We start from the raw sequence: 57,671 nt of genomic DNA on the forward strand, positions 1-57,671 counted from the left end.
CCACCACCGCCGCCCCGCTCGCCCACCCACCCCACCCCATCGAGCAGTTTTCGAGAAGCATCGCGAACCGTGCACTCGTAGCGTCAGTCGTATGACGAACATCAACACACTCACCCTGCAGGTCGCCGACGTCGAGGCGGCGAAGTCCTTCTACGACGAGGCGTTCGGGATCGGCGACCGTCTGCGCTTCGAACAGGCCACGCCGCCGACGTCGGGCTTCCGCGGATTCGTGATCTCCCTCGTGGTCGCCGACCCCGCGGTCGTCGATTCCTTCATCGAACCGGCGATCACGGCGGGCGCGCGCGTCGTCAAGCCCGCCAAGAAGTCGTTCTGGGGATACGGCGGTGTGCTTCAGGCACCGGACGGCACCCTGTGGAAGATCGCGGCGTCGTCGAAGAAGTCCACCGGTGCGCCCTTGCGCGTGGTCGACTCCCTGGTACTGCTGCTCGGCACCTCCGACATCACCGCCAGCAAAGCCTTCTACGTCGACCACGGGCTCACGGTGGCGAAGAGCTACGGCCGCAAGTACGTCGAGTTCGAGGCCGCCGACGGCGCCGTCACCCTCGCCCTGTACGGCAGGAAGGGCGCGGCGAAGGACGCGGGTGTGCCGCCGGAGGGCAGCGGTTCGCACCGGCTCGTCGTCGGTTCCGATGCCGACGCATTCGTCGATCCCGACGGTTTCGCCTGGTCACCGGCGAGTCTGACATCGGGTCAGCCGCTGTCGGCGCAACCTCGCCGTGCCGACGCCGGAGGGGCCACGGCCTGATCGCCCAGGGCGAACACCGTTCCGGAACAAACAAAGGGCACCCTCGGTTGAGTCGAGCAGACTGAACTTTGGAGGTGTGATGTCTGAGAACATTTCCGTTCCCGTGCTGTTCGTTCCCGATCTCGTGGTGCTGCCCGGGATGGTGGTGCCCGTGCCGCTCGACGATGCCGCGCAGGCCGCCGTCGACGCGGCCCGCGCGAGCGACAGCGCAGAACCCGGTGCGGGCAAGATCCTGATCGCCCCGCGCCTCGACGACCACTACCCGACACACGGCGTGATCGCCTCGGTGGTGCAGGTCGGTCGCATGCAGGGCCGAGACGGCCACGTCGCGGTGATCCGCGGCGAGCAGCGCGCACACATCGGTGCCGGAACCACCGGTCCGGGTGCGGCGCTGTGGGTGGAGGTGGAGCTGGTTGAGGAGACCGAACCCACCGAGACCACCCGCGAACTGGCCGCCGAGTACCGCAAGGTGGTGCTCGCGATGCTGCAGCGCCGGGAGGCGTGGCAGGTGATCGACGCCGTCAACCGCCTCACCGATCCGTCCGCGCTCGCCGATACCTCGGGCTACGCGTCGTGGATCAGCGATGAGCGCAAGCGTCGGTTGCTGGAGACCGAGAACGTCGACGAGCGGCTGCGGCTGTTGATCGACTGGACCGGGGAGCACCTGGCGGAGACAGAGGTCAGCGACAAGATCGCGGCCGACGTGCGCGAGGGCATGGAGAAGACGCAGAAGGAGTTCCTCCTGCGCCAGCAGCTCAACGCCATTCGCAAGGAACTCGGGGAGGACGAGCCGGACGGTGCCGAGGACTACCGGACTCGCGTCGAGGGCGCCGATCTGCCCGAGAAGGTCCGTGAGGCCGCTCTTCGGGAGGTCGGGAAGCTCGAGCGAGGAAGTGATCAGAGCCCCGAATCCGGCTGGATCCGGACCTGGCTCGACACGGTGCTCGACCTTCCGTGGTCGGTCCGGACCGACGATTCGACCGACCTGATCGAGGCAAGGGAGATCCTCGACGCCGACCATCACGGTCTGGAGGACGTGAAGGACCGGATCGTCGAGTACCTGGCGGTCCGCGCCCGGCGTGCCGAACGCGGATTGTCGGTGGTGGGCGGTCGCGGTTCCGGTGCGGTGATGGTGTTGGCCGGACCTCCCGGGGTCGGTAAGACGTCGCTCGGCGAGTCGGTGGCCCGCGCGCTCGGTCGCAAGTTCGTCCGCGTGGCGCTCGGCGGTGTCCGCGATGAGGCCGAGATCCGCGGTCACCGCCGCACCTACGTGGGCGCGCTGCCCGGACGGATCGTCCGTGCCATCGGCGAAGCCGGTTCGATGAATCCCGTCGTCCTGCTCGACGAGATCGACAAGGTGGGCTCTGACTACCGTGGCGACCCCGCGGCGGCGCTTCTGGAAGTCCTGGACCCGGCGCAGAACCACACGTTCCGCGACCACTATCTGGATCTGGACCTGGACCTTTCGGACGTGGTCTTTCTCGCTACCGCGAACGTGGTGGAGAACATTCCGTCGGCGCTGCTGGATCGTATGGAGCTGGTCACGATCGACGGCTATACCGAGGACGACAAGGTCGCCATCGCGCGTGACTACCTGGTTCCGCGACAGCTGGAGCGGGCTGCGCTCACGGCGGACGAGGTGAGTGTCACCGAGGGCGCCTTGCGTGAGATCGCCGCGAACTACACCCGTGAGCCGGGTGTTCGGCAGTTCGAGCGGATGCTGGCGAAGGTGGCGCGGAAGGTCGCGGTGCAGGCCGGCGCCGGGAGCGAAGCGAGCGGGCCGGATTCGCACGGCGCCGGGAGCGTAGCGAGCGGGCCGGATTCGCACGGCGCCGGGAGCGTAGCGAGCGGGCCGATCGTCGTCGACGAGACTGCGCTGGTGGAGTACCTCGGGCGACCGCGGTTCACTCCGGAAACCGCCGAGCGCACCGAGGTTCCGGGCGTCGCCACCGGTCTGGCCGTGACGGGAATGGGTGGCGACGTGCTGTTCATCGAGGCGCTGAAAGCGGCGGGCACGTCGGAGAAGGGCGAGCACGCGGCCGGACCGCAGCTGAAGCTGACGGGCCAGCTGGGTGATGTGATGAAGGAGTCGGCGCAGATCGCGCTCTCGTACGTGCAGGCGCACGCCGCCGATTTCGGCATCGATCCGGCTGATCTCAACGGCACGGTGCACATCCACTTCCCGGCCGGTGCGGTTCCTAAGGACGGACCGTCCGCGGGTGTCACGATGGTGACCGCGTTGGTGTCGATGCTGACCGGCCGGCGGGTGCGCAGCGATGTCGGCATGACCGGCGAGGTGACCCTGAACGGGCGCGTGCTGCCGATCGGCGGCGTGAAGCAGAAGCTGCTCGCCGCGCAACGGAACGGGTTGAAGACGGTCTTCATCCCGCAGCGCAACGAGGCCGATCTGGACGAGGTTCCGGCCGAGGTGCTCGAGGCGCTCGAGGTGAAGCCGATGACGGATGTCGCGGTGATCGTCTCGGAGGCCCTTGAGCCTGTGGAACAGGCGCGCGCCGCGGCGTGATGAGAATTTTTGGCTCCCGGACGGGTCTCACAGGCCTGTCCGGGAGCCAGAGTTTTCAGAGGAGTTCGGCGCGGCGGGCGGCGAGGGCATTGGCTAGCTCGCGCATGCAGTCGCCGGGCGCCAGATTGAGCTGCTTCCACGAGTAGGCCAGCGGGATCCAGCCGAGGCAGGCGATCGAGTTCGCCTTCGCGAGATCGCGGTTCCACCGGTCCTCGTGCCGATGGAAGGCGTAGCCGTGGATCTCCACGCCGACGCGCTCGGCGGGCCAGGCGAAGTCCCACGGCCGACCGCAGATCGGGAACTGCTGCTTCCATCCGGTGATCTGTTCGCTGCGGAGCATCCGCACGAAGAGTCGTTCGGCCTCGGACTCCGAGCCGTCGGCGGAGACACCCAGCAGCTTGCGCACTCGGGCGAGTCCGTGGACGCCGCGGTTCCGGTCCAGCGCGGCGACCAGTTCGGGCACGGTCACCACGCGCTTCTGAATCATCCGATCGAGGAAGACCAGACCCTCCTCGTGTTCTGACGCCGCGCCGAGAACCGAGAGCGCGGTGCCGGTCACCTGGATTCCGCGGACCTCGGTGATGTCTTCGTGCGGGTAGGTGCGCCGCTTGAGGTCGGCAGCCACCCCGCAGGTCGCATTCGGCTTCGCCGAGCGCGGCACCGCGGCGGTGATCGGTCCGGGAACGTCCCGGACCAGGCCGTGCCACCAGGCGGCAGCGGTGCGATCGATGGTGGCCGCCCTCGCGTGCGCGACCACGCGTATCCGCGCGGCGGCCTCCAGCGGGTGGGCGAGGGAGAGGAAGACTTCGCGGGCCTGCCGTATCCACAGGCCTCGCTCCACCTGCGAACGGATCTGGCCCACGGTGAGTCCGCAGGCCAGTGCTTGTCCGGTGGTGATCACGCCGTCGTGAGCGGCGAGATGGTGTGCGACCGCGATCTCCGGATGCTCCGACCACCGGCTGTTCGCCCGACGATCGGCTGTCGACTGTGCTTTCCCCACCTTCAATTAGACGCACGTGCCGGGCTATCGGTTCCGGTCTGCAAAATTTTGGCTCCCGGAACGGTCTGTGAGACCGTTCCGGGAGCCAAAATTCTCGGCGGGTCAGTGCGCGGGTTCCTCGGAGGTGAATCGCTGCGCGTAAGCCACGCCGAGCGAGAGCAGAACCAGTCCGGCGACGATGAAGGCGATCACCCGGAACATTCCGTCGAGGGCGGCGAGATCGAACAGGAAGAGTTTCGCGACCGCCGCGGCGATCACCGACAATCCCGTGGCGAGGGTAAGGGTGCGGCTCGCTCCCTGCAGCCTCCGCGCCCACATCAGGGCCGCGGCGGCGGAGCCGAACCAGACGAGGGTCGCCGCGAGGTGACCGGCGCGGAATCCGGTGGTCGAGCCTCCGGTGGCGACTCCGGCGACGCCGACGCACAGTTCGGTGGTGAGCCACAGGCCGATGAGGCCGCCGATCAGCCAGATCTGTTGTGCGCGGCTCGGCGCTGCGGTGCCCCATTCGCGGGCCAGCACCATGGTGGCGGCCAGGCCGAGGAGTGAGCCGACGAGGAGGGTCGCGTGGACCGAGTCACTCAGCCCGCCGGGATACAGGAGCTGTTGCGCCCCGCCCGTCTCCAGCAGCGACGACAGTCCGAGGCCCGCGAACACGGTGGCCGCGATCCGCACTGCGCCCCGCAGATCGTCGGCCCAACGGGCCGCGAGACCCATGATCACCGCACCTGCCAGGAAGCCGAGCGAGATCGTGGAGGCGTCGAGTGCGACTCCGAGCGCCATCGAGATCAGCACCGCTCCTGCGGCCAGCCACACCACCCGGCAGACGAAGGGCACCGACGCCGGTCCGCGGGTAGCCACCGCGGCGACGACGAAGAGCACGGCGCCCAATCCGATCACCGCCGTCGACGATCCGGCCCCGGCGGTCCACTGACCTGCGATCATCGGCAGCGGGATCGCCGCGGCCACCGAAGTGAGTCCGAGCACCACGGCGCGACTGCTTGCGGGCGCCAGCATGATCGCCGAGCAGAGCGCCAGGGCGAGCCCGGTGAGCGCGGTGACCGCAAGGAACCACGCAGGGCCGTCGCCGATCACCACGAACACGGTCATCGGAAGCGTGGTGGCGACAGTGTTGACGACGAACAGCGGGGTCCAGTCCCGACCGGCCTGCAGCCACAGGGTGGCCGCCGCGTACGTCAGCATGAAGCAGACCAGGAGTTCGTCGACGCCGCCCGCGACCACCGGCGCGAAGACCAGCAGCGGCACCGACACCATGAGTGCGAGCGCCTGACTGTCCCACCGGTGCGCCGACCACAGTCCGCCGCCGCCGATCAGTGCGCCGGCGACCAGCGCTGCCGACTCCGGCAGCCAGCCGTAGATCGCGGTGGCGGCGAGGACGTCGAGTAGGGCCGCGGCGACGCCGGTCGCGACCAGGGCGACGGCGCCGGGACGCTTCTCGGGTCGGCGTCCGACCCGCGATCCGACGCCGACCAGTGCGGCGGCGAAGACCGCGCCGCCGGCGACGCGAAGCTCGGGCCGGAGCAGACCGGCCTGTGCGGCCAGAACCAGCAGCAGCACGATCCCGATCAGCGTGATCGCGACGCCGACCGCCGCCAGAACCCGGCCGACCAGCCCGCGTTCGGCGGCGTCGGAGAGTCGTTTGCCGAGGCTGGGCGCCGGCGTGGCCGGCGGTGCCGGGAACGGGCGCGGAGCGTACGACGGCGGGCCGTATGGAGGAGGCGGGTAGGGCTGCGGGGCGTACGACGGGACCCCGTACGACTGGGGACCGAAGGGCTGTCGCGTGAACGGCGTGCCCACCGTCGGCGGCACCGTCGCGTACTGCAAATGCGGCTGCGGCTCAGGCTGCGGCTGGGGCTCAGGCTCAGGCTGGGGCGCGGGCTGCGGTCCCGTCGCCGCGACCGGGGGCGCATCCGCGTCCTGCGGCGTCTCCGACTCTCGGGCGAGCGACGCGGTGAACGCCTCGAAGTCGGCCGACACCGCCGACATCCGGCCCGCGATGCTCTTCAGCTCGTCGCCGAGGCGGGCCGCCGCGACTGCTGGATCGTTGTTGTTCGTCATGCCTTCCAGCGTCGCGGTGCGGCGCCTCGCGGACATGCGCAGAATTACGCAGAAGGTGTGGGGAGTTGGCCGTGGGGTCGGCGGTTACTCCTGGTCGAGGCCGTGCTCGATCGCGTATCGCGCCAACTCCACCCGGTTGCCGAGCTGCAGCTTCCGCAGCGCGGCGCCGACGTGGTTCTCGACGGTGCGCGGACTGATCGACAGCCGCGTCGCGATCTGCCGCGACGACAGCCCCTTCGCGACATGCCGCAGCACCTCCGTCTCGCGCTGCGTCAGCGTCGGTGCGTCGGGTTCGGGCGAGCGGGCGATCCGCCGGTACTCGCCGAGTACCAGTCCGGCGAGGCCGGGAGTGAACACGGCCTGCCCGTCGCCCGTCGCGCGGACGGCCGCGACCAACTCCGACCGCTGCGCGCTCTTCACCAGATACCCGGTGGCCCCGGCCTTGATGGCCTCGAGCACGTCGTCGCGCTCGTCGGACGCCGAGAGGACCAGCACGTGCGCGCCGGGGTGCGCCGCGAGGACGGCCGCGGTCGCTTCGGCACCCGAGCCGTCGGGCATCTGCATGTCCATCAGGACGACGTCGGGCCGCACCGCCGCGGCACGCGCGGCCGCGCTCGCGCAGCCGTCGGCGGTGGCGACGACGTCGAAGCCCTCCTCCGACAGGTCGCGCGCCACGCCCTCTCGCCACATCGGGTGGTCGTCGACCACCATCACGCGCAGTGCGGCATCGCTCATCGGGACTGCGCCTCTCTTTCGCCGGCCGGGACCGTCAGCTCCCATTCTGTCCCGGCACCGGGCGCCGACTCCAGCCGAGCGGTGCCGCCGAGTGCCTCGATCCGCCCGATGATCGACCGCGAGATCCCCATCCGCCCTTCCTTCACCGCCGCCGACAGCCGGCCGGGCTCGATCCCCACACCGTCGTCGCGGACGCTGACGACGATCTCGGTGTCGAGGTCTTCCAGCAGGACGAAGGCGTGCGCGTCGCCGCCCGCGTGGCGTTCGACGTTGTCGAGGATGTTGCCGACCGCGGCGAGCACCTCGCCGGCGACCGCGGCGTCGATCAGGACCCGCTCGCCGGGTGTGCTGACCCGAACACGGTCGGTCGCCAGGGCGCGCAGGCCCGGTCCGAGGTCGAGGAGGGCGCCCCCGTCTGCCACCGGCGCCGGCGTCGCCGCGATGAGCTGCCGCAGCACGCGTTCCTGTTCGGCCGCCAGACTCGCGAGTTCGTCAGTGGGACCGCCGATCTCGCGCCCGCGACGAGCGATCAGGGCGAGGACCTGCAGCACGCCGTCGTGCACCTCGCGGGCGAGCCGTTCGCGTTCGGCCGATGCCGCGGCGAGTTCGACGGCCGCGGTGAGCCGGGAATGCATCAGTCGGGCGCGGGAGGCGGCCATGCCGAGGGCGATCGACGCGGCGGCGAGCAGGATGGCCGTCGCGTTGCGTCCGAAGTTCAGCAGGAATTCGCCCTTGACGTAGTAGTTCGTCAGTCCGATCACCGCTGCGGCCGCGAAACCCCAGCGCGCCCCGCCGAGCAACGCCGCGGACAGTGCGGCGTTCGTCATCCAGAGAGTGGTGGGCCAGGTCTGGTTGTCGGCGATCCACTGGCCGGAGGCGACGAACTCGGTCGAGAGCATCATCGCGGCCGACACGATCACCTCGCTCGCGACGAACCACCGGCGGCGACCGAATCCGGCGAGGTAGCCGGTGGTCCACCAGATGTTGGCCGCGGTCAGGACGGCGAACAGGATCCAGGTGACGGCGGGATGTTCCAGGTCGCCGTTGATCGCGACCTGGAAACCGAGTGCGTAGACGAAGGCGACGAGACGGAAGATCTGCGCCGCCCGCCACATGGGGCCGACTGGGTCGGCGTCGTCCAGACCCCGCCAGAGGGCGGTGGGATCGGCGGCGGGCAGGGCGCGGCGGTCCACGGTTCAGAACTGCCGGTCGCGGAACGGGGACGTCGTCATGGCTCCATCTAACAAGGGGCGCGTCACAGCGGCGACGGCTCTCGACGTTTCGTCGGTCGGAGTCGACCTCCTGATCGATGTCCTACGCTCGGCACGTGATCTTCTGGCCGCGACGACGGCGCCGCCCGCCGGCGCAGCAGCCTTCGCGGGTGCCGTTGCCCGGACTGTGGTCGCGCGGCGTGGAGTTCGGCGACGACGCCCTGACCTTCGTCGACTACGTTCACCCGGCGGCCTCGGTGTGTGCCGAGCCGGTGCTGTCGGTGGGCGGGATTCGCGACGTCGACCCGGCTGGATTCCCGCCGGAGATCCGCACGACGGCGGGCGAGACGCTGTTCGTGTCCAAGCTGCGTGAGGGCGACCTCCGGCAGTTCGCCGAGCGTCACCGGATTCCGCAGATCGCCCGCCCCGACATCTGGATGCGGCTGCTCGAGCCCTTTCTCGACACTACGATCGGCCACGGTCGGCAGGCCGATACCGACGGCTGGCTGCGGGAGCGCGGGTTCTCGGAGGCGGAGATCGCTCGGGCCCGCGCCCGCGTGGGACCGATGATGACCGCCTACAACGAGCTCCTGTGGGAGTGGGAGGATCTGAACCTCTCCGACCTCGTTCTGGCCTCCGCATCCAGTCCCGACGCGGGTCTGTATTGGTGGGCGATGGGGATCGCCGACCGCGCGGCCGTCGAGTAGGGCGGGTTCAGCTCGCCACGTACACCTTCATCGCGACGATCTGCCTGCGTTCGAAGGTGGCCATCGCCACCGCGTGTTCTTCGCCGCGCGTGAGGCTCACTGTCACGTATCGTCCGGCAGCCAGGCACTTGCCGGTCTGCCAGCCGTCCAGTTCGTCGCGCAGGTCTGCGACCGGCCCGACGCGCCCGGCACCGTACTCGACCCGTACGTCGGACCCGGACCGCTCTGCGCACGCCGCGTCTAGGAACGCGAGCGTCCGCCGCTTCTCCGCAGCACCCGCGCGAACGAACCCTCGGGCGAAGCCTGCGGCCCCGCCGAGTCTCTGATTCTGCAGCAGCGCCCCGGCCAGCCGCGTCGAGATCGGGAGTGCGTCGAGGCCCTCGGCGAGGAGTTGTCGCACCATGGTCGGCAGTTCCCAGTGAGCGAACAGGCCCGCGATCAGATCGGCCGACGCCATCTCGTACCGCAGGTGCACAGGCACCGTCAGCGTCACGGCGTCGCTCATGCGGATCTCCAGCGTGAGGTCGCGGATCACTGTGTCGCCACAGACGATGTCGTGCGCCGGATGGAAGACGATCGTGTTGGGGGCGATGAAGGTGTCGTAGAAGCGGGAGAGCTGCTCGTCTCCGCGGTGCGGGCTCGACCCCACGGGGTCGTTGACTATCGCGTCCGGCGCGAACAGCGACAGCCACCGCTGTCTGTCGTGCGCGGCCACGGCTGCCGGCGACCCTTCGACGGTGGCCAGCATCTGCTCTCGCAGTCCCATCCCACTCCGTTCCTGAGTCGACCATCGCAATAGAACGCGTTCTAGTCTAACCGTCGGTCCGTCGTCCGGAAATGGGGAAGGCGCGTCCGGGTCGGGGTGCACCGGACGCGCCTTCGCATGGGTGGGTCAGGAGACTGCGCAGGTCTCGGTGTCGACCTTCTTCACCGTGGTCCCGTTGGTGATCGAGACGGTATTGGTGGCGGAGTTGACGCTCGCGACGTCGCCGTCCTCAAGCGGGGTCCGGCACTTCTCGACACCATCGGCATTGAGGATCAACTGACGATCGGTGCCCGCCACTTCGAGAGCGATCGTGAGCTTCGGCTTGGCCTCGGTACTCGGCTCGGTGGCTTCGGCACTGGTGTCGGGTGCCGACGACGGAGTGGTCGACTCGACAGACTCGGACTCTGACGGCTTCGTCGACTCTGATGGCTTCGTCGCCGACGTGGTGGGGTCGGCTTCTGATTCTGGCGCATTGCTGGTCGACGGGTCCGATGTCGTCGACGGTGCAAGTTTCTCCATCGCGCTTCGCATCCTCGACAGGGCGCCCGGTGCGTCGTTGACGATGTTTTGGGGTGCGGCGGGAGTCCAGTCGGACTGTTCCTGCCAACTCGAGATGTTGGATCGACCTCGGTCACCGCCTCCGTTGGAGGTGCAGTACGTGACGCCAGACCAGTTGGTGATGTCCCATTGGGCGTAACCACTCGACAGCTCGCCGTTCTGGCCGTATCGCGTACGGACGCGAACGGAATAGACCTTCTTCAGAACTGAGTACGGGAGGGAAATGCCATTGTAGTTCGCGTCCGGGGTCGCGCCTGACCAAGCCGGACTGCTTCCGCCCTCCCACCGTTCCACTTCGTACCAGTACCCGGGGCCGGCGCTGGTCCATTGGAGATCCGCTTTGGAGCCTAGTCCGCCACTGCACGACATGCCCTTCACCACGGGTACCGGTGTGAAGTTCTGACTAGCGATCTGGGACACATTGGCTGTCGCCGCATCAGTTCCGGCGGCCATGGTGTCGGTGGTCTGTACCAGTCCGACCGCGGCGACGGCCGCGCCGCCGATGGCGAGGAGCGCACGAGTGGACGGCAGCTTCTGGCGAATTGATTGACGGAGATTAGCCACAGTTGGCCTCCTGGAGCTTGGCCTCGCTGCTGTCGGCGGGCTCATCGAGTGTTTCGGTCTGGTGTGTGTCATTCGACGCGTCGTTGCTGGATCGGCGTAGGGGGCCGAAAGCGAGCATCAGCAAGGCCCCGGCGAGGACGCCGCCGAGGAAGATCGCCGTCTTGCTCGAAAGCCACGCGGCTACGTACCCGGCGAACGGCACGCTTGTGATCACTCGATCTGCGTGATCGACCAGGTACGGCGTGGGATCCGCAACTCGGTTCGCATCGCCCTTCATGATCAGCGCGACCTTGTCGCCACCGGCGGGGTCGACTGCAACTACGCGATGGGTGATTCGAGTTCCGGCCTCGTTGTCGACACTGACGACATCGCCGACACTGATCTGCGCTGCGGGAACGGTACGGGCCACTGCGAGAGAGCCGGTCGGGATCTGCGGCGACATCGACCCCGATCGGAACACCAGTGGCTTGATCCCGAACGTCATCGACACCACTGCGATCACGATGCAGACCAGACCCGCGACGGCGCCGAGATTGAGGGCGAGCTCGCGGCGGCGGCGTCGCTGCGTAGTCCTTGCTTGCTGCTGACTCATTGCGAGATCACGCTTGGGTCGCTGCGAAGTTGAATTTGACTGACAGAGCTGACATCCGCGCACTATTCGGGGCGTTGGAGTCGAGAGTGATTTGGAAGCACAGATTGTCGGTCGTGTTCTTGTTCACTCGCTGGTTGGTCGTGATGATGTCGGTTGTGCCGAGCGTCAGCGCCTTGCCCGTTGCGATGGCGGTGCCGCCGCTGCAGACGGTTCCATTGCTGCTACCACCCCGGTAGACGTTCACCCTCAGATTCTGCGCGAACGTGCCGGCGTTCGCGTCGCCGTATGTCGCTGTGCCGCTGTCGGCGCTGACTGCCTTCATCGTGTAGTCGAAGTCGCTGCCGCCGATGTTGTTGACCGGGAGCATACCCGCGACTGTGGCTCCCTTAGCGAGGTTGAGCTTCGCCAATGACGCGAATTGGTGTGTTGGCCGGTCGCCGTGAAGATCCATTCGCACGTCGACGGCCGCCGTGCTGAACATTCCGGTAGTCGCGGTCGCGGTGTCCGACCACGCGGCCATCGTGCCGACGGCGCCGAGACCGAAGACCATTCCGAGTGAGGCGATCGCTCGGGCGCGCGTCCAACCGGTGTCGCCGAGGCGCCCGCGCAGTCGCGACCCCGACCGCTCGCGGTCGTGAGTTTCGTTGGATGAGGACATCTGTTTCTGCCTAATCATTCGGGAGGGAGTCACTTGATGAAAGGAATCGGTTGGGTGATCTCGGCACTGGGGATCACCGGCGCCGCCGACGGCGGATCGGGGACCGCCGAGTAGGCGAGCGGCGGACGTCCGGACTGATCGGCGCCGCACGCATAGCAGCGGTTCTCAGATCCTGCGGGGTGCCGGCCGCCGACCTCGGCGTGCGCCGGAACCGCCTGCGTGGGAGCCGGCGGCATCGGCGGATCGGGCGGAGCGGCGCCGGGTTCGGGGTTCTCGGGAGGCTTCGGCTTCTTGCGGTCGCGGATGCTGCTGATCCACATCCACAACGCGTACGCACCGAGACCGCCGGCGATCACGAACACCGCGATGCTCCGCGACGAGCCGGAGATCAGGGAGTTGATCCGGCCGAGGTAGGGAACCGAGTACAGCAGTCTGCCTCGGACCTGCTCTTCGACGAGTTGAACCGGGTCCGTCGCATTGTTGGCATCGCCCTTGGTGATGAACCGGCGCTTACCGCTCGCGTCGTAGACGATGCTGATGATCCGATGCGTCGTGACCGACGGATTGCCCGACTCCGGCTGGAACGTGATGACGTCGCCGGCCTTCAATTGATCGCCCGGCGTCGGCTTCACCACGATCAGCGTTCCCGGCGGGTACGTCGGCTGCATCGACCCGGTGAGCACCGTGTACGCGGTGGAACCGGTCAGCCGCGGAACCACCACGAGCACAGCGAGCACGCCGACCGCGACGAGCAGCAGCGTCCACGAGGCGATCGTCTTCACCCACCAGATGGGTGGAGTCGCGTCGGAGTTCTCCGCGTCGCTTGCGGAGGGAAGCGCCTCCGTCTCGCTGGTGTGATGGGTTCCGCGACTGAACATCATGAGTTGCTGACCGACTGGGCGCCGAAGGTGAACGTCGCGTTGGCCGACTGCGACGTCGATGCGTTGGTCGCGATGGTGGTACGCAGGCACAGCACTTCGGTAGTACCCGCCGCGACGTTGCGGGCTGCGGTGGCAGCGGTGTTCATCGCACCCGAGTAGATCTCCTCACCGACATCGCCGGTGGGGGTGCATGCGGCCTCGCTGCCGACTACTGCGACACGCAGCTTCAGCGGGGTGGTGCCGGTGACGGCCACCGAGTTCAGCTTGTACTGCATCGTTACGTTGCCGGAATTGATGACCGGCAGCGGCTTTTGGACGCTGTCACCGGGGTTCGCGTCAGTCAGCGTCAGGCCGTCGAGCGTGAACTGCTTGACGCCGCCCTGGTTCACCGAGATGTCGAGCTTGCCTGCGGTGATCGTGCCACCGTTGCTCGTTGCTTCCGAACGCCAGAGGGCGCCGGTCTGCTGGAGGGAGATGAATCCCACCAGCAGAACCGCCGCCGCTGCGAGCGCCCATTTGATTTGGGGCTTCACGAAATCCTCTTAATCACGGGAGGAGTGGTTTAGTTCTGCTGCAGAGTGACCGTGGCGCCGGAGAGGTCAGCGGTCTTGTCCTGTCCGTCCTTGTTGCTTGTGTCTGCTCTGAATGTGATGTCGGTCGAGACCTTCTTGGTCGTGTTGTTGTCGGCAGGGGTCACAGTGATTCCGGGGCCACCACCTGCGGTCGTCGGATCGAGGTACTGTGCGAGATCGCCGGAGACACCGCCCACACTGGGAGTCAGGGTCGCCGTCAGGTTGGTTCCTACGGCCGTGATCTTGTAGCTGGCCGTGTACCGGACGGTGTCGCCCGGCACGAGACGGTCGGTGCCAGGGTTGAAGGTATCGCCATCCTTCGTGCCGCCGACCCACGTCCAGGTACCGGTGTCGACCGCGGTGAGGTTCAGCTGACCGGCGGTGACAGTGCCGCCGTTGGTGTTGACGTTGCTGTTCCAAGCCGCCATGGTGCCTGCGCCACCAGCCAGGATGGCTGCGCCGGCGGCTGCGGCGAGAGCGCCCTTCGTAACCTTGTTCATGTCTTCCCTTAATTGAATCGGGACACCCGAAGGTGTGGGAAAGGGTGACCCGCGCGGCGGGAGATGCCCGCGCGGGGGCGGTCACCGAAGTGACCGTCTACGGCCGGGATTCACCGGGGTGGATGGCCGAAGTCTGTGTGATCGGCCGGCGTACGACGGGTGCGCGAGCCGGCCGATCCGCCGTTCAGCGCCCGCCGGCGTGGATGGCCGGGGCGTTCAGGCTCACCTGAACGCTCTTGGCGGCATCACTGCTGCCGCCTCCGAGGCTGCCGAACATGCTGCCGAGCGAACCGGAACCGAGCGAGCCCGAGTCGAGAGATCCGGAACCGCCATCACCTCCGGGATCAGTCGGGTCCACGGGATCCACTGGAGCGTCGCCTGCGACCTCTTCGAGAGAGGTGCTCCAGTCAGGTTTGATCGTGAAGTTCTGTTCGGTCTCCCCTTGTGGAATGCCGACGAACAGTTCCACGTCGATCGGTGTGTTCTGGATGAGTCGACCAGTCTCGACGACGAGGATTCCGGGGCCGCCTGCCAGGCTGTGCTTGCTTCCCTTCACCGAGCCGGCGTTCGCGCGGACGGTGGCCGAACCTCCGCCCGGGAGTTCCCAGTTGCCGGCGAACACCTGGAATTTGGCGGGCGTGTCGCAGGAGTTCTTGATCTTGAACGAAGCCTGCTTCACCTCGTGGCCCGGGACCGGGCGGTCGGTGTTCCACGAGAGGACGTCCAAATTCCCCCACGTGGTTCCGCCGTCCTGCGAGTACTTGGTGCAACTCTGGTCGAGATTCTCGCCGACCGCAGCATGAGCGCTGCCGGCGCCGATGGCAGCGAGCGACACTGCCGCTGCTCCGGCGGCAGTGACGACGACTGCGCGTCGAGCGGTTGAGGTCAATCGTGCGATGGGTGCCATGCCGAGAATGATGGGACGCCGCAGCGCCCCACGGTGCCACTAACTCTGGGGACACAGTGCGAGGGAGCACTTCTGTGCCGGAAATGCGGCGTCGCGGGCGAATGTGTAACGAGGGATGTTTCCGCAGGTCGACGGGATCGAGGGGCCTCTGCTCAGGTCGTTCTCAGGTATCCGGTGACGCGCGTCACCATTTGTTCGTATGAATGGAACAGGTCATGGTTTTGACGCTCGATACGTGCCCGGCTGGTCTGCCGATGGCGCAGATGCTGACTTCACGTCCGACCGTCTCCCTGCGGTGACGGACATCACCCAGGATTGAGTCAACTTCGCTCAACTCTCCGGAATGAATCGTCCCTGCGTACAGTTGAACCCATCGAGAAACTTGAGTGAAAGCGGCTCAACAAGGTTGACGGGGTGAACATCCTCGATTAAACCTGAGTCGAAGGCGCTGAGGTTTCACAGACCAACAAGGCCCTCCCGGCCCAAAGAACTACCCGGCCCCCACCAGCAAGCCGGAACTAGGAGGAACACACATGTCACGTGCTGTCGGAATCGACCTCGGCACCACCAACTCCGTGGTGTCGGTTCTCGAAGGCGGCGAGCCCGCCGTCATCGCCAACGCTGAGGGGTCGCGGACCACTCCGTCGATCGTCGCGTTCGCGCGCAACGGCGAAGTCCTCGTCGGACAGCCGGCCAAGAACCAGGCCGTCACCAACGTCGACCGCACCATCCGCTCGGTGAAGCGCCACATGGGCGACACCGATTGGACCGTCGAGATCGACGGCAAGAAGTACACCCCGCAGGAGATCAGCGCCCGCACGCTGATGAAGCTGAAGCGCGACGCCGAGGCCTACCTGGGTGAGGACGTCACCGACGCGGTCATCACCGTGCCGGCGTACTTCAACGACTCGCAGCGTCAGGCCACCAAGGAGGCCGGCCAGATCGCGGGCCTCAACGTCCTGCGCATCGTCAACGAGCCCACCGCGGCCGCTCTGGCCTACGGTCTCGACAAGGGCGAGAAGGAACAGACCATCCTGGTCTTCGACCTCGGTGGCGGCACCTTCGACGTCTCGCTGCTCGAGATCGGCGACGGAGTCGTCGAGGTCCGTGCCACGTCGGGCGATAACAACCTCGGTGGTGACGACTGGGACGAGCGCATCGTCGAATGGCTCGTCGACAAGTTCAAGGCCAGCTCGGGTATCGACCTGACCAAGGACAAGATGGCCATGCAGCGTCTGCGCGAGGCCGCTGAGAAGGCGAAGATCGAACTCTCGTCCTCGCAGAGTACCTCGATCAACCTGCCGTACATCACCGTCGACGCCGACAAGAACCCGCTCTTCCTCGACGAGCAGCTCTCGCGCGCTGAGTTCCAGCGCATCACGAGCGACCTGCTCGAGCGCACCCGCACTCCGTTCCAGGCCGTCATCAAGGACGCGGGCATCGCGGTCAGCGACATCGACCACGTGGTGCTCGTCGGCGGTTCCACCCGCATGCCTGCCGTGACCGACCTGGTCAAGGAGCTCACCGGTGGTCAGGAGCCCAACAAGGGCGTCAACCCGGACGAGGTCGTCGCCGTCGGCGCCGCCCTGCAGGCCGGCGTCCTGCGCGGCGAGGTCAAGGACGTGCTGCTGCTCGACGTGACCCCGCTGTCCCTCGGCATCGAGACCAAGGGCGGCGTGATGCACAAGCTGATCGAGCGCAACACCACCATTCCGACCAAGCGGTCGGAGACCTACACCACCGCTGAGGACAACCAGCCGTCGGTGCAGATCCAGGTGTACCAGGGTGAGCGCGAGATCGCCTCGCACAACAAGCTGCTCGGATCGTTCGAGCTCGGCGGCATCGCGCCTGCACCGCAGGGCGTTCCGCAGATCGAGGTCACCTTCGACATCGACGCGAACGGCATCGTTCACGTCACCGCGAAGGACAAGGGCACCGGCAAGGAGAACAGCATCCGCATCCAGGACGGCTCGGGTCTGTCGAAGGACGAGATCGACCGGATGATCAAGGACGCCGAGGCTCACGCCGAAGAGGACCGTGTCCGGCGCGAGGAGGCCGAGACCCGCAACCAGGCGGAGTCGCTGGTCAACCAGACCGAGAAGTTCCTCAAGGAGAACGAGGACAAGGTCCCCGCCGACGTCAAGGACAAGGTCAACGCGGCCATCACCGGAGCCAACGAGGCGCTGAAGGGCACCGACACCGGCGCCATCCGCAGCGCGATTGAGAAGCTGTCGGAGGAGTCGCAGGCCATGGGCCAGGCGATCTACGCGGCGGCTCAGGCCGAGGGCGAGGCCGGTGCGGCCACCGGTGACGCCGGAGCCGACGACGTCGTCGACGCCGAGGTCGTGGACGATCCCGCCGAAGGTGAGAACAAGTGACAGCCGGTAACAACGCCGGGGAGAACACCGCCGAAGAGCCGGTGACGGTGACCGACAACCGCCGCGTCGACCCGGAGACGGGTGAGGTGCGCGACGGCGCGGGAACCCAGCAGGCTGAAGCCGCCGCGGATGACGCGGCGGCCCAGCCGGCCGGCGACCAGGCCACCCCGGCCGATGCGCAGGTGGCGGAGCTGACCGAGGCCCTGCAGCGGGAGCGCGCGCAGTTCGCGAACTTCCGTCGCCGCAGTGCCGAGGAGCAGCTGCAGGCCGTCGACCGCGGTAAGCAGATCCTCGTGGAGAAGCTGCTGCCCATCCTCGACGACCTCGACCGCGCCCGGGACCACGGAGACCTCGACGAGGGCCCGCTGCGGGCGTTCGCCGACAAGCTGGTCGACGTTCTCTCGGGTGAGAAGCTGGCGAAGTTCGCGGAGCCGGGCGAGGAATTCGACCCGGAACTCCACGAAGCCATTCAGAATGATGGCAGCGGGGACACCCCTGTCATCGGCAACGTCTTCCGGACGGGCTACCGCCTGGGAGACAAGGTGATCCGTCACGCCATGGTGACGGTCACCGACCCGGCGCCGAGCGACGCTGCGCCGGAGCAGTGATGCGAGCGCGGGGTCGCCGTTGCACGGCGGCCCCGCGGCCCCACTGCCACCGTGTGTCCGAACAGGAGCGACACATGACAACCACAGACTTTTCAAGGAGGTGACGCCTGATGGCTCCCCAGCGTGAATGGCTGGAACGCGATTTCTACGCAGACCTCGGCGTTTCTTCCGACGCCAGTGCCGACCAGATCAAGAAGGCTTACCGGAAGCTCGCCCGTGAGTTGCACCCGGACGCCAACCCGGGCGACACGGCGGCCGAAGAACGCTTCAAGAGAGTGTCGGAGGCGCACAGCGTGCTCTCCGACGAGACCAAGCGCCGCGAATACGACGAGGCCCGGACCCTGATGGCCAGCGGCCGGTTCCGCGGCGGCAACGGTTTCGGCGGCGGAACGCCGGGCGGTGCCGGCGGATTCGACTTCGGCGACCTGTTCGGCGCGGCCGGCGGTGCGGGCGGGGGCGGTGGCCTCGGCGACATGCTCGGCGACCTGCTGGGCGGACGCGGCGGCGGCTTCGGCGGGTCGGCCGGCGGACCCCGCCAACGGCGCGGCAACGATCTCGAGACCGAGACCACCCTCGCATTCCGCGACGCGGTGCAGGGCACCACCGTGACGCTGCGCGTCACGAGCCCGTCGCCGTGCACCAAGTGCCACGGCAGCGGCGCACGGCCGGGCAGCAGCCCGCGCACGTGCCCCACCTGCAACGGCACCGCCTTCGTCACGCGCAACCAGGGGCACTTCGGATTCTCCGAACCCTGCCCCGACTGCCAGGGCACCGGCACCAAGATCGACGATCCGTGCCCGGACTGCCAGGGCACCGGCATCACCGTGCGCCCGCGGACCATCAACGTCCGCGTCCCGCAGGGCGTGGAGGACGGTCAGCGGATCCGGCTCGCCGGGCAGGGCGAGGCCGGGATGCGCGGCGCGCCGTCCGGCGACCTGTACGTGACCGTGCACGTGATGGCCGACAAGGTGTTCACCCGCAGCGGCAACGACCTCAAGGTCTCACTGCCGGTGTCCATCTCGGAGCTGATTCTCGGAGCGACCATCTCGGTTCCGACGCTCGACGGTTCCGTCGGCGTCAAGATCCCGGCGGGCACCTCCGACGGACGGACCCTGCGGCTGAAGGGCCGCGGTGTGCCGAAGCGATCCGGCGGATCCGGTGATCTGCTGGTGACGGTGAAGGTCGCGGTGCCGACCAAGCTCGACGACGCGGCGACCGAAGCGATGAAGAAGTATGCGGAGGCCGAACGGGCCAGTGGATTCGACCCCCGCGCAGGATGGGGGCGGTGATGACCCATGGCAGTCGACGATCGAGGAGACCGGTCGCGCAATGACGACGTCGGCGACGCCGCCACGTTCATGATCTCGGTGGCGGCGGAGCTGGCCGGCATGCACGCCCAGACCCTCCGGACCTACGATCGGCTGGGTCTGGTGACCCCGCAGCGCACGCGCGGCGGCGGGCGTCGCTACTCCAACCGCGACGTCGAGATGCTTCGCGAGATCCAGCGGTTGTCGCAGGACGAGGGCGTGAACCTCGCGGGGATCAAACGGATCATCGAACTCAGCGACGAGGTGGAGGCCCTGCGCCGACGGGTCAGTGACCTGACTCGGCAGATGGAGTCGGCGTCGCGGGCACGTCACGGAGAACTGGTTCCGGTGCCCCGCACCAACGCCCTCGTGGTGTGGCAGCCGCGGGGAAAACGGAGCCGCTGACGCGGTAGCACCACGACGCGATAGAACCACAAGGCCGCCGACCGCCGTCGGCGGCCTTGCCCGTTTCGGTTCCACTATCCTCGGCGGCGTGTGCCCCGAGCACCCACCGTCTATCGAGAGGTCCCCATGAATCTGATCCACGCCGCAGGCCGCGCCCTCACCGGCATCCCGTACATGATCCTGGGCTACGACGCCGCCACGGCGCCGGGTGCCCGCGTCGAAGCGGCGTCGCCGCTGCTCGACAAGATCCGGACCGTGATCCCGCTGCCGACCGACAACGAGACGATCGTCCGGGCCAACGGTGCCGCCCAGGTGCTGGGCGGCGCGATGATCGCCACCGGTCTCGGTGCACGGCCCGGTGCGGTCCTGCTGGCGGCGTCGCTGGTTCCGACCACCTTCGCCGGGCACGCCTTCTGGGAGATCGACGATCCGATGCAGCACAAGATGCAGCAGATCCAGTTCCTGAAGAACGTGTCGATGCTCGGCGGTGCGTTGGCAGTGCTGGTCGCGTCCCGGCATCAGTCGTAGGCAGTGCCCGGTCCCGGGCGGTCAGTTCAGCGGGTCGTGCTGGATCGCGTCGGGATTCACGCCTGCGGCCCGTAGTCGCAGCGCGGTGTGGAAGACCATCGGGGCCGGGCCGGACAGCAGCACCTGGCGGCCCCGCCAGTCGGCGTACGTCGCGGCCACCTCGCCGACGCGGCCGTAGCGCACTTCGAGCCCCCAGCCGCGCGGATCGGTGCCGCCGGTGAGCCACCACGGGTCCTCGGTGTTCTCCGTGACGGCGGTGACGCGCAGCCACGGATTCGCGCCGGCCAGCTGTGCGAGCACGCCGAGCTCGTACAGTTCGCCGGGATTCTGTGTTCCGTAGAAGAGGTGGACCGGAGCCGGCTCGCCGAAGCGGGCGTGGTCGATCAGCAGCGCGCGCAGGGGAGCGAGCCCGGTACCGCCGGCGATCAGCAGCGCCGGTCGCGCCGGATCGATGTGCATGGTGCCGTGGCGCTGTGCGAAGGTCCACACGTCTCCGACCGCGGTGTCTCGCACGATGGAGCCGCTGACCCGGCCGCCCGGCACCGCTCGGACGTGGAACTCCAACTCGCCCTGCGGGTTCGAGGGAATGGCCGGGGAGAAGTTGCGCCAGGTCCGGGGCCACTGCGGGATCTGCGTCTCGAGGTACTGGCCGGCGGCGTACGGGGGGTGCGGTCCATCGGCGATCAGCCGGATCACGGCCCGTTCGCGCGTGATCCGGAACTTCTGCACCACGCGGGCGTGCCAGCGCGGGGGACCCTCGGCGCTTTCCGCGGCGCCGCGCATCACACCGGTGGTCAGGAGCATCGCCTGCCCGACGGTCTCCTCCACCTCCGGTGTCCAGCGGTTGCCGAAGGCGAACTGGAACTCCGACATCAGGGCGTCGTAGATCAGCCAGTAGTGCTCGCTGACGACGCCGAACTTGCGGTGGTCGCGGCCCAGCTGCGCGAGGAAATCGACCAGCTCGCCGTGGCCGTCCGGTGCCCCGATCGCGTCGAGCACGTGGTCGATCACATCCACGAATGAGGCTCGGAGAGTGCCCATCTCGGCCGGAAACAACTCTCGGAGGCTGGGCCGCATCGCGAACAGCCGGGCGAAGACGCTGCTCGCGAAACGGTCGGGATCGCTCGCCAGGAGTGCCCGGGTCTGCGCCAGGATCGGCTGCTCGGGCTGAGTCACTCTTCCTGCTCGCTTTCCGCGTCGTCGCTGGTGTTCACGGGCCGCCCGGTGCCGGGCGTGGTCCACTGTAGTCGGCGTGACCGACTGGCCCCGATATTGTTCGGCGTGCCGCTTGTGGGTTGTGGCACGCTAGCGGTGTGACGATGCTCGGTGGACTGCTCCCTGGAATCGTCGACGCGCACGTCCACTACTTCAACCCCACCCGGTCGTCATGGGCGCTCGCCCGCTTCGCGCGGCTGTCGGCGCCCCGGCTGCGACGGTTCGTGCCCACGCCGGCCCTCTCGCTCGCCGCCCGCGTGGGCACCAGCGCCGACCGCCTGTACGGTCTCGATTCGAGCATCCTGACCTCAGCTTACGAACCGGCGCAGTATTCCAGCGACGCCGTCGCACTGCTCTCCATCGCGGGCGTCGGTGTGGAGAGCGTGGTTCAAGTGGAGTCGCACTGGCGGCCGGCGAGGGACCCCGAGTCGCTGATGAACTCGTCGTTCGACGAGCTGAAGTACCTCACGGCGCTTCCGCACGGTCAGAAGGGTCCGGCGCTCGGCGCCACGGTCACGGCAGCCGACCCGCGACATCCCCTGTTCGGCGCCGCTCTCGACCGTCAGCTCGCGTACTCCGACCGCGTTCGCGCCGTCCGGTTCAAGTGGGCGCGGCACGCCGATCCCGAACTGCCGGACTGGTGCGACGAACCGGATGTGGTCGCTTCGACCAGCTTCCTCAAGGGATTCGAGGAGCTCGCCGAACGTGATCTGGCGTTCGTCTCGGTGGCCTACTCCCATCAGCTCGGGCAGCTGGACATGCTCGCCCGGCGGTTCCCCGACACCACGATCATCGTCGAGCACATGGGGATGCCCGCGGGTGCGTTCGGACCGGTCGGCGCGCAGACCGGCATGACGGCTGCCGCGCGTGCCGAGATCCTGAGTCTGTGGCGCGAACGCACCGCCATGATCGCGAATCGGCCGAACGTGGTGGTCAAGGTCTCGGGACTGGGCCTCGCGCTCCTCGGCTACGGCCGGGAGACGTCGGGCACCATCGCCAGCCGAGCGGTACTGGCCGACATGGCCGGGCCGCTGGTACTGCATCTGGTCGACCGGTTCGGTCCCGACCGCGTGATCTTCGGCTCCGACTCCCCGGTCGACCGCCCCAACTCGCCGATCGGCATGACGGTCGGCGCACTGCTCGACGTCCTCGGCGACCGCGGCGACCACCTGTTGACGCAGCTCTTCGCGGGGAACGCCAAGCGCATCTACCGATTCTGAGACGTCAGCCGGCGCGTCGACGAGGTGCCGAAGGGTGTGCCGCCGGATAGAACGTGTTCTAGAGTCGGGGGCGAGATCACACCTGAGAGAGGTATTCGTGGGCAAGTACGTGGTGACCGGCGCGGCGTCGGGAATGGGACACGAAGTGGCGCGACGCCTGCGGGCGGACGGGCACGAGGTGATCGGCGTCGACCTCGCGGACGCCGACGTGGAGGCGGACCTCTCGACGAGCGCAGGCCGGGCACATGCGGTTCGCGCGATCATGACCCGGGCCGGCGGCAGGCTCGACGGCGCCGTGTTCGCCGCCGGGGTGGGCGCGCTGCGCGGCAAGGAACGGCTGACCGTCGAGGTCAACGTGCTCGGCGTCACCGAACTCCTGATGGGTCTGCAACCCGAACTGGCCGCGGCCGACAAAGCCAAGGTGGTGGTGTTCGGCTCCAATTCGACGACGTCGACGCCGTTTGTGCCGCGCCGGGCCGTCAGACTGCTGGAGGCGGGCGAGACCGAGAGAGCTGTGCGCATCGTGCGCCGGATGGGGCCGCTGTCGGGACCCGCGGCGTACGCGGCGTCGAAGATCGCGGTGAGCCGCTGGTGCCGGCGGCACGCGGTGTCCGATCAGTGGGCCGCCGCGGGTATCCGCATCAACGTCATCGCTCCGGGGCCGGTGCTCACGCCTCTGCTGCGCAAACAGCTCGCCAGTTCGACGGCCGCTCAGGTGCGCTCGTACCCGGTGCCGGTGCGTGAGTACGGCACGCCCGAGCAGATCGCCGACTGGGTGATGATCATGCTCTCGCCCGCGGCCGACTTCATGACCGGTTCGGTGGTCACCGTCGACGGCGGCACCGAGGCGCTGCTGCGGACCGACGACTGGCCCGCCCGTCTGCCGCTGCGGCGCGTCCCGCGGATGCTGTCGGCGTTGCGCAACGCACCGAGGAAGGGGCGGGTCGCGGACTACTCCGACGTCTGATCGGCCTTGCACGGAAGACTGAGAGTGCGGTCGACGATGCGGCGCATCGCCCATTCGAACTCTTCGGGGCCGGCATCCGAGCACTGGTAGCCCACCAGGACCATCAGCGAATGCGCGGCGATCTGCTCGGGCTCGTCGGGGTCGGCGATCAGGTCGCCGACGAACTCGGCGACGGCCTCGCACCGGGTCCGGTCCACCTCTCGTACCGCGGCGGCGACGTCGGGGTCTTTCGACGACCAGACGCGCAGCGCCCGCTCGGTGTGGTGCGGCAGATTCCGCGACGCCTCGACCACTGCGAGTATCCGGTCCACCGGGCTGCCGATGGTGCGCAGCTGTGCCACCACGTTGGCCGTCGCCTCGGTCTTCCAGTGCTCGATGAGCGCGGTCTCGAAGTCCCTCCAGCTCTTGAACGAGTGGTAGAAGCCACCGGTGGTGAGACCGGTCTCCGCGCACACCGTCGACTGTTTGAAGCCGCCGTAGCCGTCGCGGGCGAGGACGCGCAGGCCGGCGTCGAGGAACCGGGAACGGAGCGGGTCGAGCGCGGACGGTGATTCGGACATGGCCCGATTGTCGCACGTCGCCGGTGCCCTACAGTCGTGGTGACCTCGGCCGTACCACGGCCGCACCCGCAGGCGAAGGGAACCGCAGCGATGATCTCCGACCACCGAGGCCAGGTATTCACCACAGTCGAGGACCTGGTGGAGGCGATGCTGTCGTCACGGCCGCCGGTGGTGCTCGACGTGCGCTGGCAACTCGGCGACGACGCCGGCCACGACCACTACCGGACCGGGCACGTGCCGGGCGCGGTGTACGTCGACCTCGACACCGAACTGGCGGCACCGCCCTCGCCTGCCGCGGGCCGACACCCGCTGCCCGACCTCGCCGACCTGCAGGCCGCGGCCCGTCGGTGGGGCATCGACGTCGGGTCCCGGGTGGTGGTGTACGACGACTGGGAGGGCAAGGCGGCGGCGCGCGCCTGGTGGCTGCTGCGCTGGGCCGGGCTGGCCGACGTCACCGTTCTGGACGGCGGTCTGGCGGCATGGAAGTCCGCGGGCATGCGCGTCTCCACCGGAGATGCGACTCCGCGCGTCGGCAATGTGGTGCTGTCGGGCGGGCATCTGCCGGTCGTGACGATCGACGAGGTCGCGGCGCGCGACGGTTCGGCCGTCCTGCTCGACGCCCGTGCGCCCGAGCGTTACCGCGGCGACGTCGAGCCGGTGGACCCGAGGCCCGGGCGCATCCCCGGTGCGGTGAACGCCCCGGCGGGCGCCAACGTGACCGCCGACGGCAGATTCAAGCCGTACGGCGAACTCGCCGACCACTTCCGGGCACTCGGCGCCGACCGGGACGCCGTCGTCTACTGCGGCTCGGGCGTCACCGCCGCGCACACGATCGCCGCCCTCGCATCGATCGGGGTGTCCGCGGCGCTGTATCCGGGGTCGTACTCGCAGTGGTCGGCCGATCCGGACCGCCCGGTGGAACGCGGCTGAGCGCGCTATCGCGCCTGGCTCGCACCCGCCAGGCGCGAACGCAGTGCACTCTTGTCGATCTTGCCCACCGAGGTCACCGGTAGGGCGTCGACGGTGTGCAGACGGTCGGGCAGCTTGAACGACGCGAGGCCGCGCTCGGAGAGGAAGGCGCGGACGTCGGGCAGCGAGGGTGCGGTGCCGTCGCGCCCGGGCACCACCACCGCGCAGATGAGTTCACCCAGCGCGTCGTCGGGCAGGCCGACGACGGCGGTGTGCGCGATCCGCGGATGCGCCAGCAGGTGCTCTTCCACATCGTCGGCGGCCACGTTCTCGCCGGCTCGGACGATGGTGTCCTTGATGCGACCGGTGACGGCGAGGTGCCCGGATGGAAGCCGGCGCACCAGATCTCCCGATGAGTAGAAGCCGTCGTCGGTGAACGACCGCAGGTTGTGTTCGGGCGCCCGGTAGTAGCCACGGATCGTGTACGGTCCGCGGACCTGCAGTTCGCCCTCCTCGCCGTCGGGCACCGGCCGGCCGGCGTCGTCGACTATCCGGACCTCGTCGAGCGGACTCATCGGCAGCCCCTGGCTCACGTGCACCAGATCGCGTGGATCGTCGGCCCTCGTGTAGCAGATCAGACCCTCGGCCATGCCGAAGACCTGCTGCACCACCGGGCCCATCGCGGCGTCGATCGCGGCCGCATCGGGTGCGGCGAGTTTGGATCCGCCCACCTGCAGCAGTCGCAGCGAGGAGATGTCGGCGGGCTCCCATTCGGTTGCCGCGCACCACAACTGGGCCAAAGCGGGGACCAGCGCGGTGACCGTGACCCGGTATCGCTCCACCACGTCGAACGCCGAGTCGGGGCTGGGATCCTGGGTGAAGACGGTGCGGCCGCCCGCTGCGATCATCCCGAGCAGTCCGGGGCAGCAGAGGGGGAAGTTGTGCGCTGCCGGGAGCGCCGCGAGATACACGTCGTCGGCCGTCAGTTCGGCGACGGTGGCCGAGGTGGCCGCGTTGAAGGCGTAGTCGTTGTGCGTGCGCGCGATCAGCTTCGGCAGTCCGGTGGTGCCGCCGGAGACCAGGAAGAGCGCGGGCAGATCGGGATCGACGGTGACCGGCGGTCGGGCGTCGGCATCGGGCAGCGGGGCGAACACGCCGGGATCGCCGTTGACGAAGACGTGCTCGACGGACGGGACGCGGTCGCGCAGATCGGCGGCGAGCCCGCGGTAGTCGTAGCCGCCGCGAACGTCGTCGCACAGATAGGCGCGCGCCCCGGAGCCTGCGGCGAGATGAGCGATCTCGGTGATCCGGTGGGCCGGCAGCGCCATGACGGGCACGATGCCCGCGCGCAGGAGGCCGAACGCAGTGGCGGCGAACTCGACGGAATTGTGCAGCTGCAGGACGACGCGCTCTCCGGGCTTCAGACCCGCGCCGATGAATCCGGCCGCACGGCGGTCGGCGGTGGCGAGCAGTTCGCGGTAGGTCAGGGTGAATCCGGTGGCCGCGTCGGTGACCGCGGGGCGGTCGGGATCGGTGGCGGCGCGGTCGGCGAGCGGTGCCCACAGGGGGCGATCGTCGAATACGCCCGCGGCGCGGTAGAGGTCGGCGCGATCGGGCCGATGGGGTGCGAACCCGGTTTCGAGAGTGTCCGCTGAAGATGGCATGCTCGGTCCTAGCTCTAGTTGACGAGGGCAGCCTAACCTACGAGTCGCGGGTGATGTAGATTAGCCTCACCTAATTTCCTTGCGGATCTCCGCTGTGAACGATGGGACTGAACAATGGTTGTGGCACCTGCTTCTCCGGTGGGGGACGCGCCCGTCGACGACGATCTGGCCGCGCGGGCCGCCGCGGTGTGCGGCGCATGGGCGTCGTCGGGTGAATTCGGTGAGTACGTCGTCTACGAACGAGACGGACGCTGGACGTTCGCCGCTCGTCCGCAAGCACGCATCATCCTCACCAAGACCATGGTCATCGTCGATCCGGCGCCCGGAGACGACCACTGCACGCCTCGTGAGATCGCCTGGGACGGCGAACCCGCGGCGGCACTGAACCAGGCGCTCACCGGGCTGGGTCTGCCCCGGTGGCGGCTGTACGGCTGGGTCGGATTCGACTACTGCGCGCCGCACTACGGCCTGCTCGACCGCGTCCGTGACGACGTGGTGCTCGCCCATCTGATCGTGCCCGGGCTCGAGGCCTTCGTGGACGCGGACGGGATCTCGGCACCGGGGGCCGACGAGGCCACTCTCGCGCGACTGCGCGAACTCGCCGATCTGCCGGTCCACGCCGGCGGGGAGGAGTCGATCCGCCGGGCGGAGCCCGTGGAGATCGATGTCTCGGCCGACCCCGACGACTACCGCGGCCGGGTCGCGACGGCCGTGCGCGAGATCAACGACGGCCGATACCAGAAGGTGATTCTGTCCCGCAGTGTCGATGTGGGCTTCGACGTCGACATCCCCGCGACCTACGTCCGCGGCCGCAAGAGCAACAACCCCGCGCGGTCGTACCTGCTGCATCTCGGCGGACTCGAGGCCGCCGGTTTCAGCCCCGAGTTGGTGGTCGCCGCCGACGGTCTCGGGTCGGTGGTCACCGAACCGCTCGCGGGTACCCGTGCCTTCGGCCGCTCGCCGGAGGCGGACGCCGCCGCCCGCGAAGACCTGCTCTCCGATGAGAAGGAGATCGCCGAACACGCGATGTCGGTGCGCGCGTGCTTCAGCGAGATCGAATCGGTGGCGCTGCCCGGCACCACCGCGGTGAACGAGTACATGGTGGTCCGTGAACGCGGCAGCGTGCAGCATCTCGCGTCCACGGTGTCCGGGAGGCTCGACCCGGCTGCCGGACCGTGGCGGGCGCTGGGCGTGCTGTTCCCGTCGATCACCGCCTCCGGCATCCCCAAGGCACCCGCCCTCGAGGCGATCTACCGGCTCGAACCCGCGCGTCGCGAGCTCTACTCCGGCGCCGTCCTGATCGCCGATTCGAGCGGTGAACTGGAGGCGACGCTGGCGCTGCGCACCATCTTCGCTGAGGGCGATCGCGTGTGGCTGCGCGCCGGCGCGGGGATCGTCGGGCAGTCGCGCCCCGAGCGGGAGTTCGAAGAGACCTGCGAGAAGCTGGCCAGCGTGGCCCCGTACGTCGTGCGGGCGGCGCGGTGAGCGCGCCGACCGACCGGCCGACGGCCGCCGCAGTCCGCGAGGACGTCGCCGCGCTGCTCGACGTCGATCCGGCCACCATCACCGACACGGACGACCTCATCGGTCTGGGCCTGGACTCGATCCGGATGATGCGGCTGGCCGGCGGCTGGCGCAAGAGCGGACACGACGTCAACTTCGCCGACCTCGCCGCCCGCCCGACCGTCGCCGACTGGGCGGTCATGCTCGGCGCAGACCCGGCGGACGAAGCGGCTTCCGCGCCTGCCGAGTTCGACGAGTCGGCGTGGTCGGAGGCGGCGTTCCCGCTGGCGCCCATGCAGCACGCGTACTGGGTCGGACGCACCGGTGCCGCCGACCTCGGCGGTGTGGCCGCGCACCTGTACGTCGAGTTCGACGGCGCGGGTCTGGACCCCGACCGGCTCGCCGCGGCGGCGCAGGCGCTCGCCGCCCGCCACGGCATGCTCCGCGCACGGTTCCGTTCCGACGGACGCCAAGAGGTGCTCGACACTCTGCCGCGACCGGCGCTGACGGTCGACGATCTGCGCGAGGCCGTACCCGGCGAGATCGACCGGATCCTCGAGCAGCGGCGCGAGGCCAAGAGCCACCAGGTCCTCGACATCGCTGCCGGACAGGTCTTCGACCTCACGCTCACTCTGCTTCCCGGCGGTCGCCACCGTCTGCACTTCGACATCGACATGCTCGCCGCGGACGCGATGAGCTACCGCACCCTGCTGCGCGACCTGGTCTCGGCCTACGACGGTGCGCAACTGCCGCCCCTGGCCATCGAATACCGCGACTACCTGCGGCATCGGGCCGAGCATCCGGATCCGGCACGCGCCGCCGACCGCGAATGGTGGACCGCACGGCTGCCTGACCTGCCGGGCGGACCGGTCCTGCCGACCCGCCCGCCCGGGCAGTCGCAGAGCGCTGCCCCGCGGGTGCGGCGGATGAACCACTGGCTCGACGCTCGGGCCCGCGAACGTCTTCTCGCCGCAGCACGCGAGCGCGGAGTGACGCCGGCGGCGGTCGTGGGAGCGGTGTACGCCGCGAGCGTCGGCGCGTGGTCTGCCACACCGCGTTTCCTGCTGAACGTGCCGCTGTTCCAGCGAGTGCCGATGCACGACGAGATCGAGTCGGTCTCCGGAGACTTCAGCTCCTCGATCCTGGTGGACGTCGACCTGAGGACGCTGACCGAACCAGGCCGCGGGTCGGTGCTCGACCTCGCGCGCGAGGTGCAGCGACGGATGCACGAAGCCGGTGCGCACAGCGCGTACGGCGCGCTCGAAGTGCTTCGCGACCTCGGCCGTCTGCGCGGCGAGACGGTGCTGGCCCCGGTGGTCTTCACCAGTGCGCTGGGGCTCGGCGAACTCTTCGCCGACGAGGTCTACGACCGGCTCGGCGAGCCCGCGCACATCGTCTCGCAGGGCCCGCAGGTGTTGCTCGACGCCCAGGTCACCGAGGTGGGCGGTGGCCTGCTGACCAACTGGGACGTCCGCATCGACCAGTTCCCAGACGGCGTGGTGGAGGCCATGTTCGAGCACTTCACCAATGCGCTCGACCGGCTCGCCGCCGCCGATTCGACGGCGGGCTGGCTGGCCGAGGCGCTGCCGCACCTGCCCGCTGCCCAGCGGGCGGTCCGATGCGAGGTCAACGACACCGCGGCGCCGACCTCCGGGCGTGTGCTGCACGAAGGCTTCTTCCAGATCTCGGCCCAGCACCCCGATCGCACCGCGCTCGTCTGGCGCGACGGGAGCGCCACCTACGGTGAACTCGCGGCACAGGCGCTCGCCGTGGCGGCCGCGCTGCGGTCGGCGGGAGTGCGGCCGGGCGATGCGGTCGGTGTGCAGATTCCCAAGGGCTACCGCCAGGTGATCGCGACGCTCGGCGTCTACGCCTCCGGTGCCGTGTGGGTTCCGGTCACCTACGATCAACCCGCTCCGCGGCGTTCGGCCATTCTGCGGACCGGCGAGGCGTCGCTGCTGCTGACCGACGGGGTCGCGGCACCAGACGCACTGGACGTTCCGGCGCTGGAACTGAGCGACGCGATGGCGGCGGCACCGCTGTCGGGCCCGTACCTGCCCGACCCCGAGGCAGTGGCATATGTGCTGTTCACCTCGGGTTCCACCGGTGCTCCCAAGGGCGTCGAGGTGCCGCACCGGGCGGCGATGAACACCATCGACGACATCAATCAGCGTTTCGGCGTCGGCCCCGACGACCGATCGCTCACGGTCGCGGCACTGGAGTTCGACATCTCGGTGTACGACATCTTCGGCCTGTACAGCGCGGGCGGAGCGGTGATCGCCGTCGACGCCGACGACGCCAAGGACCCGGCGGCGTGGCGCGAACTCCTCGTGACCCACCGCGCGAGCATTCTGACCTGTGTCCCCAGCGCGCTCGACATGTTGTTGACGTTGGCGGAGACGGAGGCCGACGGTGCGGCGCTGGGTGATTCGCTGCGCGCGGTGCTCCTCGGCGGCGACTGGGTGGGCGCCGATCTCCCGGACCGACTGCGCGCACTGGCCCCGCGGGCCCGTTTCGCCGGTCTCGGCGGAGCCACGGAGATCGCGATCCACGGCACCGTGTGCGAGGTGACCCGGGCGCCGGAGCACTGGACCAGCGTCCCGTTCGGGACACCGTTGAACAACGTGGCCTGCCGAGTGGTCAGCGAACTCGGTGCCGACTGCCCCGACTGGGTGACCGGCGAGCTGTGGGTGGGCGGCGACGGCGTCGCGCACGGCTACCGAAACGAGCCGCAGCGCACCGCGGAACGGTTCGTGGAGTTCGAGGGCCGCCGGTGGTATCGCACCGGTGACCTCGCGCGCTACTGGCCCGACGGCACGATCGAGTTCCTGGGCCGCGCCGACAATCAGGTGAAGATCCGCGGGTTCCGCGTCGAACTCGGCGAGATCGAAGGTGCTCTGCGCTCGCTGCCCGACGTGCGGCATGCGGTGGCGGTGCTGATCAAGGGGAACGGACCGGTCACGCTGGCCGCCGCGGTGGCACCCGAACCGGGTGCCGCGCCGTCACCGGAGGGCCTGCTCGCCGGGCTGGCCGGACTGGTTCCGGCGTACATGGTTCCGGCGGTGCTCCAGGTCCGGGACGAGCTCCCGCTGACCGGCAACGGGAAGCTCGACCGCGCGGCCATCACCGCGAGTCTGAGCGGCGCGTCCGACGTCGGCGCGCCCCGGCGGTCGCCGGAGACCGATCTGCACCGCGCTCTGCTCGACATCGTCGCCGGTGTCCTCGGCGGTGATCGCGAACTGGGCATCGACGACGACTTCTTCGCCGCGGGCGGCGACTCGGTGCTCGCCACCACCGTCATCGCCCGGATCCGCGACCTGCTCGACGCGCCGCAGGCCGGGGTGGCCGACATCTTCGCGGCGCGGACCGTGGCGGAGCTGGCGCGCCGACTCGACGCCGCCGACGAGCGGGCGGGACGGCTGGAGCGCGTGGCGACGATCTACCTGGAGATCGCCGCGATGGACGATGAGGAGTTGATGGCGCAGTGACCGTGAACCGCCCCGACGCCGGAGCGTCCGACGCCTCCTCCGCCGGCACGCTGGTGGCGATCGGCGCCGGACCCAAGTCGCTGTCGGTGGCCGCCAAGGCCAAGGTGATGGCCGATCTCGGCCTGCCCGCGCCGCGCGTGGTGATCGTCGACCGGTACGGGGTGGGCGGCAACTGGCTTCCGCTCGGCGGCTGGACCGACGGTCGTCACCGGCTCGGCACCAGCCCGGAGAAGGACCTCGGCTTCCCGTACCGCGGCGCGCCGCACCGCACTCATGCCGCGCAGATCAACGCGGGAATGCTGGAGTACAGCTGGATGGCGTTCCTGGTGGCGCATCAGACGTACACCGAATGGATCGACCGCGGCCGGCCCAACCCGCACCATCACGTGTGGGCTCGCTATCTGGACTGGGCGGCGGCCAAATCGGGGGCCGAACTGCACATCGGCACGGTGGAGCGCGTCCGCGTGGTCGACGGCGGATGGAGCGTCGACTTCCGCACGTCGGACGGCGGTCTCGACAGCGTCGACGGCGACGGACTGCTGGTGACCGGACCGGGTTCGAGTGACGAGCCGCTGCTCGACGATCCCCGCGTACTGTCGGTGGCCGGTTTCTGGGATGCGGTGTCGCGCAGGGCGATTCCGGCGTCGTCGCGGGCCGCGGTGATCGGCGGCGGTGAGACCGCGGCGTCGGCGCTGGACGAGTTGGTCCGGCACGAGGTGATGTCGATCTCGGTCATCTCACCGGCACCGACGATCTACACCCGCGGCGAGAGTTACTTCGAGAACTCGGTGTTCTCCGATCCGACGGGGTGGCCGTCGCTGCCCGCGGCGGAGCGGCGCGATGTGATCCGCCGGACCGACCGCGGCGTGTTCTCGGTGAGCGTGCAGGAGAACTTGCTGGCCGACGAGCGGATCCACCACCTGCGAGGCCGAGTGACCGCCGCGCGACGGGTGGGGGAGTCGGTGGCGTTGACCCTCGGCAACCCAGGCCGGTCGGCGGCCGAGCACTCGTTCGATCTGGTGGTGGACGCGACCGGCGGTCGACCGCTGTGGTTCCTGGACCTGTTCGACGCCGAGAGCGTCGACGAACTCGAGCTGGCGCTGGGCGGACGGCCCGACCTACCGCGTCTGGAGACGGCGATCGGGCACGATCTGGCGGTCGAAGGGTTGTCGCAGGCGCTGTATCTGCCGAATCTGGCCGGCTTCGCGCAGGGCCCCGGTTTTCCGAATCTGAGCTGCCTCGGCGAGCTCTCCAATCGGGTATTGCGCAGTGCGGTGGATCGGTCGGCGGCGCGGACGGGAGCGAAGCGATGAGTGCGTCCGATACGGGATACCGCATCGAGCGCGAGCTGACCGACGTCTCAGACGCGGTGCGCGAGGCGGGCGCCCCGCCGGTGCCGTCGACGATCGGCGCGTTCGCATTGCGCACGGTGGAGCCAGGGGGAGCCGACCCGGCACTGCTGGAGGAGTGGTTCGCGCGGCCGCACCTGGTGCAGACCTGGGAACAGGAATGGTCCGCGGCACGCTGGCGGGACGACGCCCGGTATCGCCTCGACGGCGACTACTCGCGGCCGATCATCTTCTCCCGCAAGGGCATTGATGCGGGGTACCTGGAGATCTACCGCGTGGCGCGCGACGAGATCGCCCGCCTGTATCCGGTGGACCCGCACGACCTCGGTCTCCACGTCGCGACGGCTGATCCGGAGTTGCTCGGCCGCGGGGAGATCTCGGCGTTCATCCGCGAACTCGCCGACGCACTCTTCGCCGCCGATCCCGACTGTCGTTGCATCGCCGTGGAACCCGCGTCGTCGAACACTCCCATGCGCCGAGCCCTGACCAAGCGCGGCTGGACCGATCACGGCGAATTCCAGGTCCGCCCGGACCGCCGTATCGCCCTCCACCTGCTCCCCCGCGAGAGGAGCTCCCCCCATGCCTGAGCACCCCTCACCCAGGCTTGTTCAGCGAGCGGCTCCCCCCAGGCTTGTTCAGCGAGCGAGTCCCCCGAGGTTTGTTGAGCGAGCGCAGCGAGTCGAAACGATCACTCGCGCAGGCTGGGACCGCCCCGCGTGTTGTGGACTCAGCCTGCGCCCGGTGGTTTCGACTCGCTGCGCTCGCTCAACCAGCCTGGAGGGTGGCTCAACCGGCCTGGGCTTGAGTGTTCGTCCAGCGGGCAGCGTGGCTCTCTCCAGGTTTATTGAGCAAGCGAGTCTCCCCAGGTTTGTCGAGCAAGCGAGTCCCCCGAGGTTTGTTGAGCGAGCGCAGCGAGTCGAAACGATCACTCGCGCAGGCTGGGAGTGCTCCGCATTTTGTGGACTCGGCCTGCGTCCGGTGGTTTCGACTCGCTTCGCTCGCTCAACCAGCCTGGAGGGTGGCTCAACCGGCCTGGGGTTGAGTGTTCGTCCAGCGGGCAGCGTGGCTCTCTCCAGGCTTGTTGAGCGAGCGAGTCTCCCCAGGTTTGTTGAGCGAGCGAGTCCCCCGAGGATTGTTGAGCGAGCGCAGCGAGTCGAAACGATCGCTCGCGCAGGGTGGGACCGCTCCGCGTTTTGTGGACTCAGCCTGCGTCCGGTGGTTTCGACTCGCTTCGCTCGCTCAACCCGCCTGGAGGCTCGCTCAACAAACCTGGAGGGTGGCTCAACCAGCCTGGCGGCTCGCTCAACCAGCCTGGCAATGAGGGCTTGCTCAACCAACATGGCGATGAGGACTCGCTCAACGGGCCCCGGCATGAGGACCTGCTCGACCACTGAAACACCGCACGACTTTGGGAACAAGAGATGACTACACCCGCGACCACTCGCAAGGCACCCGCACTCCGGGCGTTTCACAAGCCGGCCGACGCCGACGCGCCGATCCTTCTCGTCTTCCCCCACGCGGGCGGGGGAGCGTCGTCGTACCGTGACCTGTCGGGGCGGTTGTCGGCTCACTTCGACGTCCGCGTGATGCAGTATCCGGGACGGCAGGACCGGATGCGCGAGGACGCCGCGACCGGACTCGGAGAGTTGGCGACCGAAGCCGCGGAGGCCTTCACCGCCACCGCCGACTTCGCCGACCGTCCGGTGGTGGTGTTCGGGCACAGCATGGGCGCGATCGTCGCCTTCGAGTTCACCCGACTGCTGGAGGCGCAGGGCACGACACCCCGACGGCTCATCGTCTCAGCGGCTACCGCGCCGAGCCGAGTGGCTCAACTGCCGAAGCATCCCGACTCCGACGAGGACCTGCTGGCACACCTGACGGGCCTGCAGGGCACCGGCGGCGCGGTGATGGGCAGCGACTCGGTGATGCGGATGGCGCTGCCGGTGCTCCGAGCCGATTACCGGGCGTTCGACGCCTACGACTGCGCCGCCGACGTGCGGGTGTCGACCCCGATCCAGGTGGTCGGCGGAGCGGACGATCCGGTGATCCGGCCGCACCAGCTCCACTCCTGGTCCGACCACGCCCACGAGGTGGAGGTCAGCCTCGTCGACGGAGGTCACTTCTACCTCAACGAACATCCGGACGCGCTCGTCGACCTGCTGGTGCGGACCGCGACGGGCGGAGGAACCCGGTGACCGCGCACCACCCGCACGTCGCCGGAGGAGCGGATTCGGCACCCGACGACGCTGTCGTGATCGCGGGCATGGCGGTCGAGGCGCCGGGCGGCATCGACACCCCGGAGGACTTCTACGCAGCCCTCGCCGCCGGCGAGGACTTGATCGGGCCGATGCCCCGCGACCGCGGCTGGCCGGTGGACCAACTGCTTTCCCTCGACCGCGTTCCCGGTTGGGGTGCCGTGCCCGACGCCGGTGGATTCCTCGACGGCGCAGCCGAATTCGACCCCCAGTTCTTCGGTCTCAGCCCGCGAGAGGCGACGGCGATGGATCCGCAGCAGCGGGTCGCGCTCCGGGTGGCCTGGCGGGCCGTCGAGAACGCGGGCGTCAACCCCGCAGCCCTCGACGGCCGGGAGATCGGAGTCTTCTTCGGAGCTTCCGGCATGGAGTACGGACCCACGGTGGCAGCCGTGAACGACTACTCCGGCCACCGGATCGCCGGAACCGCACTGGGTTCGGTGTCCGGACGGATCTCGCACGCCCTCGGACTGACGGGCCCGGCGATCACCGTCGACACCGCGTGCGCGTCGTCGCTCACCGCCGTGCATCAGGCGGCCGCAGCGATCCGCTCCGGCGAATGCGACTGGGCGATCGCCGGCGGCGTGTGCGTGATGGGGTCGCCGGGAGCGTTCTTCGAGTTCTCCCGCAACAATGCGCTCGCCGCCGACGGACGGTGCCGCTCGTACTCGGCGGGGGCCTCCGGCACCGTCTGGGGCGAGGGCGCCGGCGCGGTGATTCTGGAGAGCGCCGGCGCGGCCCGGTCCGCCGGACACCGCATCTACGGAGTGGTGGCCGGATCGCGGGTGAACCACAACGGTTCCGGGGCGCCGATCGTGGTGCCGAGCGCGGACGCCCAGCGCCGGGTGATCGCGGGCGCACTCGCCGCCGCCGGCGTGGACGCGGCACAGATCGACCTGATCGAGGGGCACGGAACCGGCACTCTGGGCGACCCGATGGAACTCGACGCGCTCTCGGCCGTCTACGGCGCCGCCCGGGCCGACGACCGTCCCGCCGCCGTCGGGTCGGTGAAATCGAACGCCGGACACGCGCAGGCGGCGGCCGGAATCCTCGGTCTCGTCAAAGTCCTGCAATGCGGCCGGAACGGCACGATCGTCGGCACGCGGTTCGCCGACGAGCCGACCGACAAGATCGACTGGGACACCGCCGGGCTGCGACTGCCCGCCGCCACCGAACCCTGGCCGGCGCGCGACGGCCACCGTTTCGCCGCCGTCTCCAGCTTCGGCGTGTCCGGAACCAACGCCCATCTCATCGTCGACATGCCGGAGGCCCCGAATGCCTGACACGCCTCAGACCGGTGCGCAGTACCTCTTGCCCGACGGTCGCATCCCGGTGGTCGTCTCCGCGGACGCCGAAGACCAGCTCGGCCGGTTCGCGGCCTCCATCGCGCGCTATCTGCGGGCGCATCCGGCCGTCGACGCGCAGCGGGCGGCCGCATATCTGCTCGACGCCCGGCCGGTCCGCCGACACCGTGCGATCGCGGCGGTCGCCGACCGCGATGAGCTGCTGGGCGCACTCGATGCGCTCGCCGCCGGCCGATCGCACCCCGCGGTGGTCCGCGGGACCGCCGCCGCACACCGCTTCGCGTACGTCTACCCGGGCCAGGGCAGCCAGCGGCCCGGCATGGGTGCGGTGGACTACGACCGCTCCGCCGCCTACCGCGCCGCCGTCGACGAGTGTCACGCCGCCTCGCTCAACCTCTTCGGAACGTCGCCGATCGACTACGTCCTCGGCCGCGGCGACGCGGAACAGACCGACGACGTGCGGGTGGTGCAGCCGGCGCTGTTCATGCACATGCTGGGTCTGACGGCAATGTGGGACGCGGCGGGCGTCCGACCGTCGATGACCGTGGGACACAGTCAGGGCGAGATCGCCGCGGCGGTGCGCAGCGGCATCGCCAGTCTGCGCGACGCGCTGATCGTGGTGACCGTGCGGGCACGCGCGGTGGACGCGGTGGCGCCCCGCGGGTACACGATGGCCGTCGTCGGAATCAGTCTCGACGAGGCCGAGGCGCTGCTGGCCCGCAATTCCGGATGGATGGAATTGTCGGTGGTGAACTCCGAGCACATCCTGTGCGTGTCGGGGGAACGGCAGGCGGTGCTCGGGCTGATCGCCGCGCTGGAGGCCGAGGGCAAGTTCGCCAAGGAGATCCGCGTCGCCTACCCGGCGCACACCAGCATCGTCAGCAAGTTCGCCGACGAGTTCCAGACGGCGTTCGACGCCTACGGTCTCGGCCGGACGTTCACCGATCCCCGGATCCCGTGCATCGGCGCCACGCTCGGGGAGGCGATCGAGCCGTCGACCCCGGTGCGCGACTACTGGTTCTGGAACCTGCGCAACCGCGTCCGGTTCGACCGAGCGGTTCACACGGCGGCAGACGCCGGAGCCGACGTCTACATCGAGATCGCCGAGCATCCGACGCTGGTGCTGGCGTTGTCGGAGACGCTGGCGGGCTCGCCCGATGCCACGATCCTGAGCACCCGCCGCCGCGAGTGCACCGATCACACGCTCTTCACTCGCAACGTCGTGACGGTCGCGGCCACCGACCTGACCTTCGACTGGTCGAGCTGGGAGGTGCGCGGGCGCACTCGCGGGCTCCCGCTGGAGGCCTTCCCGAACTCGCCGATGCGCAAGACCCGCCTGTGGGCCAGGCCGGACGCCGGCGTCGGAGACGCCGTCAACCGCCCGGGGTGGGCCGCACCGCCCGCCGACCACGACGTGCGTGTGCTCGACGTCCGCTGGCAGCGTCCGGCGAGCCGGCGCTCGGCTGCCCCGCAGCGCATGGCGGTGCTGGCGCTTCCCGGATCAGATCTGAGTCTCGCCGCCGGCATCTGCTCGGCCGCGCCGCAGCACGGCGCCGTGGCCTGGCAGGTACCCGACGGCGGTGCCGAGATCGGTGAGGTCGACGCCGCACTGGTGCTCCTGCCCGCGCGCGGCGACGACGTCGAAGCCGAGCTCGCCGCGGTCCTGGCGGGTTCGGCCTGGCGCGGCGGTCTCGCGGAACTCCCGCCGACCGTGTGGATCGTCAGCACGGGGGCGGAGACGGCAGTGGACGGCGACGTCGCCGACCCGGTGCACGCCGCGGCCGTCGCCGGACTGCGCTGCCTGGCCACCGAGCAGTCCGGGGTGCGCGTCGCGCAGCTCGATCTCCCTGCGCGGCAGCCGGTCTCGGCTGACGATGTGCTAGCGGCCGTCCATGTCGCGGGCGAGCCGGCGATCGCACTGCGAGACGGCGCGGTACTCGTCAAGCGACTGATGCCGACGGAAGCGGGGTCGGTCGCCGACCTCGATCTCACGCACGCCGTCATCACCGGCGGCACCGGGAAGGTCGGACTCGCCGTCGCCGAACGCTTCGCGCGCGACGGTGCGCGCCGGATCACCCTGCTCAGTCGTTCCGGCGGCGACGAGACGGCTCATCGCGTCGCCGCCCGGTTGTCCCGGCGTCACGGAGTGGACGTAGACCTGCGGCGCTGCGACCTCACCTCGGACACCGAGCCGGCGCAGCTGGCGGATCTGCCTCCGGTCACCACTCTGGTGCATGCCGCGCTCGACTACGTCGAGCGGCCGCTGTCGGAGATCACCGAGGCCGATGTGCGGCGCGCCGTGGATGCGAAGGTGAGCGGACTCGCCCGGGTTCTCGACGGGATCGGGGGCGCACCGCGGGTCGTGCTCTGTGCGTCGCTCGCAGCCACCCTTGGAGGCCGGGGACAGGCGCTGTACGCCGCCGCGAACCGTCTCCTCGAGGTGGAGGCCGCCCGGCTGCGGACGACCGGGGTGGACGCCGTCGCGCTCGCCTGGGGCTTGTGGGCGGTGCAGGGACCGCTCGACGCCGACGGGCTGGCGCGCGTCACGGCGACGGGCGTGGTGCCGATGGCGCCGACCGCGGCACTCGACGCGGGTCTCGCCGTTCACGGGGGCGATGCCGTGGTGATGGCGGCGTCCTGGCCGGACCTGCGCCATCTGTTGGAGATGACCGGGTCGGGCGTGCTGATCGAGGAGGTGCCCGATCGCGTCGGCGCACCGGAATCGGGACACGAAGAGGAGGCCGCGGCAGCCGACGCCGCGGTCGAGACGGAGCACACCGAAGAAGCCGAGACGGCGCCGGCCGAGGTACCGGAGACGCCGCCGGCACCTGCTCGATCGGGCGACTTGACGGCGAACCTGATCGACGAGTTGGCGGTCGCGATGGGTCTCGCGGCGACGGACATCGATCCCGCTGCGCCGCTGGTGGCGCTGGGTATGGACTCACTGCAGGCACTCGACTTCCGCAAACGGGTCCAGACCGCGCTGGCGTGCGACCTTCCGGTGGAGGCGATCCTGGGCGGCGCCAGCCTCGATGAGGTGGTTGCGTTGATGGACGAGGCCGCGTAGCGCTCGCGTCATCTTCCGGGTGTGGGGCGCGCAGCGAAACGGACGAATCCGTGACCAGGGTAACCGTACTAAGGCTAGACTTACCTTCTTAAGGTTTGGTTCAATTACCGCATGTATGACGAAGAGCAGGTCACCCAGCCGATCGCCGCTGAGCCGGCGCCGGCGGCCGAGGAGTCGGGCACGTCGATCAACTGGCCCACGGTGATGATGGCGGCGGGCATCTCGGCGGTCGTCTCGGCGATCGTGCTCTCCATCGGACTGGTCGGTCTGATGCTCAGCGACGTCGGCGGCAACCGTGCCGCGGCGCAGGAGGCCCCCGCCACGGTGGTGAATCTCGGTGCGCAGCAGACGCAGCCGCACGCCGCCGCCCCGGCGTCCGACAGTGCCGCCCCTTCGTCGGACGCCCCGGCCGCCGACGCTCCCGCCGCCGATGCGCCGGTCGCCGATGCGCCCGCCGCGGACGCTCCGGCGGCGCAGGCTCCGGCTGCTGCTCAGCAGCAGACGCCCACCGCGCAGGGGCCGACGAAGCCGACGGCCGCGCAACTGCAGGCCGAGATGGACTACCTCGCCTCCGGTGCCTCGAACGCGCAGAAGGCTCAGCGCCTGGAGGGCGGGGCCCGCGCGGTGAACCAGGCGCAGGGCATCCTCGGTCTGGCCGCGAAGTTCAAGCCGATGGGGCTGACTTACCGGATCGTCGACCCGGTGACGGTCAACGGCAACATCGCCAGCGCGCGTCTCAAGCTGTCCTCGCCCGGATACCAGCCCACCTACATGACGATGAAGTGGGTGTGGAAGGACGGGCGCTGGAAGCTCACCAACTCGTCCATCTGTGAACTCGGTTCGTACGCCAACATTCCCTGCAACCTGTAAGGACCGTTGGACCAGGAAGGACCCGGGGCGATCGCCCCGGGTCCTTCCTTTAGGTAAGGCTAGGCTAAAATCGACCCATGACGAGTGACCTGGCCGCCCGCCGACGTGAACTCCTCCGCAAGCGTCTCCAGGAGGAGAGTCTGACTCACCGTGGCGCCGCGGAGGCGGTGCCGGCCCGGGCCGACGGTGCGCGCACGCCGCTGCCCATCGCGGCTCGCCGGCTCTGGTTCGCCGGCCACCGCGATCCGGACGACACCTCGCTCAACATCTCGGTGGCCTTCGCGCTGCACGGGGAACTCGATGCCGAGCGTCTCCGCCGCGCCGTCGAGTCCGTGGTCTCGCGACACGAGACGCTCCGCGCCCGCTACCTCGCGGGCGAGGACGGCGAGCCGGTGATGCAGCACCGCATCGGCGCCCCGATCTCCTGGACCACCGCCGACCTGACCGAACTGTCCGGCGCGGCGGCTCAGCGGCGCCTGCAGGTGCTGGCCGCGCGGGAGGCGCGGACGCCCTTCCGACTCGCCGACGACGCTCCGCTGCGAGTCACGCTCGCCGCGCTGGCACCCGAGCACCACGTGCTGCTCCTGACCGTCCACCACATCGCCTGGGACGACGACTCGTGGGCGGTGTTCTTCGCCGACCTCGCCGCCGCCTATCGGGGGACGGAGACGGCGGCGCTCGCGCGGGCGTACGCCGACGTGCCCGACCCCTCTGACGACCAACTCGACGCCGACCTCGCGCACTGGGCGCAGGTGCTGCGTCCCGCACCCGAACCGCTCGACCTGCCCGCCGCGACCGGCGCCACCGGCAGCGGTCGCGTGCACCGCCGCTTGGCGCCGGAGATCGAGGCTGCGGCAGCCGAACTCGGACGAGCTGCGCGCACCACCACGTTCGCGGTCCTGCTCGCGGCCACCCAAGCCTTCCTGCATCGCGTGTACGGCGCCGACGACGTGGTGATCGCGGTGCCGACCACCGTGCGCCCGGCCGGGGCCGAGGATCTGATCGGTTACTTCGGCAACACCGTCCTGCTGCGCGGCGACGTCGACGCGCGGTCGTCGCTGACCGAGCTGATCGGCTGTTCCCGTGAGTCGTTGGCCGCCGGGCTCGCCGCCTGCCGCGTTCCGATCGACCGAGTGGTGGCCGAGTTCGCGCCCGACCGCCGCGCCGGTCTGGCCGGGCTGGTCTCGGCGAGCCTGTCGCTGCGCCGTGATCTGTCCGGGCTCGGGCTCGACGGCCTCCGCGTCGAACACCTCGACCACCTCCACGCTCCCAACGCCCAGTTGCCGTTGGAGTTCGCGATCGTGTCCGGTACCGAACCCGTCCTGGAACTGCAGTATCAGTCGTCCCGCTTGCGCGATGCGGAGGCGCAGGCGCTGCTCGCCGCGTACGCGACCTTCCTCACCGACGTCCTCGGCCGGCCCGACGCGCCCATCCGGGACGCACGACTGCTCGATGACGAGGCGCTCTCGGCGGTGGTCTCCGCGGCCGCCGGACCCGCGGTCGACGATGTTCCCGACACCCTCGTCGGCATGTTCGAGGCCGCGGTGGCGCAGCGTCCCGCCCACCCGGCGATCGTCACCGACGACCGCTCGATCACTTACGCCGAACTCGGCACCGCCGTCGACGTACTCGCGGCCCGGATCGCGCACGCCGCGGGCCCGGCGCTGGCGGCGCCGGACGCCGTGGTCGCGCTGCGCATGTCCGCGAGCGAGGACTTCGTGGTCGCCGCGCTGGCGGTGCTCAAGACCGGCGCCGCCTACCTGCCGGTGGATCCGGACTACCCGGCCGACCGCACCGCCTTCCTGCTCGAGGACGCCCGTCCGGTGCTGGTGCTCGACGCCGCCGAAGTGCAGCGGCTGCGCGCCGAACCCGAAGAGGCGCCGCGGCGTCTCGACCTTCCCGGGCCCTTGCCGGAATCGTTGGCCTACATCATCTACACCTCCGGATCCACCGGCACCCCGAAGGGCGTGGCCGTGGAGCACCGGGCGATCGCCGAGCATCTGCGGGCATTCGGCGCCACCAGCGTCGTCGGCTCCGACGACCGCCTCGTGCAGACCTCGTCGGTCAGCTTCGACGCGTCGATGTTCGAGATCTTCGCGACCCTGACCGCCGGCGCCACCCTCGTGATCCCGAAGAAGGGCGCGCTCACCGACATCGCCTACCTGGCCGACCTGCTGGTCCGCGAGCAAGTGACGGTGATGCACATGGTGCCGAGCATGCTCTCCACGCTGTTGCTGATCCCGGAGGTCAAGCAGTGGACCACGCTGCGCACCGTGCCGGTGGGCGGCGAGGCGCTGCCGGGTGAGGTCGCCGACGAGTTCACCACCGCGTTCACCGCAGACCTCAGCAACAACTACGGGCCCACCGAAGCCGTCGTCGCGGCCACCCATCACCGGGTCGACGGACCGCGCGGCGGCGCGGTGGTGCCGATCGGCCGTCCCAATCCGGGGGTCGCGGCGCACCTGCTCGACGCCGGCCTGCAACCGGTGCCCGACGGAGTGGTCGGCGAGCTGTACCTCGGCGGACGTCAGCTGGCGCGCGGCTACCTGCGCCGCAGCGGACTGACCGCCGCGCGATTCGTCGCGGACCCCTTCGGAAAGGGTGAACGTCTTTACCGCACAGGCGATCTCGCCCGGCGCGGCGGAGACGGGGAGCTGCAGTTCGTCGGCCGCTCCGACGACCAGATCAAGGTCCGCGGCTTCCGCATCGAACCCGGTGAGATCGAGGCGGTGCTCGCCGCGCACGAGGACGTCCAGCGTGCCCTGGTTACCGTGGTCGACGACCGGCTGCTCGCGTACGTGATCGGCGAGTCCGGCGCGGTCCCCGACCCGCAGGCGCTCCGCGACCACGCCGCGCAGACACTTCCGTCGCACATGATTCCGGACGCCGTCGTCGTCATCGACGAGGTGCCGATCACCGTGCACGGCAAGCTCGACCGCGCTGCGCTTCCGGTGCCGGCCACCCAGGCCGCGGGTTTCGTGGAGCCGGCGACGCCCACCGAGCGGCGGGTGGCGGCGGTGTTCTCGGAGCTGTTCGGCGGCCGGACCATCGGGTCCGCGGACTCGTTCTTCGATCTCGGCGGCCACTCGCTGCTCGCGGCCCGCCTGGTGACCGCCCTCTCGGCCGAGTTCGGGCTCGACGTCGACGTCCGGGCACCGTTCGACGCCCCGACGGTGGCCGGGCTGTCCGCACTGCTGGTCGAGAAGGCGCGCGCCGAGCTCGGCGTCGACCTCGACGCGGACCCGGACCAGGACGGCTGGGCGGACGGCGCCTGGACAGAAGGCGGCGCGGAGGGGAGCGACTGGGCCGACGGGGACTGGACCAGCGCCGACTTCGGCGGGATCGCCCTGGGAACGCCGGAGCCGCAGCACACCGAACCGGTCCGACCTCCGCTGGTGGCCGGTGACGAGGTCGAGCGGGCGCCGCTGTCGTTCTCCCAGCTCGCCATGTGGTTCAACGAGCGGTTCGGCGGCGCGAGCGCGGAGAACAACATCGTGCTGACCCTCGCCGTCGAAGGGCCGGTGAACGACGACGCTCTGCGCGGCGCGATCGCGGACGTGGTCCGGCGGCATCGCTCGCTGCGGACCTCGTTCAGCGAGATCGACGGACTGCCGGTCCAGGTGATCCGCGACGACGCCGACATCGAGGTGCCGCTGAGCATCACCGAGGCCACCGATGCCGACGACCCCGTGCGCATCGCGGCGCAGACCGGGGAGCTGATCTTCGATCTGGCGGCGGCGCCGCTGGTGCGCGCACACCTGGTGCGGGCCGGGTCGTCGTCGGTGCTCGCGCTGGTGATTCATCACATGGTGGTCGACCACGGCAGCACCGACATCATCATCGCCGACCTCGCCGCCGCCTACCGTGCGCGGACCGGCGGTCCCGCCCTCACTCCTCGGCCGACCGGACCGGAGTACACCGACGTGGCGCGCTGGCAGCACTCGATGTTCGGTCTCGACGCCGACCCCGACAGCGACGCCGGCCGCTACGGGCGTGCCCAGATCGACTTCTGGCGCGACCGGCTCGAAGGACTTCCGGACGAGATCCTGGTGGCGGCCGACCGGCCCCGCCCCGAGGGCCTGAGCCACCGCGGGGTGATCGTCGACTTCGATATCAGCGCTTCGCGCTACGAGCGGCTCAAGACCGTCTTCCGCGGCAGTGCGGTCAGTGACTTCATGGCGCTCACCGCCATGTGGTCGGCTGCGCTGCACACGCTCGGCGGCGGCGTCGACATCGCGATCGGCACTCCGTCGGCGGGGCGGGCCGACCCGGCGACCGCCGACATCGTCGGGCTGCTCGCCAACATGGTGGTTCTGCGCACCGATCTGACCGGCGAGCCGACACTGAACGACGTTCTGCACCGCTCCCGCGACGCCGTGCTCGACGCCTTCTCCCACCAGGATCTGCCGATCGAACGCCTGGTGGAGGCGCTGAACCCGCGCCGCACCCGGGCCCGGAACCCGCTGTTCCAGAGCATGGTCCACTTCCGCGATACGGCAGGCGAGCCCGTGGTCCAGCTCGCGGAGGGCACGTCCATGCACATCCTCCCGATGGAGGTGGACACCTCCTACCTTGATCTCAATCTGATCGTGACCACCTGCGGCGACGGCAGCCTGAGCGGCCGGCTGGTCGCGAGCGCAGACCTCTACGACGAGGACACCGCGCGCGGTATCGCCGACCGATTCACGACGCTCCTCGAAGCCCTGGCGGAGAATCCGCAGCGACGGCTGTCGGAGGTGACGGTCCGGCCGATACCGGATGCACTCGACGCCTCCGTGCACGGTGAGGATCCCGCCGTGCTCGCCGAACTCATCGCCGCCGGGTCGCCGCGACGCGTTCAGGCGCGGCCCGCGACACTCGCCGGTCTGCCGCACGCGGGTCTGACGCACTGCGCCTCGGTCGCGACCTGGATCGTCGACGGTCCGGGTGCCGCCACCGCACTTCCGGAGACGCTGCGCGCGCTCTCGCCCGCGTCGCTGGTGATCGACAACTACGCCGCCGCACCGGCGGCCGCGCCGGTCGCCGAGGTGTACACCGCCGGCGGCGGCACCCAGACGCCGACCGAGCGGGCACTGGTGACCATGCTCGAGGAACTGCTCGGGGTCACCGGGATCGGGCGCGACGACAACTTCTTCGCGGTCGGCGGCGACAGCGTCATCTCGATCCAGTGGTCGGCGCGTGCGGCGGCCGCGGGCATCGCTCTCGATCCGCAGCAGATCTTCGACCACTACTCGATCGCCGAACTGGCCGAGGCGGTCGACGCCGCGCGGGCCCGGAACGACGACACCGTCGAGCCGGAGCCGCAGCCGGTCGATGCGTCGCCGATGTCGGCGTCGGGGCTGTCGAGTGACATGCTGTCGGCGCTCGGCTCGGCGTGGGAGGCGCAGCAGTGAGCCCGGAGCAGCAGTCGAAGCCGGCCATCGAAGACGTCCTCGCGCTCTCGCCGCTGCAGGCCGGGCTGTTCTCGCTCTCGGAGATGGCCGGCGACGGCCTCGACGTCTACAGCATGCAGTTCGTCGTCGAGATCAGCGGACCGCTCGACGCCGCGGTCTTGCGCCGCAGTGTCGCCGCCGTCCTCACGCGGCATCCCAATCTCCGTGTCAGTCTGTGGGATCAAGGCGTTCCGCACCCGGTGCAGATCGTGCCGACCCAGGTCACCGTGCCGTGGCGCGAGGTGCGGACCCATCCCGACGATTTCGACGATCTCGCGCTCGCCGAACGCTCGCAGCGGTTCGACCTGCGTCGCGGCCCTGCGATGCGGGTGGTGCTCGCCGCACTGCCCGAGGGCAGGCACCGGCTGCTGCTCACCGCACACCACATCCTCATGGACGGCTGGGCGATCGCGCTCTTCTTCCGCGAGCTGCTGGCGATCTACGGCGCGGGCGGCAGCGCCGACGGACTGGCGCCGGTGAAGCCGTACCGCAACTACATCGCGTGGCTGGCGGAGCAGGACACCGCCGCGGCGCTCGACACCTGGACGTCGTATTTGGACGGGGTGTCGCCGCTGTTGATCGGCGCCCCGGGGACCCCGGCCACCGAACCGGTGCGGCACCGGCGAACGCTCGACGCCGCGGAGACCTCGCGCGTTCTGGGTTGGGCGCGCCGGGCCGGACTGACTCCGGCGGCTGTGACGCAGTACGCGTGGTCGGTGGTCCTCGGCCGGCTCGCCGACCGGACCGACGTGGTCTTCGGGACCACCATCTCGGGCCGACCGCAGAGTCTGCCGGGGGCCGGCGAGATGGTCGGGCTGTTCATCAACACCGTCCCCGTGCGCGTCGACCTGCGAGCTCAGCCGACCGTCCTCGAGGCCTGCACCGCACTGCAGCGGTCGTCGGCCAGGATGCGCGACCTCGGATTCCTCGGCCTCGCGGACATCGCGCGCGCGGCCGGTACCCCGAACCTCTTCGACACGCTCTTTGTCTACGAGAACGCTCCGATCGGTTCGGCGACCGAACCCGTCACCGCGCCGGACGGCACCCGCTTCCTGCCTCTCGCGATGGAGTCGCTGTCGCACTACCCGCTGACCGTCGTCGCCTACGAGCTCGACGGGGAGCTGATCGTGATGAGCGAGTCGGTCGCCGAATCGCTGGGACCGATCGATCCGGCGCAGGCCGTCGAACGGGTGCTCGCGGTGCTCCGGGCGCTGCCCGACGCCGCGGACGCTCCTGCCGACACGCTCGATGCGCTGCTCGATCACGAGAGGGAATGGGCGGCACGGCCGTCGCGCGGTACGCCGCTGCCCGCCGGAACCACGGCGATCGGGCTGTTCTGCGAACAGGCACGGACCTCTCCGGCGTCCGTCGCGCTCGTCGCCGACGACGGCACGTGGACCTACGATCAGCTCCACCGCTGGTCGCTGGCGGTTGCGGCGGACCTGCGGTCTGCGGGAGTGCGACGCGGTGACGTGGTGGCGGTGGCGCCGCGACGGTCGGGCCGGACGGTCGCGGGCGTGCTGGGGGCGATGCTCGCCGGTGCCGCGTACGTGCCGATCGACGTGTCCATGCCGGTCGCCCGGATCGAGAATCTGCTCGACCAGTCCCGTGCGGACGTGGTTCTCACCGACCCCGAGTTCGTCGATCTGTTCGCGGGGCGCACCGTCGTCACCGATTGGGACGGCGGGGATCGGCATGGCGGGGAATCCGTCGAGGTGTCCCCGGCCGATGCGGCGTATCTCATCTTCACCTCCGGCTCCACCGGCGAGCCCAAGGGAGTGATCGGCACGCAGGGAGCGCTGGCCAGCTATGCCCGCGATCACCGCGACCGCGTGCTGTCGGTCGGCCGCCGGCGGCTCGACCGCCCGTTGCGGGTGGCGCACGCCTGGACGTTCTCCTTCGACGCGTCGTGGCAGCCGCTGGCCGCCCTGCTCGACGGCCACGAGGTCCATCTGTTCTCCGATGAGCAGACGCGCGACGCCACGCGTCTGGTCGCGGCGCTCGCCGAGCGCCGGATCGACATGATCGACACCACGCCGTCGATGTTCGGCCAGCTCTCGGCGGCCGGGCTGGTGTCCGGGGAACCGGGTCGGCCGACGTTGACGGTGCTCGCACTCGGTGGCGAGGCGATCGGTCCGGCGCTGTGGGACCAACTGGGGTCGTTGCCGCGGACGGCGGTCTTCAACTGCTACGGACCCACCGAGACCACCGTCGAGGCGATGGTCGCGCGCGTGTCGGAGTCGCCGGTGCCGACGATCGCCGGACCCACCGACCGGATGAGTGCGCGGGTGCTCGACTCCCGCCTGCGGCCGGTTCCCGACGGGGTGATCGGTGAGCTGTACCTGACCGGGGACCAGGTCACTCGCGGCTATCAGGGGCGCCCGGGGCAGACGGCGGCAGCCTTCGTCGCCGACCCGATCCGATCTGGGGAGCGCATGTACCGGACTGGAGACCTGGTGCGCCGCAACGCAGTCGGCGACATCGTCTTCGTGGGACGCGGCGACGACCAGGTCAAGATCCGCGGCTACCGCATCGAGGTGGGCGAGGTGGAGGCAGGACTCAGGGCGGTGCCCGGGGTTCGCGAGGCCGCCGTGGTGGTGGTCGATCGGCCGATCGGTGCGGCGCTGGTCGGATTCGTCTCGGGGGCGACCAACGGGGCGGGTCTCGACGCCGCCGTCGTCCGCGGCGAACTGGCGCAGAAGCTGCCGTCGCACATGATCCCGACAAGGATCGTCGTGCTGCCGGTGCTGCCGGTGAACCGTAACGGCAAGCTCGATTCGGTGCTGCTGGGGGAGTCGGCGCGCGCGGCGCTGGCCGGCGGCGGGGAGACGGGCCGACCGCTCGACGAGGTGGAGGAGCGGGTGGCCGCGGCCGTCGAGGGCGTGCTCGGCACCCGTCCCGGTCCCGACGACGACTTCTTCGACCTCGGCATGGACAGCATCGTCGCGATGGCGTTGGTGACCGCGCTGCGTGCGGGCGGCGACGAGATCGCGGCGCGCGACGTCATGGCCTTTCCCACCGTTCGTGACTTGGCCGACGCGGTCCGCCGGGGCGAGCGTCTGGCGCGGATCGCCGCCGAGCGCGAGTACGGCGAGGTGCCCGCGCTGCCGGTGGTGGAGTGGATGTACGAGGGCGGCCGGTGGCGGCGGTTCACGCAGACGGTGCTGTTCCGACTGCCCGACGGGTGCACGGACGCCGAGGTGGTCCAGGTGCTGCAGGCCGTGCTGGATGCGCACGACATGCTGCGGTCCACCCGGGAGAGCGGAGTGCTCGTGACCCGCGAACCCGGTGCGGTGGACGCGGCGAGTCGATTCTGGGTGATCGACGGGGAGCCGGGGCAACAGTTGGGCACGCTCATCACCATCGCCGCCCGCCAGGCCAACGAGGCCGTCGATCCCGATCGCGGAGACATGGTGGCCGCGGTTCGCGTGGTGCCGAGCGGGGGCGGCGACGTCCTGCTGCTCGCGATCCACCATCTCGCGGTGGACGCGGTGAGCTGGCAGATCCTCTTCGGTGACATGGCCCAGGCCGGCGCGGCCGTCGCCGCGGGCGCGCCGCCGGCACTGCCCGCGGAGTACACCGACTACCGCGCGTGGAGTCGTCGAATGCTCGCGAGGTCGGGAACGGAAGCCGTTGCCGCACAGCGGGATTACTGGCGGTCGCAGGTGTGTGCCGACGACCCGGTGATCGGTTCGCGTCGACCGGAGATCGGCCGCGACACCTGGAGCGAGTTGACGTCGGCGCCCGTCTTGACCGACGTCGCCGTGACGGCCGAGATCCTGGACCGGATCGATCAGCGGATCGGGATGCGTGAGTTCCTGCTGACCGCGCTGACGGCGACCTTCGCATCCTGGCGCGCCGAGCGCGACCAGGACCCGTCGGCGGGAGCGCTGATCGCGCTCGAAGGTCACGGCAGAGAGGATGCGACCGTCGGGGACGACATCGACACCGGGCGCACGCTCGGCTGGTTCACCACGGTGTTCCCGGTGCGGCTGGCCGCGGGCACGACGGTCACGGTCGACGCATTGGAAGCGGACTCCGGCGAGGGGCGACGTCTGCTCGAGCGTGTCACTGCGGAGCTGGAGGCGGTCCCGAACCGGGGTCTGGACTATGGGCTGCTGCGCTATGCCGAACGCGACGCCGACCTGGTCGAGGGCGTCGAACCGCAGGTGGAGTTCAACTATCTGGGCCGCTTCGACCTGGGTGTCGCGGGTGAGGATCCGGGCGCGTGGCAGCCGGTCGTCGACCTGGAGTTGAACGAGCATCTGCCGACCGATCCCGAGCCGGATCTTCCGCTGCGATACGCGCTCGACGTGGTCGCCGTGGTCCGCGCGACCGACGACGGCCCTCAGTTGGTGACGAACTGGCGTTATTGCTCCACGGTCCTCTCGCCCGCCGACATCGCCCGCCTCTCCACCCTCTGGTCCCGCTCCCTCTCCGCCCTCTCAAGCGCCGAACCCCCAAAGCCTCTCGAGTAGCGGAGGAGCGGACCGAGACGGGGCATCGCACTGGCCCGAGGTGCCCCAGGTTTGTCGAGTAAGCGGAGGAGCGAAGCGACGAAGCGTATCGAGACGGGCGTCGGGGTCTCGATGCGTCCTCGGCTTGCGCCTCGTCCTACTCATAGTCCTGGGGCACCGTTCAGGTTTGTCGAGTAAGCGGAGGAGCGGAGCGACGAAGCGCATCGAGACGGACGTCGCCCGAGTCTCGATGCGTCCTCGGCTTGCGCCTCGTCCTACTCGACGGTCTTGGGGGGTTCTATCAGGCCTGTCGACCTTACAGGTTTGTCGAGTGAGCGGAGGAGCGGAGCGACGAAGCGCATCGAGACGGACGTCGCCCGGGGTCTCGATGCGTCCTCGGCTTGCGCCTCGTTCTACTCGACGGTCCTGGGGCACCGTTCAGGTTTGTCGAGTAAGCGGAGGAGCGAAGCGACGAAGCGTATCGAGACGTTGCCGCCGACGGGGTCTCGATGCGCCCTCGGTTTACTCATAGGCCTGGGCGATCACTCCTGCGGCCTCGACGGCGGCGTCTGGCCCGGGCGGAAGCCCTTCTTCGCCGCGCGGCGCAGCGCGTCGAAATCGCCGGCGATCAGCGCCTCTCGTTTCGCGCGCGACCACTTCGACACGCGTCTCTCCATCGCGTACGCATCCTCGATGGAATCGAACTCCTCACAGAAGACCAGCTCGACCGGACAGCGATTCCGGGTATATGCCGACCCGCGACCTGACTGGTGTTGCTCGAACCGATGCTCGATATTCCGCGTGCTCCCCACGTAATAGCTGCCGTCCGCGCATTTCAGGATGTACATGAAGCCGTGCATGAGGCGACTGTGGCGGACGTCGGGGCGGGGTGCAATGCGGGTATCCACAGCGTGTGACGACGGGTCTCGATGCGCTTCGTCGCTTCGCTCCTCCGCTTACTCGACTGGCCTGGGGGGCGCTGCGCTCCTGTGTGTTTGGGGTCTCGGTAAGTCCTCGGCTCGGCTCGACCGCCGACCAGGTGATCGCCAGGTACAAGAACATCATCGCCCGCCTGAAGGCCGACGGCGTCCGTGTTCACGTGGCGACGATCCTGCCGGCGTCCGACTCGCTCTTCAGCGGCTACGCCGCCCCGCGGGCCGATTCGGAGCGCCAGCGGGTCCGGCCGGCTACCGCACGATGGCCGAGGCCGTCGACCTCTCGATCTTCAGCTGAGCGGCCGCGGCCGGTCGCGTATCACAGCAGGCGATGGGCGGCCCGGCCCGCGGTGCGGCCGGTGAACAGGCACCCGCCCAGGAAGGTCCCTTCGAGTGCTCGGTAGCCGTGGACGCCGCCGCCACCGAAGCCGGAGGCCTCACCGACGGCCATCAGCCCTTCGACGGGCCGGCCGTCCGCGGACAGGACCCGGCCCGACAGATCGGTCTGCAGTCCGCCGAGGGACTTCCGGGTCAGGATGTTCATCTTGATCGCGATGAGCGGTCCCGCATCGCGGTCGAGGATTCGGTGCATCGGCACGGTGCGCACGAGGTTGTCGCCGACGTAGGCCAGCGACCGCCGGATGCTCTTGATCTGCGGATCGGTGCTCTTCGGGTTGAAGGCCTCACGGTCGCGGTGCGCGATCTGCTTCTTCAGAGAACCCGGATCGACCAGATCGGTACCGACAAGGGCGTTCATCTTGGCCGTCAGCGCTTCGACGCTGCCCGCCGTGACGAAGTCCGGTCCGCGATCGAGGAAGGCCTGCACGGGTTTCGGAACGTCGTCGGTGGCGCGGTGCACCAGGTACAGCGGGAGGTTCTTGGCGGTCAGCTCCGGGTTCTGTTCGGAGCCCGAGAGCACGAACTCCTTCTCGATGATCCGCTTGTTCAAGACGAACCACGAGTAGTCGTAGCCGGAGCGCTGGATGAGTTCGAGGGTGCCGAGAGTGTCGTGGCTGGGGATGCCCGGTTCGCCGAATCGGCGACCGGCCGCGTCGAACCACATCGACGACGGGGCTCCGAGCACCCGGATACCGTGTCCGGGCCAGATCGGCGAATGATTCCGCAGGCCCTCGGTGTAGTGCCACATGCGGTCGCGGTTCACGAGCCGGGCGCCTGATCGTTCGGCGATGCCGAGCATCCGGCCGTCTACGTGCTGCGGGACGCCGGTGACCATGAATTCCGGCGCCGTTCCCAGCCGTGCCGGCCAGTTGCGGCGCACCAGGTCGTGATTGCCTCCGATGCCGCCCGACGCCACGATCACCAGTGGGGCGTGGAGTTCGAAATCCCCGATCTGCTTGCGGGAACTGGCTTTTCCTCGCGGCAGCGAACTCGGTTCGAGGACGCAGCCGCGGACGCCGACCACGGCTCCCTGCGCGGTGATCAGTTCGTCGACCCGATGCCGGAACGCGAACCGGATCCGTCCGCGGCGCTGCGCCTCGCGCACCCGCCGGACGAACGGTTCGACGACTCCCGGACCGGTGCCGAGCGTGGTGTGGAATCGGGGGACGGTGTTGCCGGGAGTGCCCGGAACGCCGTTGCCCCGCTCGGCCCATCCGACCACGGGGACCCACGAGACGCCCATTCCCGCCAGCCACGACCGCTTCTCTCCGGCGGCGAATTCCAGGTACTTCTCGGCCCATCTCCGAGCCCAGTAGTCCTCGCCGTCGACGCTGTGCGGCGAGCGGTCGAAGCCCGCGGTGGCGAACCAGTCGCGGTGTGCCCGCTCGTGCGAGTCGCGGATGCCGGCGAGACGCTGCTCCGGGCTGTCGATGAAGAACAGTCCGCCCAGACTCCAGTGCGCTTGGGCACCGACGTTCTGTCCCGACTCCTGATCGACGATGAGCACCTTGCGTCCGCGATCGGCGAGTTCGGACGCCGCGACGAGTCCGGACAGTCCGTGACCGACGATGATGACGTCGGCGTCCGGTGACGGCCCGGCCGCTGCCGCGATCCCGTGACCCGGCGCGACCAATGCGGCGGCGACGGCCGCGCCGCCCGCGGCGAGTGCCTGGCGACGAGTGATGGTCGGATTGAACTCAGCGGGCACGGGTGACCTTTCGATGTCGTGAGGGTGGTATCGGTCGTGTTCTCAGACGGCCTGCACCAGACTGACCGGGCGCGGGCCGCAGCGCGCGCGGTATCGCCGAAATCTGGCACAAGAGACACGAAAATCTGGCACTCGATGATCGAGAGTGCTAAATTTGGTGGTGCACAGTCGACGATCATCAGTCGAACCGGCTGGTGACAAATGAATAGGAGGTGTGGTGCTGTGCTTCGCTTCGATCCATTCAGCGACTTTGACGCCCTCGCCCGCGGCCTGCTCTCCGGCCAGGCAGGAACTGCGCGGACTCCCCGATTCATGCCGATGGACCTCTACAAGGTCGACAGTCACTACGTTCTCGCTGCCGACCTTCCCGGCGTCGACCCCGGATCGATCGACGTCAGCGTCGACAACGGCGTGCTGACCCTGTCGGCTCACCGGACCGTGCCGTCCGAAGACGCCAAATGGCTGGCCAGCGAACGCTTCTCCGGAACCTTCAGGCGCCAGGTCACCCTCGGTGAGGGAATCGACACGTCCGGAATCAATGCGCAGTACGACAACGGCGTACTGACGGTCACCATCCCGCTGTCGGAGAAGGCCAAGCCCCGCAAGATCGAGATCGAGCACAAGGGCGAGCCGCGGTCGATCACCGCTGCGACGGAGTGACCCGCTGACAGCCGCCGCAGGCGTCGCGCATTCTCTTCACCGAAGGAGGTCGTCGATGACGAGTGTCTTGGAAGTCGATCCGATCGACTGGCTGGAACAGCAGCATCCGGTCGATGCGGACGGCGCCGAACCTGACGACTACCCCCACACCGTGCGGGGAGCGGCGCAGGCCGACGCACTCCCTCACCGTTCCGAAGTCCCGTAACCGAACCGTGTGCCGGGCGTCCCGGGGAGAAACCCCGGGCCGCCCGGCACCTCACGATCTCTCATGAGAACGACGATCAGAGCATTTCGATGACTGCAGTCCTGCCTCCACGGGAGTCCGCCGCGCCGCGGCCCACGAGTGAGATCCGATGTTCCCGATGCGAGCGCGCCTACTGGCTCCGATGCCGGTCGGGCGCCGCCGCCGTCGACTTCGCCGCAGCCGACGGCTGGGTGATCGAACCCGGGCAGACGTTGTGTCCGTGCTGTGCGGCGATCGGAGACGGCCGCAATCGATTACCGTGAGCCCATGAGCAGCGATTGGCGGGCGACCCGCGTCGACGAGATCCGTTCACTGATCCACCGCGCCGCACCCGGTGTCGTCGAAGAGGCGAAGTGGAAGAAGCCCTCGAATCCCGACGGAGTGCCGACCTTCTCGCTCGACGGTCTGATCTGCACCGTCGAGACCTACAAGGCGAAGGTCAAAGTCACTTTCGCCAAGGGCGCGTCGCTGCCGGATCCCGCCGGGCTGTTCGTCCCCGCGACCGGCGGAACCCGCCGTGCCGTCGACCTCGCCGAATCGGACGATCTCGACGCGGACGCGTTCGTGGCGCTGGTCCAGGCGGCGGTCGCGCTCAACCGGGACTGAGGCGCAGGCCCGGCTCAGACGCGGGGACGGCCCACCACGAAGGTCCCCACATTGCATTCCTCCAACTCGTCGCGGCCGGTGGCCGCGGCGAATGCCGCGGTGTCGCCGTATCCCTGCGCGACCCCGCCGAGACCCATCGCCGTGGCGGTGAGATACAGCGTCTGGGTCAGCACGCCGACGTGTTTGAGGATCACCGCGTACGCCATCTGCTCGTACGTCCACATCATTCGGCCCGCCCGAGCGGCCAGGGCGAGCATCACCTGCGGCAACTCGCCGTCGGCGAGGGTGAGAGCGGCGGGCGAGAGCAGCCGATTCACGGCGGGGTCGTCGATGTCGGCCACCCGGCGCAGTGCGTGCCGGTACGAGTCGTAGTGGTACATCCCGGGTGCGACGCCGTCGACGGTGCGGATCACCGGGTAGATCTCGAGTTCGTAGAGCGAGCCGCCGGAAGGGTAGGGGCGAGAAGGAAGCTCGGTGACGGCGGTGCCGGAACGCTCGAGGGTGGCCACGTTCCGAGTTCGGGCGCAGCGATACAGCAGCTCGCCCAGCTCCGCGACGGTCATCGGTGCGGCGTCGTCGAAGCTGCGGACGGACACCCGATCCTCGACGACGCGCGCCAAGGGAACGTCCGACTGCGACAGGCGGTCGAGGTCGGGCACGGGCAGCGGGATGCTCTCGCCCGGGTACGGTTCGGGCGACGCGGGGACCGGCGCGAAGTGCCCGTCGGCCCAGCGGGTGGGGCCGAAGTGGGCCCAACTGGTGCCGCGGTCGCCGACGGTGCTCCGACGGTGGAACCAGAGTTCGTGGGGACTCCACGCGGCCGCTGAGAAATCGGACTCCTCGCCGTCGGCGTCGAGAACGGCGTGACCGGTCCACAGCAGATCCGACCACAGCGAGTCGGCGACGAGGTCGTCGTCTCGGCCGCCGGCCAGGATCGCGGCCACCGAAGGGTCGCCGATCACCACGTCGCACCAGGAGCGCGGGTTCTCGGCGACGACCTCGCCGCCCGTCCTGCGGAGCACCGTGAATCGAGACAGCACCCCGTCGGCGTGACGCGGCTCGGGGCGCGTGGAATCGACGGAGCGGAACGGCCGGAGGCGGTACAGCTCGGTCTCGCCGCGGGAGACGGCGAGTTCGAGTGCACCGGCCGACAGCAGATCGCGCAGCAGATCGGCGACCGGCGGAGGCGGTGCCGCGTCGAAGGCGACCGGGCCGGCGTTGAGTGCTTTGAGTACGCCGCCCTGCATGGGCACCAGTCCGGTCAACCGGCGTTTCGCCGGCAGAACCGTAGCGGTCCCGGGAGCGCCGAGCACGGCTTTGCTGCCGGGACGCCAGGTGTAGACGTTGCGCAGGGCGGTCCGCGAGGGACCCGTCATCCGATCAGGCCGTCGCCTTCTGGAAGGCAGGCTTCAGCTCGTCGAGCAGGTACGGGATCGCCAGCGGCGTCGGCTGATTGAGTCCGCTGATGTCGGCGACGGACAGATCGGCGACGGCCCCGCTGCGGACCGACTCGAGCTCCGAGTATCCCGGCAGCTTGCGCAGCGCGCTCTTGAGAGCCGGGGTGTTCGCCGTGACGATCAGGACATCGGCGTCGAGCATCGGGACGTTCTCGGTGGAGATCGGGAAGCGCGGGTTCTTCGTCTTCTCGAACTGAGCGAGCAGCTTGGGCGCGACCTTCATGCCGAGTTCGTTGAACAGGTACGCGGCGCCGTCGTTCGGATCGGCCATCACCTGGATCTGATCGGCGGAGTACATGTACGCCATCGCGTACGTCTTGCCCGCCAGACCCGGGAGCTCCTTCTTGAAGTCGGCGATCTGGTTGTTGACGCCGGCGGTGATCTCCTTGGCCTTGCCGTCCTGACGCAGCAGGGTGCCCATCAGCGCGACAAGGTCCTGCCACGGGTCCACCTGCTGACCGGTCACGCCGGGGATGGTGGGCGCGATCTTTCTGATCTTCTCGAAGTTCTCCGGCTGCGACTTGGGCATGTAGCCCTCGGCGAGGATCAGGTCGGGCTCGGCCTTGGCGATCTGCGCCACCAGGTTCTCCGGATCCAGTGCCGTCGATCCCTGCAGCTTGTCACCGGTCCAGGGCGACGGGCTGCCGGTGAGGATCTGGATGTTGTCGAGGTAGGCAACGGGCTTGACGCCGAAGGCCAGTGCGGTGTCGATCCACTGCGCGCCGAGGGTGACGATCCGCTTGGGAGTGCCCTTCACCGTCACCGGTCCCTGCGCGGTGTTCACCTGGATCGGGCCGCCCGAGGCCTCGTCCTCGTCGGGAGCGCTGCACGCGGACACCGTCAGGACGACGGCCAGCAGACCCGCCACCAGTGCCAGGACGGTCTTCATAGTCGACTTCATGAGCCGAATAGTAACCCAGGCTCACCTAACTTTGCTTAGTCGGCCCTGGGTTGGGAGTCGGACATCACGCATCCAGCGTCCGCAGGAGAGCGCGCGTGCGGGCGCGAGTCTCGCGGTCGCGATCGAACAGTATGCCGACGAACTCGTCGACGCCGAAGGCTCCCAGCTCCCGGACGCGGTCGGCGACGGTGGCTTCGTCGCCGACGATCGCGGCGTCGCCCGGACCGGTGAAGCCCTCGCGGTCGAGCATCGCCTTGTACG

The 57,671-nt window shown here is 69.4% G+C and carries 44 protein-coding genes (1 of these 44 running past the window's edge); 24 read left to right on the forward strand and 20 right to left on the reverse strand.

Features of this window, described 5'->3' with window-relative positions:
• Positions 1–91: 91 nt before the first annotated feature.
• Together GSI01S_RS08140 and lon are read left to right on the forward strand one after the other, a co-directional pair.
• Complete coding sequence (locus tag GSI01S_RS08140) at positions 92–766, forward strand: VOC family protein (protein WP_006896043.1); 675 nt, start codon at positions 92–94, stop codon at positions 764–766.
• Between the two features lie 79 nt (positions 767–845).
• Positions 846–3,290 carry an endopeptidase La gene (gene lon / locus GSI01S_RS08145; RefSeq protein WP_006896044.1) on the forward strand — a complete coding sequence of 815 codons (2,445 nt, stop codon included), beginning with the start codon at positions 846–848 and terminating at the stop codon, positions 3,288–3,290.
• A 55-nt stretch (positions 3,291–3,345) separates the two neighbouring features.
• Here lon and GSI01S_RS08150 read toward each other — a convergent pair whose 3' ends face one another.
• The 4 genes from GSI01S_RS08150 to macS form a co-directional block, all read right to left on the reverse strand.
• On the reverse strand, positions 3,346–4,290 hold the full coding sequence (locus tag GSI01S_RS08150) for a type IV toxin-antitoxin system AbiEi family antitoxin (RefSeq protein ID WP_006896045.1): 945 nt from the start codon (positions 4,288–4,290) through the stop codon (positions 3,346–3,348).
• Between the two features lie 102 nt (positions 4,291–4,392).
• The gene (locus tag GSI01S_RS08155; protein ID WP_039867306.1) at positions 4,393–6,366 is read right to left on the reverse strand and encodes a DUF2339 domain-containing protein; all 1,974 of its coding nucleotides are present in this window, start codon (positions 6,364–6,366) and stop codon (positions 4,393–4,395) included.
• 84 nt (positions 6,367–6,450) lie between these two features.
• A complete protein-coding gene (locus tag GSI01S_RS08160; RefSeq protein ID WP_006896047.1) occupies positions 6,451–7,101 on the reverse strand; it encodes a response regulator in 651 nt (216 codons plus the stop codon).
• A complete protein-coding gene (gene macS, locus GSI01S_RS08165) occupies positions 7,098–8,294 on the reverse strand; it encodes a MacS family sensor histidine kinase (protein ID WP_006896048.1) in 1,197 nt (398 codons plus the stop codon). Before macS ends, GSI01S_RS08160 begins: the two co-directional genes overlap by 4 nt.
• Before the next feature lie 134 nt (positions 8,295–8,428).
• Here macS and GSI01S_RS08170 point away from each other — a divergent pair, with 134 nt between their 5' ends.
• Complete coding sequence (locus tag GSI01S_RS08170; protein ID WP_039867282.1) at positions 8,429–9,019, forward strand: hypothetical protein; 591 nt, start codon at positions 8,429–8,431, stop codon at positions 9,017–9,019.
• 7 nt (positions 9,020–9,026) lie between these two features.
• On the opposite strand, the gene GSI01S_RS08175 is transcribed toward GSI01S_RS08170, so the two are convergent.
• From GSI01S_RS08175 to GSI01S_RS08210, 8 genes are all read right to left on the reverse strand, one after another.
• On the reverse strand, positions 9,027–9,785 hold the full coding sequence (locus GSI01S_RS08175; protein ID WP_006896051.1) for a nuclear transport factor 2 family protein: 759 nt from the start codon (positions 9,783–9,785) through the stop codon (positions 9,027–9,029).
• Positions 9,786–9,911: 126 nt separating this feature from the next.
• Positions 9,912–10,907: a hypothetical protein gene (locus GSI01S_RS08180; RefSeq protein ID WP_006896053.1), complete on the reverse strand. Its 996-nt coding sequence runs from the start codon at positions 10,905–10,907 to the stop codon at positions 9,912–9,914.
• On the reverse strand, positions 10,900–11,499 hold the full coding sequence (locus GSI01S_RS08185; RefSeq protein WP_006896055.1) for a signal peptidase I: 600 nt from the start codon (positions 11,497–11,499) through the stop codon (positions 10,900–10,902). Before GSI01S_RS08185 ends, GSI01S_RS08180 begins: the two co-directional genes overlap by 8 nt.
• A gap of 7 nt (positions 11,500–11,506) precedes the next feature.
• Entirely contained in the window at positions 11,507–12,175 is a 669-nt protein-coding gene (locus tag GSI01S_RS08190) for a SipW-dependent-type signal peptide-containing protein (RefSeq protein ID WP_006896057.1), read from the reverse strand.
• Between the two features lie 11 nt (positions 12,176–12,186).
• Entirely contained in the window at positions 12,187–13,038 is an 852-nt protein-coding gene (locus tag GSI01S_RS08195) for a signal peptidase I (protein ID WP_039867285.1), read from the reverse strand.
• Positions 13,035–13,571 carry a hypothetical protein gene (locus tag GSI01S_RS08200; RefSeq protein WP_006896059.1) on the reverse strand — a complete coding sequence of 179 codons (537 nt, stop codon included), beginning with the start codon at positions 13,569–13,571 and terminating at the stop codon, positions 13,035–13,037. The genes GSI01S_RS08195 and GSI01S_RS08200 overlap by 4 nt, the downstream gene beginning before the upstream one ends.
• A 29-nt stretch (positions 13,572–13,600) precedes the next feature.
• On the reverse strand, positions 13,601–14,110 hold the full coding sequence (locus tag GSI01S_RS08205) for an alternate-type signal peptide domain-containing protein (protein ID WP_006896061.1): 510 nt from the start codon (positions 14,108–14,110) through the stop codon (positions 13,601–13,603).
• Positions 14,111–14,294: 184 nt separating this feature from the next.
• A complete protein-coding gene (locus tag GSI01S_RS08210; protein WP_006896062.1) occupies positions 14,295–15,017 on the reverse strand; it encodes a hypothetical protein in 723 nt (240 codons plus the stop codon).
• 533 nt (positions 15,018–15,550) lie between these two features.
• On the opposite strand from GSI01S_RS08210, the gene dnaK reads away from it, so the two are divergent.
• The 5 genes from dnaK (at position 15,551) to GSI01S_RS08235 (ending at position 20,243) form a co-directional block, all read left to right on the forward strand.
• Positions 15,551–17,395: a molecular chaperone DnaK gene (gene dnaK, locus GSI01S_RS08215; protein WP_006896063.1), complete on the forward strand. Its 1,845-nt coding sequence runs from the start codon at positions 15,551–15,553 to the stop codon at positions 17,393–17,395.
• Positions 17,392–18,003 (forward strand): nucleotide exchange factor GrpE, encoded by a 612-nt coding sequence (gene grpE / locus GSI01S_RS08220; protein ID WP_006896064.1) that lies wholly within the window; start codon positions 17,392–17,394, stop codon positions 18,001–18,003. Before dnaK ends, grpE begins: the two co-directional genes overlap by 4 nt.
• A 110-nt stretch (positions 18,004–18,113) precedes the next feature.
• The gene (gene dnaJ, locus GSI01S_RS08225) at positions 18,114–19,292 is read left to right on the forward strand and encodes a molecular chaperone DnaJ (protein WP_006896065.1); all 1,179 of its coding nucleotides are present in this window, start codon (positions 18,114–18,116) and stop codon (positions 19,290–19,292) included.
• 6 nt (positions 19,293–19,298) lie between these two features.
• A complete protein-coding gene (locus tag GSI01S_RS08230) occupies positions 19,299–19,715 on the forward strand; it encodes a heat shock protein transcriptional repressor HspR (RefSeq protein WP_006896066.1) in 417 nt (138 codons plus the stop codon).
• A gap of 126 nt (positions 19,716–19,841) precedes the next feature.
• Positions 19,842–20,243, forward strand: coding sequence for a DoxX family protein (locus GSI01S_RS08235; protein ID WP_006896067.1), 402 nt, complete (start codon positions 19,842–19,844; stop codon positions 20,241–20,243).
• 21 nt (positions 20,244–20,264) lie between these two features.
• Here the strand turns inward: GSI01S_RS08235 and GSI01S_RS08240 are convergent, their stop codons facing one another.
• Positions 20,265–21,419, reverse strand: coding sequence for an FAD-binding oxidoreductase (locus GSI01S_RS08240; RefSeq protein WP_006896068.1), 1,155 nt, complete (start codon positions 21,417–21,419; stop codon positions 20,265–20,267).
• A gap of 143 nt (positions 21,420–21,562) precedes the next feature.
• On the opposite strand from GSI01S_RS08240, the gene GSI01S_RS08245 reads away from it, so the two are divergent.
• Both GSI01S_RS08245 and GSI01S_RS08250 read left to right on the forward strand, forming a co-directional pair.
• A complete protein-coding gene (locus tag GSI01S_RS08245) occupies positions 21,563–22,678 on the forward strand; it encodes an amidohydrolase family protein (RefSeq protein ID WP_006896069.1) in 1,116 nt (371 codons plus the stop codon).
• A 97-nt stretch (positions 22,679–22,775) separates the two neighbouring features.
• Positions 22,776–23,645: an SDR family oxidoreductase gene (locus GSI01S_RS08250; RefSeq protein WP_006896070.1), complete on the forward strand. Its 870-nt coding sequence runs from the start codon at positions 22,776–22,778 to the stop codon at positions 23,643–23,645.
• On the opposite strand, the gene GSI01S_RS08255 is transcribed toward GSI01S_RS08250, so the two are convergent.
• Positions 23,630–24,205 carry a TetR/AcrR family transcriptional regulator gene (locus tag GSI01S_RS08255; RefSeq protein ID WP_006896071.1) on the reverse strand — a complete coding sequence of 192 codons (576 nt, stop codon included), beginning with the start codon at positions 24,203–24,205 and terminating at the stop codon, positions 23,630–23,632. The genes GSI01S_RS08250 and GSI01S_RS08255 overlap by 16 nt on opposite strands.
• A 90-nt stretch (positions 24,206–24,295) precedes the next feature.
• Between GSI01S_RS08255 and GSI01S_RS08260 the strand changes: the two genes are divergently transcribed.
• Entirely contained in the window at positions 24,296–25,135 is an 840-nt protein-coding gene (locus GSI01S_RS08260; protein ID WP_006896072.1) for a sulfurtransferase, read from the forward strand.
• Positions 25,136–25,140: 5 nt separating this feature from the next.
• Here the strand turns inward: GSI01S_RS08260 and GSI01S_RS08265 are convergent, their stop codons facing one another.
• Entirely contained in the window at positions 25,141–26,778 is a 1,638-nt protein-coding gene (locus GSI01S_RS08265; protein ID WP_006896073.1) for a (2,3-dihydroxybenzoyl)adenylate synthase, read from the reverse strand.
• 114 nt (positions 26,779–26,892) lie between these two features.
• Between GSI01S_RS08265 and GSI01S_RS08270 the strand changes: the two genes are divergently transcribed.
• From GSI01S_RS08270 to GSI01S_RS08315, 10 genes are all read left to right on the forward strand, one after another.
• Positions 26,893–28,263, forward strand: coding sequence for a salicylate synthase (locus GSI01S_RS08270; protein WP_006896074.1), 1,371 nt, complete (start codon positions 26,893–26,895; stop codon positions 28,261–28,263).
• Positions 28,260–31,769 (forward strand): non-ribosomal peptide synthetase, encoded by a 3,510-nt coding sequence (locus GSI01S_RS08275; protein WP_006896075.1) that lies wholly within the window; start codon positions 28,260–28,262, stop codon positions 31,767–31,769. Before GSI01S_RS08270 ends, GSI01S_RS08275 begins: the two co-directional genes overlap by 4 nt.
• Positions 31,766–33,082: a SidA/IucD/PvdA family monooxygenase gene (locus tag GSI01S_RS08280; protein WP_006896076.1), complete on the forward strand. Its 1,317-nt coding sequence runs from the start codon at positions 31,766–31,768 to the stop codon at positions 33,080–33,082. Before GSI01S_RS08275 ends, GSI01S_RS08280 begins: the two co-directional genes overlap by 4 nt.
• The gene (locus GSI01S_RS08285) at positions 33,079–33,705 is read left to right on the forward strand and encodes a GNAT family N-acetyltransferase (protein ID WP_006896077.1); all 627 of its coding nucleotides are present in this window, start codon (positions 33,079–33,081) and stop codon (positions 33,703–33,705) included. Before GSI01S_RS08280 ends, GSI01S_RS08285 begins: the two co-directional genes overlap by 4 nt.
• A gap of 834 nt (positions 33,706–34,539) precedes the next feature.
• A complete protein-coding gene (locus GSI01S_RS08290; protein WP_006896079.1) occupies positions 34,540–35,313 on the forward strand; it encodes a thioesterase II family protein in 774 nt (257 codons plus the stop codon).
• The gene (locus GSI01S_RS08295; RefSeq protein WP_006896080.1) at positions 35,310–36,653 is read left to right on the forward strand and encodes a beta-ketoacyl [acyl carrier protein] synthase domain-containing protein; all 1,344 of its coding nucleotides are present in this window, start codon (positions 35,310–35,312) and stop codon (positions 36,651–36,653) included. The genes GSI01S_RS08290 and GSI01S_RS08295 overlap by 4 nt, the downstream gene beginning before the upstream one ends.
• Positions 36,646–39,741, forward strand: coding sequence for an SDR family NAD(P)-dependent oxidoreductase (locus GSI01S_RS08300; RefSeq protein WP_006896081.1), 3,096 nt, complete (start codon positions 36,646–36,648; stop codon positions 39,739–39,741). The genes GSI01S_RS08295 and GSI01S_RS08300 overlap by 8 nt, the downstream gene beginning before the upstream one ends.
• A 111-nt stretch (positions 39,742–39,852) precedes the next feature.
• Entirely contained in the window at positions 39,853–40,611 is a 759-nt protein-coding gene (locus GSI01S_RS08305; RefSeq protein WP_006896082.1) for an MTB12 C-terminal domain-containing protein, read from the forward strand.
• A gap of 77 nt (positions 40,612–40,688) precedes the next feature.
• Complete coding sequence (locus GSI01S_RS08310) at positions 40,689–46,004, forward strand: non-ribosomal peptide synthetase (RefSeq protein ID WP_006896083.1); 5,316 nt, start codon at positions 40,689–40,691, stop codon at positions 46,002–46,004.
• A complete protein-coding gene (locus tag GSI01S_RS08315) occupies positions 46,001–50,521 on the forward strand; it encodes a non-ribosomal peptide synthetase (RefSeq protein WP_006896084.1) in 4,521 nt (1,506 codons plus the stop codon). Before GSI01S_RS08310 ends, GSI01S_RS08315 begins: the two co-directional genes overlap by 4 nt.
• Before the next feature lie 521 nt (positions 50,522–51,042).
• On the opposite strand, the gene GSI01S_RS08320 is transcribed toward GSI01S_RS08315, so the two are convergent.
• On the reverse strand, positions 51,043–51,360 hold the full coding sequence (locus GSI01S_RS08320) for a GIY-YIG nuclease family protein (RefSeq protein WP_045538273.1): 318 nt from the start codon (positions 51,358–51,360) through the stop codon (positions 51,043–51,045).
• 394 nt (positions 51,361–51,754) lie between these two features.
• Positions 51,755–53,467, reverse strand: a complete 1,713-nt coding sequence (locus tag GSI01S_RS08325; RefSeq protein WP_231875673.1) for an FAD-binding dehydrogenase — start codon at positions 53,465–53,467, stop codon at positions 51,755–51,757.
• Between the two features lie 297 nt (positions 53,468–53,764).
• Here GSI01S_RS08325 and GSI01S_RS08330 point away from each other — a divergent pair, with 297 nt between their 5' ends.
• The 3 genes from GSI01S_RS08330 to GSI01S_RS08335 all read left to right on the forward strand — a co-directional run bounded on the left by GSI01S_RS08330 (position 53,765) and on the right by GSI01S_RS08335 (position 55,052).
• The gene (locus tag GSI01S_RS08330; protein WP_006896087.1) at positions 53,765–54,202 is read left to right on the forward strand and encodes an Hsp20/alpha crystallin family protein; all 438 of its coding nucleotides are present in this window, start codon (positions 53,765–53,767) and stop codon (positions 54,200–54,202) included.
• Between the two features lie 55 nt (positions 54,203–54,257).
• Positions 54,258–54,407 carry a hypothetical protein gene (locus GSI01S_RS20100; protein WP_156479406.1) on the forward strand — a complete coding sequence of 50 codons (150 nt, stop codon included), beginning with the start codon at positions 54,258–54,260 and terminating at the stop codon, positions 54,405–54,407.
• 306 nt (positions 54,408–54,713) lie between these two features.
• Complete coding sequence (locus GSI01S_RS08335) at positions 54,714–55,052, forward strand: DUF1801 domain-containing protein (protein WP_006896088.1); 339 nt, start codon at positions 54,714–54,716, stop codon at positions 55,050–55,052.
• A 14-nt stretch (positions 55,053–55,066) separates the two neighbouring features.
• On the opposite strand, the gene GSI01S_RS08340 is transcribed toward GSI01S_RS08335, so the two are convergent.
• From GSI01S_RS08340 to GSI01S_RS08350, 3 genes are all read right to left on the reverse strand, one after another.
• Positions 55,067–56,428: a SagB family peptide dehydrogenase gene (locus GSI01S_RS08340; protein ID WP_006896089.1), complete on the reverse strand. Its 1,362-nt coding sequence runs from the start codon at positions 56,426–56,428 to the stop codon at positions 55,067–55,069.
• 4 nt (positions 56,429–56,432) lie between these two features.
• Positions 56,433–57,410: an ABC transporter substrate-binding protein gene (locus GSI01S_RS08345; protein WP_231650177.1), complete on the reverse strand. Its 978-nt coding sequence runs from the start codon at positions 57,408–57,410 to the stop codon at positions 56,433–56,435.
• A 64-nt stretch (positions 57,411–57,474) separates the two neighbouring features.
• A protein-coding gene (locus GSI01S_RS08350; RefSeq protein ID WP_006896091.1) for a TIGR03564 family F420-dependent LLM class oxidoreductase crosses the window boundary here: on the reverse strand, positions 57,475–57,671 show its final stretch. It continues 724 nt past the right edge of the window; 197 of the gene's 921 nt are visible here — the last part of the coding sequence; its start codon lies beyond the right edge, outside the window; it ends in the stop codon at positions 57,475–57,477.

Origin of the sequence: Gordonia sihwensis NBRC 108236 (genome assembly GCF_000333035.1) — a bacterium.
GTDB lineage: Bacteria > Actinomycetota > Actinomycetes > Mycobacteriales > Mycobacteriaceae > Gordonia > Gordonia sihwensis.

Coding starts and splice junctions, on each gene's coding strand:
- GSI01S_RS08140 (WP_006896043.1), top strand. CDS start 92: ATGACGAACATCAACACACTCACCCTGCAGGTCGCCGACGTCGAGGCG.
- lon (WP_006896044.1), top strand. CDS start 846: ATGTCTGAGAACATTTCCGTTCCCGTGCTGTTCGTTCCCGATCTCGTG.
- GSI01S_RS08155 (WP_039867306.1), bottom strand. CDS start 6,366: ATGACGAACAACAACGATCCAGCAGTCGCGGCGGCCCGCCTCGGCGAC.
- GSI01S_RS08160 (WP_006896047.1), bottom strand. CDS start 7,101: ATGAGCGATGCCGCACTGCGCGTGATGGTGGTCGACGACCACCCGATG.
- GSI01S_RS08175 (WP_006896051.1), bottom strand. CDS start 9,785: ATGGGACTGCGAGAGCAGATGCTGGCCACCGTCGAAGGGTCGCCGGCA.
- GSI01S_RS08185 (WP_006896055.1), bottom strand. CDS start 11,499: ATGAGTCAGCAGCAAGCAAGGACTACGCAGCGACGCCGCCGCCGCGAG.
- GSI01S_RS08190 (WP_006896057.1), bottom strand. CDS start 12,175: ATGATTAGGCAGAAACAGATGTCCTCATCCAACGAAACTCACGACCGC.
- GSI01S_RS08195 (WP_039867285.1), bottom strand. CDS start 13,038: ATGATGTTCAGTCGCGGAACCCATCACACCAGCGAGACGGAGGCGCTT.
- GSI01S_RS08205 (WP_006896061.1), bottom strand. CDS start 14,110: ATGAACAAGGTTACGAAGGGCGCTCTCGCCGCAGCCGCCGGCGCAGCC.
- GSI01S_RS08210 (WP_006896062.1), bottom strand. CDS start 15,017: ATGGCACCCATCGCACGATTGACCTCAACCGCTCGACGCGCAGTCGTC.
- dnaK (WP_006896063.1), top strand. CDS start 15,551: ATGTCACGTGCTGTCGGAATCGACCTCGGCACCACCAACTCCGTGGTG.
- dnaJ (WP_006896065.1), top strand. CDS start 18,114: ATGGCTCCCCAGCGTGAATGGCTGGAACGCGATTTCTACGCAGACCTC.
- GSI01S_RS08230 (WP_006896066.1), top strand. CDS start 19,299: ATGGCAGTCGACGATCGAGGAGACCGGTCGCGCAATGACGACGTCGGC.
- GSI01S_RS08235 (WP_006896067.1), top strand. CDS start 19,842: ATGAATCTGATCCACGCCGCAGGCCGCGCCCTCACCGGCATCCCGTAC.
- GSI01S_RS08245 (WP_006896069.1), top strand. CDS start 21,563: ATGCTCGGTGGACTGCTCCCTGGAATCGTCGACGCGCACGTCCACTAC.
- GSI01S_RS08255 (WP_006896071.1), bottom strand. CDS start 24,205: ATGTCCGAATCACCGTCCGCGCTCGACCCGCTCCGTTCCCGGTTCCTC.
- GSI01S_RS08260 (WP_006896072.1), top strand. CDS start 24,296: ATGATCTCCGACCACCGAGGCCAGGTATTCACCACAGTCGAGGACCTG.
- GSI01S_RS08265 (WP_006896073.1), bottom strand. CDS start 26,778: ATGCCATCTTCAGCGGACACTCTCGAAACCGGGTTCGCACCCCATCGG.
- GSI01S_RS08270 (WP_006896074.1), top strand. CDS start 26,893: ATGGTTGTGGCACCTGCTTCTCCGGTGGGGGACGCGCCCGTCGACGAC.
- GSI01S_RS08285 (WP_006896077.1), top strand. CDS start 33,079: ATGAGTGCGTCCGATACGGGATACCGCATCGAGCGCGAGCTGACCGAC.
- GSI01S_RS08290 (WP_006896079.1), top strand. CDS start 34,540: ATGACTACACCCGCGACCACTCGCAAGGCACCCGCACTCCGGGCGTTT.
- GSI01S_RS08300 (WP_006896081.1), top strand. CDS start 36,646: ATGCCTGACACGCCTCAGACCGGTGCGCAGTACCTCTTGCCCGACGGT.
- GSI01S_RS08305 (WP_006896082.1), top strand. CDS start 39,853: ATGTATGACGAAGAGCAGGTCACCCAGCCGATCGCCGCTGAGCCGGCG.
- GSI01S_RS08310 (WP_006896083.1), top strand. CDS start 40,689: ATGACGAGTGACCTGGCCGCCCGCCGACGTGAACTCCTCCGCAAGCGT.
- GSI01S_RS08320 (WP_045538273.1), bottom strand. CDS start 51,360: ATGCACGGCTTCATGTACATCCTGAAATGCGCGGACGGCAGCTATTAC.
- GSI01S_RS20100 (WP_156479406.1), top strand. CDS start 54,258: ATGACGAGTGTCTTGGAAGTCGATCCGATCGACTGGCTGGAACAGCAG.
- GSI01S_RS08335 (WP_006896088.1), top strand. CDS start 54,714: ATGAGCAGCGATTGGCGGGCGACCCGCGTCGACGAGATCCGTTCACTG.
- GSI01S_RS08340 (WP_006896089.1), bottom strand. CDS start 56,428: ATGACGGGTCCCTCGCGGACCGCCCTGCGCAACGTCTACACCTGGCGT.
- GSI01S_RS08345 (WP_231650177.1), bottom strand. CDS start 57,410: ATGAAGTCGACTATGAAGACCGTCCTGGCACTGGTGGCGGGTCTGCTG.